Genomic DNA, 56710 nt, shown 5'->3' on the forward strand with positions numbered 1-56710 from the left:
TCTAAAGAGTATTTTTTCCTTTTTCTCATAAAAATAACTCCCTTCATAGAATTCAGTGTTTTTTATTTCACTGTTTTCTATAAAGGGAGCATATCATTTTCCACGGCTGTTTTTTTGTATGACAAATCCCAGTTTTGCTACGATTGCCGTATTCTTTGTTCATACAGGCCTTTCAGGAACCTACTATGAAGTCGTACGACTCATATGCCCGAAAAGGGAAAACCGCCGGCTATGCCGGTGGATATTTATTAAATTTGCTGTTTGCTTCTACGAGGGGAGACTTTTGGCCAGCAAAATGTGGTAAAATAGAAATAGGCAAAATAGGCAAATAGGCAAACGGTCTGGTACTGGTAAATGAAAGGCAGGGGAACCATGAAAACCGAGATTTTACCCCAGGAAAGCAGTCGTGCCGAGGCTTTTTCCCTATGGATGTCATCACCTATGCCGATGGTGACCTTGGTAAAGACACTGAATGTCAGTCACTTGCTGAAAATGAGGAAAAAGAGTGGCATAAAATTCACATCACTGATGTGCTGGTGCATTGGCAGGGCTGCCAGCAATATAGAAGAGTTTTACCTGTTGCCGGAAAATGGAAAGCTCTTTCGCTTTGACAAGCTTGTCATTAATGTCATCGTTGCAAACAGGCAGGGCGGGATTAACTTTTGTGATATTCCCTTTTCGGATGATTTGGAGCAATTCAACAGGGATTATCTGGAGTTTACCCAAAGGGCGGCGACTGAATGTAAAAGCAGTTTTATCGAAGACTGCATGATTATCGGCACGTCGGCTATAATACAGACAGAACTGGATTGCATTGTGAATCAGTATACGGAAAAATACTCCAACCCGCTGGTGATGTGGGGCAAATACCGCAAAGGGCTTTTCAAAACGGTCATGCCTGTATCTTTCCAGTTCCACCACGTGCAAATGGATGGCGGCCATGCGGCGAGATTCTTGGAACAGTTGCAGGCGGAAATTACAAGCTGCGATAAAAAATAGCGAATTTGAGCCGGGTAGGAGGAGATTAGACGAATGCAGATATTATACGTACACGGAAAAGGTGAACCGCTGAGGAAAGCGAGCACTACAAGCCGCTGTTTCCCGCTGATGAGGATATTGGGGCGGTAAATCTGTGACAGGTGGGATTAAAATTGAGAAAACAGGCTGCTTTGATTTGGAAAAGGCTGAATTGGTTAGTAATGATAGCGTTCATGGGAATTGCTTTGGTCAACTGCGCCCAGTCTGTCTGTGCATCCGGGGCGGGAAGCCGCGGCGTCCTGACCAGGCTGGACGATAAAGGTTACCTGTATTACATGGACTACCAAAAAGATTATTACAGTCCGAAAGTCATGAACATCATGCGGAAAATAGGGTACATCGATCCCGGCTGCTCAGTCTTCTTTACCCATAACGTGAAGGGAGAACCTGTTACCTGCCGGAATTATGATTATCCACACCGTATTTCAAAAAAAGACAAGTCCCTGACCGGGCTAAATGTTATCCTTCACTGCAAACCGGAAGGCAAGTATGAATCGATTGCGGTGGCTGACGCAGTCTGGTGCGATGAAAACAATCCGCTGTTACAGAGGGGCGGTCCGGATCAGGAGGGATTCACCCCCGGCTTGCTGGATATTCTGCCTTACCAGTGTATGGACGGGATCAATGAAAAGGGCCTTTACGTCTCCATTCAGCGTGTTGATATCAAAAAAGGGGAACAGCCGTGCCGCTTCCCGGCCGGGTCCAGCATGTTGCTGCGCTATATGTTGGACGACTGTGCGAATATAGATGAGGCGGTCCGGAAAACGAGAACCGGCATCCTGGTTCCGGAGGACTGGCAGAATTGCCATTTTATGGTAACGGATGCAACGGGCCGCAGCATCGTGATCGAGAGCCGGAACAGCGTCGTATGTGTCGTTCCTTCTGATATCTGTACGAATTTCTATCTGGGCAGCGATGATATGGAGGATTATTATCAAAATGGCAAGCTTAGGGAAGAGGCTGTCAAAATGACCGATGAAGCCATGACGCCGAATTACCGTTACGGCTACGGTCATGGTTATCATCGCTTCGTGACGATTCTGGGGCAGCTGGAACGCTACAGGGATACGGCTAAAAAGGAATACTATACAGTAATGCCCGAACCTACCGCATTATTAATTCTCCGAAGCGTGGTGCAAAACCCTTACACGAATGCTTCCGGTATTTCCATGACACAGTACAGCGCAATTTACAACAATAAAAAGAAAACAGTGGAAGTCTGGCCGTTCCAGGACTATTCAAAATCTTTCAAATTCGGCGTAAAAGGAAACCGGATATCATCCGGTCAATACGCTCATTAAGATGACAGACCTGAAAATTCCATTTTTCCTCAACAGCTGTAGAATTAATTTTTCTGCGGCTGTTTTGTGATATAATGTTGGCAGTGATATAAATCAAGATTTAACTCTAAAAAGGATAATAATAAAAAGTTGCATTATGAAAAAAGAAAAACTTGTGTTAAGCAAAAACACCTTTTCGGAAACCATGAACTGGTTGGAACAGGAGTTATGCAAGGCTAAAATTTCCCAAAAGGAAATTCTTACGGCACAGCTTTTGCTGGAAGAAACATTCCTCCGTCTGTCCGAAGGCGCCGGGAATCCGGAAGACTTTTCGGTTACGGTTGCGTTGCGCCGCCGTTTTGGGGATATAAGCCTGCTTCTGGAAGCCAATGGTGAACCGTACAATCCTATGGTGGAAATGACAGAGGTGAACGAAGAGGAAGAAGACGCCTACGGCCTGGCGGTGCTCAAAGCGCATCGGAATCAGGTGGGTTATTCCAGAAAGAATGGAAAGAACCTTGTATCGATAAAGGTTCACGAATCTTCCACCAAAGATGCCCGTAATACGTTCATCGGCATTGTGTTGGGGATGGTCTGCGGTATTCTGTTGAAAGGGAATATAAGTGCCGCTGTGCTGGATCATATCAGTGTAACCATGGCCGGATCTGTGCTGAAAATGTTTATGAATGCACTTTCCATGACTATAGGTCCCATGATCTTCATCTCGGTCATCGCCGGCATCACCAACATGTCCAACGCGGCGGATATAGGACGCATGGGTGGAAAACTGATTGTGTTTTCTCTGGTGAAGCTGTTTTGCTGTACGGTAGTGGCTGTTGTTTTTGGCCTGCTGTTCTTTGCCGAAGGTCTTCCCGGTCTGGCGGAAGCCATCCCGCAACAGGCCCTTGTGACCAAACCCGGTTTGTCTCTGCTGGATATAATTACGGGTATTATTCCTGCTAATCTGATTCAGCCATTTTCTACCGGTAATGTGCTTCAAATGCTGTTTTTGGCCTGCCTTTTCGGCGTTTTTATCAACCGGGCGGGGGAACAGGCTCAAGCAGCAAAAGCGCTCATTGAATTTTTAAACGTCCTCTTTATGGACATTATGAACGTAGTGGTAAAGTTTATCCCTGTTGTTGTGTTTTTTTCCATGATGCAGTTCATGCTGACCACCGGGACGGACGCATTGGTTTCCCTTGGCATTGTGTTTGTTGCCCATGCTCTGGATACGGTGCTGGTTATTTTTGTATCAGGCCTGTTTGTAGCGCTGGCGGGAAGTTTATCCCCGGTTCCGTTCCTGAAGAAGGTCCTGGCCTTTGCGCCGGTGCCGTTTTCCCTGAACAGTTCGAACGCCTGTATCCCGCTGACCCTGAAGCTCTGTTCTGAAAAGTTAGGTGTTGACTCCCGGCTGGCCATGTTCTCCATACCCGTAGGACTGCAGTTTAATATGAATGGCAGTAACTTTTATATCACGATGCTGGCGGTTCTGATGGCGCGTTCACTGGGATTGGAATTGAACCTGAATGTGCTCGTGACGCTGACCGTATCCGCGTTCCTGATATCTGTGACTATGGCAGGCTGCCCCGGTAGTGGGATTATCGCCCTGTGCACAGTGTTTGAAACGGTGGGGATCCCAACGGCGGCTGTCGCGATTTTTCTTCCCATAGAAAGCATTGTGGGAATGTTTTCTACCGTGAGTAATGTAACATCTGATGTTGCTTCTACCATGATGCTGGCAAGCAGCGAAAAGCAGTTGGACAAAGACGTATATATGGCGAAGTAAGCCATCTTTTGACAAATCCCGGTTTTTCACAGTAAGTGATTCAACGGCCGTGAAAGTGCAACGAACTTTCGCGGCTGTTTTTTTAATACGTCAAATCCCAATTCTTAATACATTCCTTTGCAATAAAAAGTATTACAACCTTGCTGTGCGCCATGCTCAGCAGGGTATTTCTTATTTCACAGAAAAACGTAAAACTTCTGAAACCCTCATAAAGACTGGCGCGCGGCGCTTCTCAAAGTACGTACAAACGGACTGGCAAAGTTGTAAAATTAAAGTAGGTCAAAGGGGGCAGGGGAAATGTCGCCTGTGAAGCGACCACTTTGATTCATTTTGCTTATATAATTAACGTACAGACAGCGAAGAACGTACAGTGAAAACATTATTATTAAAAAGGAGAGAACAGTCATGAAGTTTAAGCGTTTGATCAACAAATCGAAAGAGACCCGCAGAAAGTATGAATACTATCTCAGTCTGGGCTACTCCGAACATGCAGCCAAAGTACTGAGCGTAGTAACCTATGGGGATGAGAAGCTTGTATTTCTCATTAAACAGCTTGGCAGGAAGAATGTCATGGAGGAACTGTATGCCTGGCTGCACGAGAGAAAAGAAGGAACGCCGGAAGAGGCAATAGAAGCGTTTTACGAAGAGAAGCATCCCCGCCCTAAATACGAAGAGGAGCGGGGGCTCGGATGTTCAGGCGCCGGTATCATGGCATCCGTCCGTGCTTCCAGTCGTGTTTTTTCCAGAAGAGTTGCGGCAAAGAAAGCAGCTCCTTCGCTTGCGGTTCAGAAAAACATGATGATGTGTTGTGACGCGTGTGAGGAGGCCGCTCCCGCTCCCTGGATGGCCGGTGGTTCGGTAGCTAGCGCTGACTCCGAACTCATGGAAGCGTTATCTACGGATTCTTACGAACCCATTGAAGAAAAAGATGCGAAAAATGTCTTTACATCGCCGACATCCACGTTCCGGATGACCACCAGCAACGCGTCCATGGGCATTGTATTTAACCAGATCCGGTCCGGGCGTCGCGTCAACATGGATGAGGTGCGCATTGAGGAAGTACTCAACTATTTCGATTATGAAGCGGAAACGCCGAAAGACGCCAAGTTTGCCATCTGCACCGAACTGATGGAAAAGAAAGGGAACAAAAAGATCCTGTTCATTGACGCAGAGGCAGCCAAAGAGAAAAAGGAACATCAGAACATCATCCTGCTCCTGGATACATCGGGCAGCATGTGTTCTAATGATGAAGTGACCCAGGAAGCCATTGCGACCGTGTTCAGTAAGCTCAAAGCCGGAGACCGCATCAGCCTGGTTACCTACAGTACGAAAGACCATACTTACTTTAAAGGTTTCGAGATTCAGGACGAACAGTCCAAAGAAGACCTGATGGGCATTGTTCTTGGAATTGAGATTGAGGGCTGCACCTATGGATCCGCCGGAATTAACACGGCGTATGATATCGGGGAGAAGTTTTACAAACCGGACTGGAACAATCAGGTGATCCTGATTACCGACGGCGACCTGAATTTCGGTATTACGGACAAGCACGGGCTGAAAGGTCTGATTGAGAAAAAGAAAAAGAGTAATTTGTTCCTGTCTGTGATCGGCACGGGTCTTTACAACTACAAGGACGATAACCTGGAAGTCCTCGCGAAACACGGCAACGGCACGTACTGCGTGGTGAACAATCTGGACGATGTGGATGAGTCTGTGAACCGGCGGTTTATTGCGCTGACGAATATCGTTGCCAAAGATGTGAAAGCACAGGTTGAGTTTAATCCCCGCTTCGTAAAATCGTACCGGATGCTGGGCTACGAGAACCGTCAGCTGAATCACGAAGATTTTAAGAATGACAAAGTCATCTCCGAACCCTACGGCAGCGGCGGACACGGCATTGCTCTTTACGAACTGGAGATGAATGAGGAAGAAAATCCCGCTGCTTCCTCTGATTTGAAATATCAGAAACCCGTGCTCACAAACTCTGATGAACTGGGATCCGTGTCCATCCGTTACAAAGAACCGCTGAGTGATAAAAGTTCCCAGGTTGAGACGGCAGTTTACAATACGAATCACAGCACACAGAATATCCAGCTGGCTTACTTCCTCTACTGCCTTTCTGAAAAACTCCGGGGCTCAGATAAACTGGACGAGTATGACGAGCAGTTCCTGGATGTGATGATCACAAGCGAATTCTACAAGAACTTCTCCGGCGCAAACAAAGAGAAACTGGAAATGCTTCTGGATGCGTTCAAACACAATGAGGAGTAATGTTAGTTGAAGTAAATAATGAAGGAATGACAGGGGCATCGACCATCCCTGGAAACAGGAATGAGGCTTGACGTGGCAATGTCATTAAGTTAAGCTGATCTTGCTAATGTTTGTCAAGAGTTTTGCATGCATATAGAATCTCCTTTTGACGACCTTACCAACATTTGATATAATAAACCGGCAGTGAAAACTGTCCAAATTTTAATACATAATCCGGAAACGGAACCCAATTGACCATAAAGAGTACGCGAGAGACAAGCTCGGTGACCGTACAGCAACCTGGCCGGAACGGCTAAGGTGCTAAAGCTTGTATGATGGGAAGTTGAAATTACAGCCCATCATAACGATGGGCTTATTCTTTTGCCTCTTTATGATCGCAAACAGGAGGCGAAAGAAAATGAAATCAATCAAACTTGTTTTGGCAGCGTTACAAAAATGCAAAAGCTGCCTGCCAGCGTTTGGAAAAACAATGGAACAGCCGCGGATCATCGTCCACATTCCTCACAGCAGCACGAACATTCCAAAAATCTTCCAACAGGAGTTTTTGCCGGAAAAAGAAAAACTGCACAGCGAATTGCTGTGCATGACCGACTGGTACACGGATGAACTGTTTGCCTGCCCGGGCTGCCTGGCTGTCGTTCATCAATTCAGTCGGCTGGTGTGCGACCCGGAACGGTTCCTGGATCCGGAAGATGAAATGATGTGGCAGAAAGGCATGGGCATGTATTACACGCGCATGTCAGACGGCGGCCTGCTAAAACGCAGTCCGCTTACTTCATCGGCAGGGGTGCAGGCTTACGGCAAAGCACTGAAAATCTATCAGCAGCATCACAGCAGGTTCAGGTCAGCGGTACAGAAACAATTAACCGCGTTTGGCGGAGCATTGATCATTGACGGACATTCCTTTTCGGCATCGGTATTGCCATATGAAGCAAAAGGGAATCAGTATCTTAAACGTCCGGAGATATGTCTTGGGACAGATCCTGTTTTTACTCCGGACGACCTGCTGGCTATGGCTAACGAATATTTTACGAAGGCAGGACTGGAAGTGGCGGTTAACACGCCCTTTGCCGGAACCGTGGTCCCTGAACCTTTTTACTCCTTGCAGGACAAACGGGTACAGAGCCTGATGATTGAAGTGAACCGCAGTCTGTACATGGATGAAAGAACCGGAAAGAAGAAAGAAACATTTGAAGAAGTTAAATACTGTCTGCAGCGATTTTTGAAAGTTTTGTTTTTACAAAAAAAATAAGTCCACAGTTGTAGTTTTACAGTAATATAGAAAATCCTCATGATTAATAAAAAGTTTCTAATTTAAACACAAATTTTGTGAGTAATCGTGGTGTTATTATAAAAGAGAACTGTTTCGGATTTTAAATTTGTGTTACGAGGGGGATTCATCATGCCAATCAACAAAAAAGAGCTCACAAAAGAAATGCTGGAAAAAGCCCTGCAGTGCAAATCAGCCGATGAACTGATCGCGCTGGCAAAGACAGGCGGGTATGAGATGTCAAAAGAGGAAGCGGAATCGTACCTGGCGGAACTGTCTGATTTTGAATTAGACGGTACAGCTCTGAAGAATATTGCCGGTGGCAGCTGTTATGTTGATTGCTGGAGTGACGACTGATCTTTCAGGGATTAATTTAAGGAAACACTGATTAATTCGTCTGCACGTTGACCGGTGCACTTTGTTTTTATAGATGTTCCTGGGTATTAATACAGCTTGTTATCTGACAGGCTGTATTTTTCTTTTTGTTCGCTTTTCTTATTATAAATCTTGTGATACAATAATATCGAACAGAAGTTCTATAAAATTGATTATTCCGATGCGCTGAAAGCGCCTGTCCGGCGTGTTGGAAATCACAAAAGTGCATAAAGCTCTCTCTTAGAAACAGTAAGGAACAATCAGGCATATAGTCAGGAGGCGAGACTCATGAAGATCAATTTGAAAGTCCATGCAGAATTCGACATAGACGGCAGCATCAGGCCGACGTCCATCGTATGGGAGGACGGGCGGGTCTTTGCCATAGACCGCGTTCTGGATATTCGCCGGGCGGCCAGTCTGAAAGCCGGCGGAATGGGTATGCGGTACACTTGTCGGATCTGTGGCAAGGTCGTTAATCTGTTTAACGATGAGAACCATTGGTTCATGGAGGCGTGAGCGTTTCAGAAAGTGTACATATAGAAACGGGCCAAAATTATGTTCTTAAAAGTCGGTTTTACCTTTTTGGGGCGTACCGATCTTTTTTGGGACATTTTGGGACAGAAAGGGGATGGCACTGGACCGGGCGATCCGTTGTGGGAATGATAGCAGTGAGAGTGTGTATGATGGCAGGGGGATATTACTCGTATAAAAAAGACCGAAGTTGCGAGCTTCGGTCTTTAACAGATGTTGTGATTATTATCAGGGTACGCAGTTGCTTATTTTCATTGCAGTATAAAAAGGAGAATTGGATCTAATTTCCCATATATCCCTGTCGTAATCATGGAAATTTCCGCTTACGGAAGAATTTTCCCTAGATGTTACGTTAACCAGCATTTGATGGGTTACGTTATCAAATATTCGGACTCTGGAAAGATAAGCCGAAAATAAACCTTTTGTACCTCCACCCATTGACAACAGGATAGTACCAAACTTAGTACCGGACTGATTATATCGCCGTCCGTTGAAGTCCAAGGGAACAATCTTTATTACGCAGGCATAACTCCAACCAGTTTCATGAACGTGACACCCCTGTCCTTCTGATAAAGGTAGTCCGTGCCTATGATTGAAATACACATCATACAGGCCTGTGGATTCTGCGGTACCCGTATATGGCCTCATCCGTGTTTCCCATTCAAAAATTGTGGGATAGTTATTTTGCTGGATATAACGTCCCATATATGTCCACTCGCCATCAGAGGCCCCGATGGCCATGGGCATGGGAACAAGGCCAGTAATTTTTGGGAGTGGCGCAGTGTTTTGGGGAACCGGTTCTTGTTTTGGCTTGACTTCCTTTGTGAACTCTTTATCATTTTTCAGAGAGTCTTTGATCTTCAGCACCGTCTTTGCTTCGATGCTTTTTTTGTTAATGTCTGTCGCAATTTGCATACTGGTTGGATACTCATAGGCATCTACCGTTTCCTGATTTGCATCCTTCAAAGAAAAGGAACGCAATGTTCCGGTGGCGTTGGCAGTATTGAATCCCCACTTTTCGATGTGGTAGTGTTTGGAACCGAGTTGAGCGCAGTTGTCTTTACGGCAGGTGCTGCCATAATAATAATCGTTGATGATCACCTCGAACTGACCGGGGCCGGTAACAGAAACAGAATCGGAATCATAGAACCGCACGAAATGATCTGCTTTAGACCATTCCACGACTTTCCAGTGGTTCCTGTCCAGCTTGCAGTCTTTCAAAACATCGTCAATACTTTCGGCAAAAGCGGAAGAGCAGACGGTCAGCAGAAGCATGACCAACAGCATGAGCTTTTTCATATTGGGCCTCCATAAGAATAGATTTGATAATCATATTGTAATTATATCACGATTTCAGAAAATGAGGTGGTGTATGTTCATATTCTTTGAAAAACTTTTCCATTCCTGCGACAAAACAAAGAACGCACTTATGAGATCCATGCAGTTTCAGGAGGAGTACCGCCAGGCAGACCATGGACGAATGCATAGTTATGCGGGTGAAGGCGGTATAAGTCTCGTTAACAGTGATGATATTAATGCCATACATAGAAGAAACCCCGTGTAGTCAGCCTGAGTTTCTTCTTTTTCAAATAATACATGATCGCTGTGTTGCGTGTAATACTTGACATTACTGTATATACAGTATATTATTATAAAAAAGGGAGGTGACCAACATGGCAACAAAAGCGTTGAATTTCAGGATGGATGAAAAAGAAATGGTTGATTTAAAGAAAGTTGCTGCCGTTTTCAATATAAGCGTTACTGACTTGGTCAAAGATGCAATTAAGGAGCATGTCACAAAATTAAAAAAGGATCCTTTCTACAGGCTGACAGCAAATGTGGAGAACGCTACCGAAGCAGAAACAGAAGAAATATTAAAAGAATTAGAGAACATGTCAGATGACGATCTTTCCATAGTTTCGGTTAAACATGTTTCGGTTTGATATTTGGGTGACGATATGAGTAAAAAAATATCAATCGAGTATGAAATTCAGTACACAAAAAAGGCGGAGAAATTTTTTAAAAAGCATGAAAAGGTCCGTGAACAGTATGAATTATCTATTCAGCGATTGATTACTGATGATCATCCGGAAGAGATAGATGTCAAAAAAATCAGTGGCAAAATGAACGAGTATTTTCGTATCAGGCTGGGTAACTACCGGGTTATATATGCAGTCATTAACAAACGGATTGTTGTAATCAATACGTTGCTGGCGGGAGCACGTGGGGATGTGTATAAGAAGATGACGAATCTGAACTAAAGGATACATTATGCTGTCCGCAAAGTGATCGACTGCTATGAGAACGCACAAAAGCAGTACCCGGAGTAATACCGGATTTATTGAACAAAAAGGATTATAGGTGCAAAATGAAAAGAGAAATTTTAAAAAAAGCGCTGTTGATGCTTCCTCTGCTTGGAATTATGGGAGGCGCCTATTTCCCGGAACCGGCTGAAGCCGCAGAACCCTGGCCGCCGCGGGATAATTTTTACTGGTTGGGGCAGATTAACAAGGCCAGTGATATCATCAATACGGATGAAAAGCTGCTGACGAAAGAAGAAGGTCGGCGTTTTGCCGCTGCCATTCAGAAGGTGCTGGATGACGGCAATAAAAAGGGAGCGGAACGTCCTACGGTTGTCATTACGTTTGAACCATTTCTTATTAAAGCTGGTGGACCGGATATTACCAAGATTCATGCCGGACGTTCCAGTCAGGACATGCTGACTACGGTGAGTATTTTAATGCAGCGGGAGCAGTTGCTGGAACTTTCCGCCGCATTGAACAAGATGACGGCGACGCTGCTGAATCTGGCCCGGGCTCATGAAGGAACGCTGATTCCCAATTATACCAACGGCGTGCAGGCCCAGCCCAACAGCCTGGGGCATTTTCTGCTGGCTTATGTGAATGCGTATGAAAGGGATCACGACCGGATTCAGGAGTATTATAAGCGTCTGAACCGTTCGCCTATGGGTGCAACCGTGCTGAACGGTACGGGCTGGCCCTTGAACCGTGACCGTATGGCGGCGTACCTTGGGTTCGACGGCCTCGCTTATAATACGTATGACGCGGGGCAGGTCTTTCCGCAGGAGGCGCCGATAGAAATGGGAGGCATTGCCAGCAGCATCGCCATCCATACCACAAGTCTGATACAGGAGATTATGCAGCAGTATGCACAGCCACGTCCCTGGATTTTGTTGCAGGAAGGCAATGGCAACACATATGTTTCAAGCGCCATGCCGCAAAAGCGCAACCCGGGGATTTTAAACCGCTGCCGTACGGACAGTTCCACGTTGCTGGGCCTGGCAGTAGGGGAGGCATTCCGCGCTCATAATATACCGGCCGGGATGGCGGACGGACGGATCCGGGGTACAGATACGATTGTGAAGAAAACCACCAGTGTAGTGAACCAGCTGGACCGTATTTTACAGGCTCTTGATATCCGGCCTGAACGGGCGTTAGAGGAATTGAATCTGGACTGGACCTGTTCCCAGGAAATTGCGGACGTGATGATGCGCAAGCATAATATTCCGTTCCGCTCCGGGCATCATTTTGCTTCGGAAATTGTCACCTACGCGAGGGCACGCAACATTACGCCGGTGGATTTTACTTACGCCCATGCTCAGGAAGTTTACCGGAACGTTGCTGCAGCGGACGCATCGCTGCCCCGGGAGCTGCCCCTGACTGCGGAAGAACTGCAGGAAGCAAAAGACCCGGCAGGTATTATCCGGAATCGGGCAGTAAAGGGCGGACCGCAGCATGGAGAGATGCAGATTATGTTTGCGGAGGCGCAGAAGGTTTTGAATGCAAATATTGTCTGGCAGAAGAATGCGGCGGGCAAAGTGGGCAATGCGGAAACAAAACTGAACAATGATTTTGCTAAGCTGCTGCAAGACAATTAAATTCATAAAACATTATGGAGAAAGGCAATGGTGTAATGAGAATTGCAGTTACCTACAAAGATGGAGAAGTATTTCAGCATTTCGGTCATTCGGAACAGTTTAAACTGTATGATACAGAAGGTGAAAAAATAACAGGAGAGCAGATCGTTGATACCAATGGAAGCGGTCACGGCGCATTAGCAGGTTTTTTACAGGCGGCCAGGGTCGATGCGCTGATCTGTGGCGGCATAGGTATGGGCGCCCGGATGGCGCTGGCAGATGTAGGAATCAGGCTTTATGCCGGAGTTCAGGGTTCAGCAGATGAGGCGGCGAGGTCTCTTGTCGAAGGAACGCTAACGTATGATCCGGATGCCTGTTGCGACCATCATGAACACCATCACGGCGATTGTGGTCATGAGCATTGTTCAGACCATGGTTGCCATGGAAATGGAACATAGTAAGGGCATAGGATTCGCTGCATGGTGCGCGGTGGAAAAACTCCATCCGGAAGTTAAGATTTGGGAAACGATGACTCCATATTTTGAAAAAAGGAATATCCATTTCTATGTCAACCGCTGCAGATTTCATATTGTAGAGTTTTTCAACAAATATCATCCTGACCCGGAGGATTCGGACGCGGGCAATGAACTGGACGATCAGTTCCCGGACGGGATGTTCCGTTTTGAAAAAATAGTGAAGTAAATCGCAATTTGTCATGAGTGTAGAATAACAGTGTTACGTTGTTGTTTTTCTTACAGCCGTGGATTTTCCGCGGCTGTTTTGTTAGTATAGGCTTTCTGCAAGAAGCGTCCATAAAAATGCAAAATTAAATAAGATCCTGAATCGGATAAATTATAGAGTGAGCCTTGTAGGATATAAATATAATAGGAAGAAAAATTGAAAAATGGATTTTTCTACAAAAAAATTAAATAAGTACTTGACAACACGGGGCGTTTGATGTACAATTACCTTGTGTTCGAAACCTTTGTTTTTAAATCAACGGAAGACTTCGGATCAAACGATACCGACGGCTTCAAATTACGTTTCTGCGTTCGGCATATGGCCGGATGGATACGCAGTCAATCATTCAAGTTCAATCGTTAATTGTCAGAGATGTTATTTGAAGTTTGCGGGTGCGGTTTGATCCGAAGTCTTTTTTCTTTGCAGAAAGGAGGAACGAACCATGTCTGAAGTTATTCAGCGCACCGCCAACGGGGTCGATGTCATCTCGTTGGACACCTTCAATTGCGAAAGGAGAACCCTCTGCATCCGGGGTGAGATCACCCAGGAGAGTGCCTTCGAGTTCGCCCTGACCGCAGCGTACCTCAACAGCCTCAGCGAAACCGAGTCCATCACCGTGTACATCAACAGCCCGGGAGGCGACATAGACGCGGGTCTCTTGATGTACGACGTCATCCAGACCAGCCCGGCCCCTATACGGCTGGTGGCTCTGGGAACCGCCTACAGCATGGCAGCCCTGCTGTTCGCCAGCGGCCTGCACGGTCGTTATCTCCTGCCCAACAGCAAGCTGATGTTACACGAACCCCTGCTGGGTTACCCCATCGGAGGCAACACCTCGTCCATCAAGACGATCTCCGACGATCTGCTGGCGACCCGGGACAAGCTCAACACGCTCCTGGCAAAGCACACCGGCAAGACCCGGGAGCAAATCGAAGAAATTACAAAACACGACCATTTCTTCACGGCTGACGAAAGCGTAGCCTTCGGTCTGGCCGATGAAGTCATTACGTTCGACAGATTGGTAAAGGAGGGATGCTGATATGTCGAAAGGTAACCGTAGCTTTTCCGATAGGAACAAGATTGCAGGGCTGGTAAGCGTGTTGGAAGAACGCAAGACCAGATTGATGGAGGAGGATTCCTCCAAAGTAAAGAAAGAACCGGCGTGGGAGAAGGAATATGATTCCCTGATCCTTGGTGACGGCCCGAAAGGGACGTACAGCATGGACCCGAAAGTTTCCCAGGTCAACAATAACGTGCTGGTCATCGCCGGCACGGGCGGCGGCAAGACCAAGAGCGTGGTGGAGGCTAACCTGCTCCACGCCTACCACCAGAGCATGGTGGTTCTGCTGACCAAGCGCCGCCTGCTGGACCAGTACGGCCCCCTGCTCAAAAGCAGGGGGTACGATGTCAAGGTGCTGGACCTGGTCCATCCGGCGCAGTCGGACGTGGGGTACGACCCCATGCTGCACCTCAGGGACGACACCGACATCATAGGGCTGGCCAAGGCGCTGGTCTCAGCGTCCGGCTGCACCTCGGCCAAAGATCCCTACTGGGAGAACAGTGCTGCCGATCTCTTCACAGCCTTCATCAAACTCACAAGGCTGCTGTACTGGGACTGGGCCCGTATGGACAGAGTCCTCAAACTCATCCAGAAAATAGATTATCCCCCGGCCCTGGATGAGGATGACTGCGCCAGCATGTCCAAGCTCCGAACTCTGAACCCCGTCGACCAGTTTGTTGCGTTGCGGAAGAAAGACCCGCAGATGTTCATGAGTTGGCTTCAGTACAGTAACAACGCCTCCAACACGAAAGCCTGCATCCAAAGCATGTTGTTCTCCGCAGTGAACGGCGTGCTGACCGAGGGGATCCAGCGAATCATGGCGATGCCAAAACAGCTGGAGTTCACGGATCTGGTCAATCGAAAGACTGTGCTGTTCGTCCTCACCAGCCCGGTCAATCCCGCACTGCATCCCTTCGCCAACCTGATGTTGGGCACCCTGTTCAAAGAACTCTTTGAATATGCGGAAAGCCTGCCGGGTGGGCGCGTTCCGATTCCCCTGACGGCGATCTGCGACGACTTCGCCACTGGCGGACAGATACCGAAATTCCAACAGCATATCAGCATCTTCCGCGAGAAAGGAATCTCGGTGATGATGCTGGTGCAAAGCCTGTCCCAACTGGAGTCCATGTATGGTCCGGCCGCTTCCGTCACCATCCAGGACAACACGGACAATATTGTCTACATGGGTGGCAACAACCTGGATACCGCCGAGCAGATGGCCCGGCGTATCAACAAGCCCATGGATGAGGTGCTGGCCCTTCCCCGGGGACAGATCTACCTCTTCCGCAGCGGGCAGAAAGGACTCCAACTGCAACGGTACCAGATTTTCAACGATCCGCTGTATAAGCAGAAGATCGCCCCGCTGGAAGCTGCAAACACAAGATAACGTATCCCGTATGTACCGTACCCGGGCAGGACCTGGGTGCGGTACATCTGATTGGCGCTAAAACCCAAAGAAATGCCCTCACTCTGATTTGTTCCAGAGTGAGGGCATTAACTATTTTTATTGCAATTTTAGAGAGTTCGAAACTCTCTCATTATTAAATTATCAGAGTACTGATGTCTGCCATGATCACTCATACCGTTGACCGAGAATGTCCATCTTGCCCTGGCGTTTTACCTCATACATCAGGTCATCCGCTTTTTCAAACATGCTCCGCAGATCAACTGCTGTCTCAGCCACACCGTACACATAACCGGCAGAAAACTTAATATCAGGTTTGTTATCGCTGTGGCTTAGTTCGTCCATCCGATTCCTCATTTGATGAAGCTGGTTATCGAATAAACTGGTATCTACGTCTTTCCGAATTAGAAGAAACTCATCGCCGCCGTAACGGTAGGCGTCAGTATTGGTAAAAAATTCTTTTAATCCGTTGCTTATTGTCCGTAACACATCATCTCCGGCATCATGGCCGTAATTGTCGTTGATTTGTTTAAAATTATCTACATCCATATAGGCGACGATAAGGTTAATACCAACATAATTATGATAATTTGCCCGCAGGGCATGACGGTTATACAAACCGGTGAGGGGGTCGGTCTCGCTTTGGGTTTTCAGCTTCTCGTTATGTTCCCGCAGCTGTCCATTGGCTTTTATCAGTTCCCTTTGCGACTTTTTCCAACGGTAACGCAGGGTCGCGACGATCGTGGTGTTGATGATAACGCTGATTGCAATCGTTAATATCTTTTGGAAATTAACGGCAGTGTAGCTGAAAAAGCTGTGGTTCGTAGAAAAGAAAAACATGGAGTACAAAATAATCAGCGCTGCGGAAATAACACCTGCCGTACGACCAAACATGCCGGTGAAAATAATCAGTCCGGTTATCAGCACCATATTCGGATTGGGAATTTTCAAAAACCAGGCGATGGCAATCAACAGGGCCATGCCCAGAAAAGCTATCAATGAAGTGATAATCAAATTGCCGTTTTCTTTTTGGTTAAAAGCCGTTTTATTTTCCATTTAGTGTGAGCCCCGGTTTCTTAAGGAATAGTACGATATGTATCTGCTATTCTTATTTTAAAAAGAAAAACAATTATTGTCAAATTTCAGGGAGTTTTTCAAAATACTGAAAAAGATAAGAGTTTTAATGCGCAGGGTATTTTTTAACTGGGAAGCATAATGTACCGTTTATCTTCATTAATAAAAAATAAATGGTTATAAATACCTTTAAATGATATAATTAAAATGTAATAAAAGTAGTAATTTGGTGGTTTGGTTACCGGTTAACGTATATCAGATTTTGTTTTATTATGAATGGTCGCTAAAAGTGGCGGAACATAATGGGGCGAGTCAGTGATTCTTTTAAATCGTTTGGAGGAAACCATGAAACAGGAAACCATAGACAGGATCCGGAAATTTACGGAGGACCGGGATTGGGACCAGTTCCATACGCCTGCCAATCTGGCGAAGTCTATCTCCATTGAGGCCAATGAGCTGCTGGAATGTTTCCAGTGGAGCGATTCGGAGTATGATGTGGCTCACGTCAGGGAGGAACTGGCGGATGTGCTGGTGTATTGCAGAAATATGCTGGACAAACTGGACCTGGACGAAGATGAAATTATCAATGAAAAGATGAGTAAGAACGAGGCTAAGTACCCGGTGGATAAGGCCAGGGGAAAAGCGGACAAGTATGACAGGCTGTGACAGGAATAACGGTAGGATGGAACCGTTGCGGAGACGTTCCATTCTATGACGATTACGATACCATCGAAGACAGCATGAAAAATATCCGAAATCGCAAACAGTAAAGGAACGATATATTGCATTCATTTTTGGAAAAAAGGCTGCCGGCTCTTTGTTCTGTGAAGGGAGTTGCTTCTTATGGAAACGTTAAATGCTGCCATTAATCAGGTAAATACCATCCTCTGGTCCTATGTTCTGATCGTGCTTTTGATCGGTCTCGGACTGTATTTTACATTCCGCACCGGATTTGTCCAGATCAGGCTTGTAGGGGAAATGGTCCGCTTGCTGGCGGAAGGGATAGGGACGGAACGGATGGGGAACCAGATATCTTCCTTCCAGGCTTTCTGCGTCAGTACGGCCAGCCGCGTGGGCGTGGGCAATATCGCCGGCGTTGCCATTGCTATTGTGCTGGGCGGGGCGGGAGCCATCTTCTGGATGTGGATGGTTGCCATTGTAGGAAGTGCCACCGGTTTTGTGGAAAGCACCCTGGCCCAGATTTATAAACTGCCCAGAGGGAAGTGGACCTTTCACGGCGGTCCCGCATACTACATTCAGAATGTGCTGCACATGCCTAACCTGGCGAAGCTGTTTTCACTGCTGTTGATGACAACGTTTGCGCTGGTTTATAACTCCCTGCAGGCGAACACCATCACGCTGTCTCTGCAAACCGCCTTCGGCTGGGACCGCATGTTGGTCGGCGTAGTCGTTTCAGTCCTGATTGCCCTTGTGATTTGCGGCGGTGCCCACTTTGTGGCACGGGTCGCCGAAATGCTGGTGCCGGTGATGGCAGGTGCGTACCTGCTGCTGGCGTTCATTGTCATCTTACTGAATTTCGAAAAGATTCCCGAGGTTATTTATTTGATCGTCAGCAATGCCTTTGCTCCACAGGCTGCCGTAGCCGGCGGCTTCGGCGCCTGCGTCATGAACGGCGTCAAGCGGGGCCTGTTCTCCAATGAAGCCGGTGAAGGCTCCGTGCCCAACGCGGCGGCCACCGCTTTTGTGACCCATCCGGCCAAACAGGGCCTGATCCAGGCCTTCGGCGTTTACGTGGACACACTGTTGATCTGTTCCGCCTCCGCCGCCCTTGTGCTGTTGTCCGGCGCCTATGAAATCGGGGGCCAGATCACCGGTATCGAACTGATACAGCACAGCCTGTCAATAGAGGTGGGCAAATGGGCCATCTTATTTATCGGTATCATGATCATGATGTTTGCCTTCAGTTCCCTGGTGGGCAATTATTATTACGGCGAAATCAATCTGGCCTTCCTTACGGAAAGCAAAATAGCGTTGTATGTGTTCCGGGCAGCCGTGGTAGCCATGACCATGTTCGGGAGCATTGCATCCCTGCCGCTGGTGTGGAACCTGGCAGATTTGTTCATGGCTTTCCTGGCCGCCACCAACCTGTACGCCATCGCCCGCCTGTTCCCCTTTGCGAAGATTGCGCTGGACGACTACGAAAAACAGCGCGGAAAGGGCTTTGATCCGGATTTTGATCCGCATGTTCTGCCAAGCCTTGACGGCGTATACGCCTGGGGCATGGAAAAAGAAAAGGAATAATACGCCATATTGAAGTTCAGGGCAAAAAAATCCTCTGTTTAGTAAAGAGTAAAGCGAATCGCCGTAGATTTTTCTGCGGCTTTTTTGTTATAATTGCTTATAGATGAGACTGTGAATACAAATCGTTGTGTGATTCGTAATAAGGATGAGCGGTTTGCTTTTGAAAGAGCAGCCGGTTAAGTGGAAAGACGGGAGCGGCAAAGGAAATGAGCAATAAAGGATTAACCACTGCGGAAGCCCTGGAGAGGGCGAAGCAGGGAAAGAACGTACTTACCCAGGGAAAGAAGAAGAGTCTGTTTTCTGTGATCGCGGAGCAGTTTGCGTCGCCGTTGCTGCTTCTGCTGGTGGCTGCCTCGGTCATTTCCATCATGACCGGGGAAATCGTGGACGGCATCATTATTATTGTGGTGGTGCTGGCCAATGTTATCATCGGCACCGTGCAGGAACTTTCGGCGGAAAAATCGGTTGAGGCATTGCGGCGGATCAATGCGTCCACGGCGGTGGTGATCCGGGACGGTGTGGAGACGGAGATTCCGGCGGCGGATCTGGTGGTGGGCGATTACGTGATCCTGGAGGCGGGGCGCGTGGTGCCTGCGGATCTTGCGTTGGAGCAGACCAGTTCCCTGAAGGTAAATGAATCGGCGCTGACGGGGGAAAGCGTTGCGGTGGAGAAGGACTGCAGCGAAACCAGCGATGAGAAGACGCCCCTCGGCGACCGCAAGGATAAGGCTTTCATGTCCACCCTGGTGGAATACGGCCGCGGCGAGGGCGTGGTGGAAAAGATCGGCGACCATACCGAGATCGGCAAAATTTCGGGCATGCTGCATCAGATCGAGAAGCAGGAGACGCCGTTGCAGAAAAATCTGGACAGCATCTCCAAGGTGCTGGGCATCGCGGGCGTAGTCCTGTGTATTGTGATGTTTGCCTGCCAGATTTTTATTTACCGCACCCCTGTCATTGAAACCCTGATGATCTCCATCGCCTTTGCCGTGGCGGTCATTCCGGAAGGGCTGGCCACTGTGGTAACGCTAGTGCTTACAGCGGGTATTCAGGAGATGAGCAAGCGCAATGCCATCGTGAAGCAGATCCACGCGGTGGAAACCCTGGGCGCGGTGAATGTAATCTGTTCTGATAAGACGGGCACCCTGACCCAGAACCGGATGACGGTGGTGAAGTGGTATCTTGCAGGCGAGGCGTTGGAACCGGAAGAGCTGCCGACCGACAGCAAAGTCTTTGCCAGACTGCTGGAAGGTTTTCTCGCCTGTAACGATGCCAAGTATTCCGAAGAGACCGGTGAGGAAATCGGCGATCCTACGGAGACTGCGTTCATCAAGTACGCGAAGGATAAGAAGCTGGGCTATTACGACATCATGCGTGATATCACCCGGTTTGATGAGATTCCCTTTGATTCCGACCGGAAGATGATGACTACCCTGGACCGGGTGGAACGGAATGGTGAAATAAAAAATATTTCCTATACCAAGGGCGCCATTGATTCCGTTATCGTCCGGTGTGACCGCATCCTGGATGAGGACGGCATACGGGAGATCACCAACGAGGACGTGGTCCGTGCTACCCAGTCGGCGGACATCATGAGTTCCGAAGCGCTCCGGGTGCTGGCCCTGGCCTACCGGGAAGGGGATACGGTTCCTCAGGAAAAAGACATGATCTTCGTAGGGCTGGGCGCTATGATCGATCCGCCCAAGGAAGGCGTGAAGGAAACCGTGGACGAGTGTCATCACGCGGGCATCGACGTGGCCATGATCACGGGCGACCACAAGATCACGGCCTTTGCCATCGCCAAGGAGCTGGATATCGCCACGGATATTTCCCAGAGCATTTCCGGCGCGGAGATCGATGAGATGGATCCGGAAGAGTTCAAGAAGAATGTGCTGGATTACCGCGTCTTCGCGCGAGTGTCGCCGGAGAACAAGGTGCAGATTGTGCAGGCCTTCCAGTCTCACGGCAAAATCTGTTCCATGACCGGGGATGGCGTCAATGACGCGCCCTCCCTGAAAGCGGCGGACATCGGCGTGGCCATGGGCATCGGCGGCACGGAAGTGGCCAAGGATGCCGCAGAGATGATTCTGGTGGACGACAATTTCATCACCATTAAGAACGCGGTGATGGAAGGCCGCAACCTGTTTAATAATATTAAGAAATCAGTGGTGTATTTGCTGCGGTCCAATTTCGGCGAAGTGGTACTGATGGCGTCGGCGATCTTTGCGGGCCTGTCTTCGCCTCTTTCCACCATCCAGATTCTGTGGGTGAACCTGCTGACAGATACGGCACCGTCTCTGGCCCTGGGCATGGACGTGGGTTCGGACGCCGTCATGAATGAAAAGCCCAGAGACGTAAAGGCCGGCATCTTGAACCGGAGCGATTACCTGAACATCGTGATCCAGGGCCTGATCAGCGGCGGCGTGACGTTGCTGGCGTTCCTGCTTCCGGTGATCATGCAGTACGGGACGGGAAATATTCTGGCGAATTTAGAAGGAAACGAAGAACTCTTGAAACTGTGCCGGACCTACTGCTTCAGCACACTGGCCATCAACGAGATGCTGATGGCGTACGTCTGCAAGGTTAAAGGCAGTCTTGCTTTTACCACGAAAGAATCCTGGAACAACAAGGCACTGAACATCATCACGGTCGTGGGCGTTTTGCTGCAGATCGGCATCCTGGTGGTTCCGCCCATGCGTTCCCTGTTGAAGCTGGCAACCGTGGGAACGGTTGATATTGCGCTGATCCTGTTCATCGCAGTGGCCGGCGTCCTGATCAACGCGGCGATTACCCTGGCGAAAGAGCGGCTCGACATCAAACGGGAACGGAATCTGTAAGGGGATGGAGCGCAGCCCGGAATATTCGGGAATGGTAAGAACGATGTTGAAAGAAAAAAGATGTGGCAATCTGATGTGAAGGGGATATCATAGCTAACTATTTACAAGAAGGGAACAAAGATGAGCCATAATAAAGCGTTGGATAATCTGACACGGGAACAGCTGGTCGAGCTTTTGAAAATTTATGCCAAAAATTGGCTCGCGGCAGATGGTATCTGGTTTCAGTCCGTTGAAAAACGGTGGGGTATGGAAGAGGCCATGTACCACGATGTAGAAATCTGGAAAAAGTTTACGGTCGTGGAAGCCTTGAAACTGAAAAAGTTCTTACATCTGCCGGAACATGCCGGACTGGAGGGATTGGCGAAGGCGTTGTCACTCCGGTTTTATGCCAACATTAACGACGACGAGATCCGTATTGAAGGGAACACGCTGTTTTATCGCATGATTGATTGTCGCGTACAAACGGCAAGAAAACGAAAGGGTATGGAATTTCATCCCTGCAAAACAGTGGGGATAGTGGAATATGGAGAGTTTGCCCGGGCCATTGACGATCGCATCACTTGTGAGTGCGTCAGCTGTTTTCCGGACATTACGGATGAAACCTGCTGCTGCAGTTGGAAATTTACGCTGGAAGAGCAAGACGTGAAGACGAAATAGGATACGTCCGCCATCGGTCTCGGGGAAATAATATCCTGCGGTATTTTGGGCCTGCTGCTTTATAAAGTGTTGTTTCCGCATCGGAAAAACATCTTCAGAGTTCAATAACATAGCAGGTATAAACATAAATAAAATCAGCGCGGTCTGCATTTAGTTGCAAACCGCGCTTTGTGCGTTTTTAAATAAATTAGATGGCATTATTAAAACCTGTGCAACCTACATGGTACTACAAGCTACGGAGGTGTGTTGATCAATAATCGCCCTTCGTCCGTTTCAGTTCTTCAAAGTCCACACCAGGATCCAGCCATATGTTTTCCGTGGCGGCAAACTGATCCGGATCGTTTGTATTCTGGTACACATGATCCCACCGGATGTCCGCTTCCACTACATCCGGCCTGCCGTAACCGGGGGAAGCGGTATGGTAAGTGTTCACCTCCCGGATCATCTCGGAGTGCATGTTAGCCACCCGCTCATGGGTCGCGGCAGTATTGGCGTTCATCTCGTGCATGACGCCCGTAGTGTAATTGTGAGTATCCTGCAGAATCTGCTGCCGCCGATCCCAGGACGCCATTTCCTGCTGATGGATCGCCATAGCCGTCTGGTTCCGAAGGTTCTGCAGGTATTGAATCAGGGATTGCCGTATCCGGTCCAGGTCCGGGGCTTCCCGGATGCTTTCATTGATTTTTTGTATGATTGGAAGGGTACTTTCGTATTTTCCCTCGTCCGTCACTACGATAAATTCATACTGGGTTTCCCAGTAATGCTCGTCATTGGAAAACATCTGCCCCATAAGCTGGCCAAAAAATCCGCCGCCGGACATAGGCTGCTGTCCTTTGTGCAAATCGTTTACCCGGGTTTCCACTGAGACTGTCTTCCGCCGTTGGGTTTGGTCCAAAACAGAATAGAAAACCCGTTTCCACTCACTGGTAATCTGCTGAAATCCCTGTGACGCGTATTGGTTGTAGATGGTCCGCTGGCGGTTCAGTTCCGCGGCATCCGCTTCTTCGATTCGAATCTTTTGGCCGGAAAGGGGCTGCACGTCCCGCTGCACCAGATAATCGCAATACTGCTCCGCGTCAAACGGCGTGCCGATCCTCAGATAGGAGCCGAGCACGTCGATTTGTTTCATCAGGGGAATCCGGGACAGCTTTCTGTCTGTATAAATGTTCGTGCCTCGGTACACTATAAAAACCGAATGGTCGGGCGACTCGTACTCGGCCTGCACCACGAAAGGATTTCCCATATGATCCCCGTAATAATCATCCGGGGCCTGACGGCAACAGACAGACCAGCCCTGCGGCGCATAGCTCTGGATCGGGCAAAGTCCGCTGCAGTCATTTCCCTGCACAATGGGAATTCCCTGAACAGTTCCGGTTCCTTTGTAGGGATCCGCCTTTTTCCGGAATTTTTCCCGGCGGGGATGAATCAGGTACTCCGCGCCGCAATATCCGCACTGCACTACATTGCCTTGCCCATCCCAATGCAGTGCTGCTCCGCACTGCTGACATTTCAGATTGATCATGGGTTCCTCCCGTAATGATGATTATGCAATGAACCAAAATTACATGCTTTACACACAATGTTTTTTATATGCAAGTAATAACTGGCACATTCGGGAAACAAAATGATTCATCCCTCCCGATTGATAAAATCTTCATACTCTTTGCTGTCAAAATCCTGTTTAAATGCTATAATCTTATTCTCCGTTTTTCCCGAAATCTTCTGCTCAATCAGGGAAACGATTTCCTCCGGTGTTTCGGTGACAGTAATGCTGTCTTTAGAATCAAACCAGATTTCGGTTTGTGCATTACCGCGTGCAACCGCTTTTCTTTGCATAAATCTGATTTTGTCTGCACTGATATACACTTCCCGCTTCTTTGCGCTTTTACTTTTTTTGTCTTCCGGACACGTTAGTTTGATAAAGAGCATTTGGTTTCCTTCTTTCAGATCAGTGACTATCCTGTTATTTCATTCACTGCGTCTTCCACTGTACAGCAGGGCGTATTTTTTCCACGGCTATATTATACCACATCAGCGTCTCCTTTATAAGCTTTCAGAAGCATTTCCGGTTTTTCCCGGTTCGCACCGGAGAAGTTCTTACAGAACTCACTGGGTGACATACAGCATTGCATCATCATATTGAGTTGAATTTTCAATACTTAAGCTTTTAATTATAGATATATTTTACAAAGTGTGGTAAAATGTGTTGAGAAATAATCAGTAATCAACTGATACAGTATTCAGGCTGTGCAATACACTGCACATCAGGTTTTTAGCAGGAGAACAGAAAGATCATGAACATCATTGATTCACAAAATGCCCAGCGGTTCAATCTCAACGAACAGACACTGGAGACCATCCGTCAGTTCGGGGAGCATTTTCCCGGAGGATTTTTTATCTATAGGGAAGAAGGAAACAAAGAACTGTTATATGTCAACTCGGCACTGCTGAAGATTTTCGGCTGCCGTAACCTGGACGAATTTAAACAGCACACGGGTTTCGTTTATTCAGGAATGCTGCATCCCGATGTCCGGGAGAAGATCAATTCCGCAATCAAAACAAAATTTTCTGCCAGCAAATCGATTATCGGGCACATCATCTACCGCGTCCTTCGCAGGGACGGCGCCACCCGCTGGGTCGATACCTACGGGCATTACGCCGTGTCGGAAGAATACGGCGGTGTGTATTTTGTCTTTGCTACTGATATCACGGAACAAAAGCTGGCGTCGGAATCTTCCAAAGAGTTGAACCGTTCCGTCTTTGAAGCCCTGACCAGCAGCTATGACTCTGTCCTGCTGATCAAAGACCTGGATACGGAACGGATATCCCTTTTCCGTCACCCCAATACGGAAGATGATGTCACCCATATCCGGACCGCTCTCCGGCAGGCAAATTATACGGAAGCCACCAACCACTATATTGATACCATGGTCCTTCCGGAAGACCGGGAATGGTTCCGCAGGGAAACCGCCTTACCGAACGTAAAGAAAGCGCTGACGGAAAGTAAACATTTCGCCGTTACTTACCGGCGCATCTTAAACGGAGAGACCCGGTATTACCGGGTAGAATATATCCGGCTGAAATTAAAAGACGGCAAATCCGGCATCATCTACGCATTCAAAGATGTGGACGACGAAGTCCGCAACGAAAAGAAACTGAAGACGGATTTACAGGCAGCCATTCTGGCGCAGAAACAACAGGAAAAAGAATTTTATATTGTGCAGGACATGGCCCTGAAAGATTCGCTGACCGGCATTAAAAACAAACGTGCTTTTAAGCAGCGGGAAAACCAGCTGAATCAGGCAATTAAGAAGAAGGAACCGCTGCAGTTTGCAATTGTCGTCTGCGATGTCAACGACCTGAAAGTGATCAACGACACCCAGGGCCATCTGGCCGGGGATCAGTATATCAAAAACACCTGCTCATTCATCTGCCACGTGTTCCAGCACAGTCCGGTTTTCCGTTTTGGCGGAGATGAATTTGTGGTCATCCTTACCGGGAGCGATTTTGAAAACCGGGAACAGCTGATGCAGGAGCTGGATCAAAACAACCGGAAGAACCTGCTCACGGGAGAACTGGTCGTCGCCAACGGGTTAGCGGAATTTGATCCGTCGCAGGATACCTGCACTAATGATGTGCTGCAGCGGGCCGACAATTCCATGTACGAAAACAAGATGCAGCTGAAAGGCATGCGCTGACCGAACCCACTTGATTAACTACATATAGTGAGAAAAATTGTCCAGTTGTTTGCAAACTGCAAGCAACTGGACAACCAATTCCTGCGGAGGTAACAACCTATGAACTCAGGCAAAACGATGCTGAAAATAACACGGTGTTTGTATTGCATGCTTTTGTGTTTCCTCTTCTTTTTTACGATGCCGCTGGCAGAAGCCGCCAAAGCATCGACAGAGACCCGCGCTGCCTTTCCGGCGGTTTTGATGTATCACGATATCAAGACCCGGCCGCTGAACAACTTTGATGTTACCAGAGAAGATTTTTGCGCCCAGCTGGACTGGCTCAAACAAAAGGGATACAGGACGCTGTCCATGGAAGAGTTCATAGACGGCATGTCGAAACAGTCGTTTCCCAAAAAGAGCGTTCTGATCACTTTCGATGACGGGTATGAGGGCATTTATCTTCTGGCGGCGCCGGAACTCAGAAAACGGAATATGCACGCTACGTTCTTTATTTTCCCGAAAGCGATCGACACCGCTCTCAAAGGGTATCCCTACGTGACTTTGAAAGAACTGAAGGAACTGGCGGCCGATCCGCTTTTTTCCATTGGGTCGCATACGATGTCGCATCCATACCTGACGCAGATCAGCCCACAGGAAAAGAAGAAAGAAATATCGGATTCAAAAGCGTATCTGGAAAAACTGACAGGCAAACCGGTTACGGCGCTGGCCTATCCCTATGGAGACTATGACGCTTCGGTGATTGCTGAACTGAAAGAAGCGGGCTATAAGGCCGGTTTTGCCGTGAATGACCGCGGGACGGCAAACGAACCGGCACGGTACAGTATTCCCCGGATTTATATGGGAATGGTGCTGGGCGAGAACCGGCAGAAACTGTTCAAACAATATGTGCGGGAATACAAAAAGATGCCGGAAGAGGCATTTGCAGAACGGTTTGGTGACTTTTTTTAAAAAAATATCAGATTTTTTCGGGTTTTTCGCATTTTACCCCTTGCAAACTATGATAAATACTGATATTATATTTGTGAACCCAGTGTTTATGTACTCTCACAAAAAAATTTTTACAAAAGGAGCGTTCATCATGAACAAAAAAGAACTCGTAGCAGCCGTTGCCGCAAAAACCGAAATGACCCAGGTAAGCGTAGAAAAAGCCCTGAAAGCCATCATTGAAGCAACCGTTGCCGAAGTTGCCAAGAAAGGTAAAGTACAGTTGATCGGCTTTGGTACCTTCGAAGCCCGTGAACGTGCTGCCCGCACCGGCAAAAACCCGCAGAATGGCAAACCGATCAAGATTGCCGCTGCTACCGTTCCTGCATTCAAAGCAGGCAAAGCCTTTAAAGAAGCTGTCAATGCAAAACCGGCCAAAAAGAAAGCCGCAAAAAAAGGTAAAAAATAATTCATGATAACCGGCCCGCCGCAGAGATGTGGCGGGCTTTTTTGCTGACAGGGAAAACGGCCGGCAGTTTTCAAACTCGGATAATTTTGGTATAATTATAATAAGTTAACTGCACCGACGAATTCAAGAAGAAGCGTTGTCAGAAAAGAGGGATAACATGAAATACGTAGAAATTAAAGCTGTCGAAGTAAACAACATCAGCCCTGACCGGTTGGAGGACTCGGTCCTCCTTGCGGTAGACGAAACCAAAACAAAAGTGGAAGAGGTTCCTTCCGTATTGCGTAAAATCATCAAAAAGAAATATAACGTCAGGGAATTCGGCGAGGAATTCAAAAAAGATCAGATCCTGTTCGGCAAGGAAATGGATGAGATCGATGAAAATCTCCTGAACGAATACGGTTTATACACCGTTACCATCCAGGAAATCAAAGTCAATTGGGACGACGGTATGACGCTCTGATACGGGAGGAAACAGTCACATGGATTTTTGGCGGGCAAGCAGCCTGGAAGATCAGATTGACGTAGCGGCAGGCCGGCAGGAGGCCGACCTTGTGTTAAAAGGGGGGCACGTGTTCAACGTGTTCCTGAAAACCTGGGAAGATGCGGATATTGCTATCAGCGGCAGTAAGATTGTCGGCATCGGTAACTACACGGGCAAACATATTCTTGATGTGACCGGCCTGTATCTTACGCCGGGGCTGATGGACGCCCATGTGCATTTTGAAAGTTCCATGCTTTCCCCCCGGGAAATGGTGAAGGTGCTGCTGCTGAACGGTGTAACCGGCGCGATTGCGGATCCCCACGAAATTACCAATGTGCTGGGGGAAAAGGGCTTCCGGTTTATGCTGGAAGAGACGGAAGGCATTCCGTTTTCCGCGTACCTGATGGTTCCTTCCTGTGTTCCGGCGACGGACATGGACACTTCCGGCGCCCGGATCACCCCGGAAAATATGGAACGGCTGCGCAATCTGAGTCCCCGTGTGCTGGGACTGGCGGAAATGATGAACTTCCCCGGCATTTTGTCCAAGCTGCCGGGGGAAATGGATAAGCTGAAGCTGTTCTACAAGCAGAAGATGGACGGACATGCGCCGGGCATTTCCGGCAAAGATCTGAATGCCTATGTTGCTTCCGGGATTACGACGGAACATGAATGTGTAACGCCTGCGGAAGCGCTGGAGAAGATTAAACGGGGCATGTATGTGTTTCTGCGGGAAGGCAGCGCGGCCCATAATCTGGTGGATTTGCTTCCGGTGCTGGACAAAGCGGATAACCGGCGGCTTTGCCTGTGTACCGATGACCGGCACGCGGACGATTTGATTGAGCAGGGCAGCATCAACTATCTGATAGATATCGGTATGTCTCTCGGTTATGAAGCGGAAGACCTGATTCCCATGGCGACGCTGAACGTTGCCGAGTGCTACGGACTGCAACAGGTCGGCGCGCTGGCGCCGGGTTATCAGGCGGATATCGTGGCCTTTAAGGGACTTCGGCCCTTCCAACCGATCCACGTGGTAAAGGGCGGCGCGCTGGTAGTAAAGAACCGCAGACTGTTGTGGAAGAGCAAGCCGGTGCTGAAGATGCCGGGCCAGTCCATGAACATGCCTGCGGTGACGAAAGAAGATTTGAGAATTCCCGCGAAGCCCGGTAAACGGATACGCGTAATCGGCATCAGCCAGACCCAGCTGCTGACTACCAAGCTGCACATGGAGCCTGCGATTCGGAACGGGGAGACTGTCAGCGATACAGAACGGGATATTCTGAAGATGGCAGTGTTCGAACGCCATCACAACACAGGGAATGTGGGCCTGGGCTTTGTCTACGGATTTGGGTTGAAACGGGGCGCTATTGCTACAACGGTAGGGCACGATTCCCACAATTTATCTGTAGTAGGCACCAACGATGAGGATATGGTGGTGGCTGTAAACCGGCTGCGGGAAATCGGCGGCGGTCTGATCATCGTCAGCGAAGGGGAAGTGCGGGCGACTGTGCCGCTGGCCATTGCCGGACTGATGAGCGACCGGGATGCGGTGGTTGTAAATTCCCAGATCAGCCAGCTGGAGTTCTGGGTAAAGGAACTGGGCATACCGGAAGAATTCAGTACCTTTATGATCCTGGCGTTCCTTTCCCTGCCTGTCATTCCGGAGCTGCGGCTGACAGACCGGGGCCTGGTGGACGTGGTTCGCTTTGAACATGTGGATCTGTGGTGTGAGTAATAAAAAATGCGCGCCGGAATTGCTGCCTGCTTCCGGCGCGTAATTATTTTCTCACAAAAAATGAGAAAACCGCCGATTGACGGTCGGCGGTTTTCAAACCTATTGATTTAGGGGAAGCCGACGTCCCACATCGGCTATCTCTACTTGTATTATAGCACAAATTTTAAAATTTACAATGCAATCAGTGTAAAATTCATTTTTCCGTAGCATTATCCTTAACAGCTTCCGGTATCGGCGTTTCAAAGTAGATGCTGCGGCTGGGGAAGGCGCAGCTTACTCCGTTCTCTTCCAGAATTCTCATGACCTTCAGATTAAACCGTTCCCGAATTTTATGATACATGGAATTCTTAAGAGCATAGTTTTGCGTGTTCTCAGGTACTTTGGCGTAACAGACGATGCGAATGTTCAGGGAGCTGTCGCCGAACTCGAAGAAATTAACATCAAATCCTTCACTGTAAATGTCATCCATCTGCTCACACAGCTGCCGGATCTGCTGACAGACATTCTGCAGTTGCTCCCGGGTGGTACTGTAGGTGACGCCCAGCAGGAACTGGATGCGATACTTCTGCCGCTGGGTATAGTTGATGATGGGCGTGTTGCTCAGGAGATTGTTGGGCACATACACCAGTTCCTGATAAAACGTCCGGATGCAGGTGCTGCGGAACGAAACTTTTTCCACGATGCCTTCCACATTGTTGGCGGAAATCCAGTCGCCGACCACAAAGGGACGCTCCGTGATGATGATAATGCTGCCGAAAACGTTAGCCAGGGAATCCTTGGCGGCAAAGGCGATGGCCATGGCGCCAATACCCAGAGAGGCAATGAATGCGGTGATGTCGTAGTCCCATTCCTTGGCTACCATGACAACGCCCAGCATGATGCACAGCATATGTGCCAGAGCGGAAATCAGCTCGCCGATGGTTTCGTCAATGTGCTGGTTGGAACGCTTCAGCAGCTGCATGATGAGTCCGTGCCCTGCGTCGCACAGATTGTACACGCCTCCGATGAGGCAGATGATCAGGCTGCTGCGCAGGATCTTATCAAACGCAGGATGCTGGGAAAACGGACTCAGGGGGCTGAGGACGATGAAGGAATAAAAAGCCAGAATCCACAAAAAAGCCTGGATGGGATGGTTAAAGGCCTTCGCGAAGCTGTCGATATAATCATAATGGTACCGCTCTTTTAAATGCGTTGTCAGCTTCAAGATGAATGAACGGTAACAGATGCGGAACACCAAAATCGAAGCGCAGGTCAGGATGGACATTTTCCACAGAGGCCATTGAACGGCCCAGAACTCCGGCGTCAGCAAGGCCGAAGCAGCAGAAGAAACGGACGTAAAAACGGAATTAAAAAATGCAGACATGGGAACCCCTCTTTAATGATAATAAGAGAATCGAATTACGGAAACAAGGAGTATCCGTAAGTGAATAATTCATAAAAAAAGTTAGAAGAAGCAGGAAAACGGAGACGAATCTACTCGGTATCCGGTTTTTTAGTTTTGTTTGTTACTACTTCTACTTCGTTACAATTTTAATAAACAGCAGCGCCAGCACCACAATGATCAGCGGCTTGACGATTTTGTTTGCCTTGGTCAGTACCATGCCGGCCCCGATGTACGCACCGATGAAATTGCAAACGGCGCCTGCCAGGCCTAACTGGTAATCAACATTGCTGCTGAGGATGAAAGTGATCAGCGCGGCGATGTTGGAGGTCAGGTTGGCGGCTTTGGTCAGTCCGGCGGCATTGCGAACATCCAGCATGGCCCAGCCCGTTAAGGCCAGCAGTAAAAACGTGCCTGCCCCGGGGCCGTAAAAGCCGTCGTACCCGCCGATGAAAAATGCAATGACAGCAATCCGCAGCGGCGTTTTGCCGTCCGTCTTGTCTACGTAAGAGTTGGGATCCTGGCTCAGTCCCTTGTTGCGCATAACGTAAAACGCCGCGATGGGAAGCACGATGATCAGCAACTTGTTGAAAATCTCATCGCTGATGAGCAGCGTCAGCCTTGACCCGATGGATGAACCGATAAAGGCGCCGGCGATACAGATCAGGGCCGGCCGCAGTTTGATAAATCCGTTGATGGCCAGGCGCGCGGTGGAAACGCTGGTGCCGATGGCCGAACTGAATTTGTTGGTGCCCAGCGCCAGGTGGGGAGGCAGGCCTGCCAGCAGATAAGCGGGCAGGGTGATGAGGCCGCCGCCTCCGGCAATGGAATCCACGAAGCCGCCCAGAAACAACAGCGGGCAGATGATTAAATATTGTGTGTAAGCGTCCATGATCCTTCCTAAAGGAGACACTGATTCCTCAGCGTTTCCTTAACACATTGCAAAAGCACTGCGTGAGTGCCGATTCTTTCAAACCGTGTTTCACAGCGCTTTCTTCTACAAAAAACTTGCAAATCTGCAAAAATTTTGCAAAACTACAGGCGCTCAGCCTTTGCGGGGCAGACTGCTGATGACTTCGCCGCCAGCCCAAGCTACTGCTTTTTCCGCCAGTACTTCCGTTGCGTCTACGAAGCAGCCCTGCAGCTTGTACATCTGTACTGCCACCGGCACTTCGGTACAGCCTAAGATGAAAGCTTCCACGCCGCGCTGTTCCATGGCGCGCAGCACATTCTGGGCAGGTGTGGCGTCGTAATTATAATTGGTAGCTTTTACGCCTTCGTAGATCATTTCGTGGATGATTTCCTGTTCCGCATCTTCCGGGTGGAGCAGGGTCATGCCCAGCTTGTCAAATTCTTTTTTGTAAATGCCGGAGGCGCAGGTTCCTGCGGAGGCCAAAAGCCCCAGTGTGTGATACCCTTCCTCCTCGCAGAATTTTGCCGTCTCTTCAATCATATTAATGAAAGGCGTCTTTACCTGTTTCTGCACTTCCGGCAGAAAATAATGAGCCGTGTTGCAGCCGATGATGATCACATCAGCCCCCATGGCGGTAAGGAGTTTGGCCGATTTTACCATTTCCGGAACCGGGCTGGGACCTTTGCCGAAGATGCACTCGGACCGGTCCGGCACATTGGTGTTGTTATCGATGACCGTGTGGATATGTTCCTGGTCTTTGATGGCTTTGGTGGCCACAATGACTTTCTGCATTAAATCTACGGTTGCCATGGGGCCCATGCCCCCCATAATGCCGATGTTTTTCATGTCTGTCTCCATTCTGCCCCGCAAGGGACGACGCAACTGATATTCGTTTTACGGAAAGAATTATAACACAAAACGTGATAAAAAGTAAAAAAACAAAAGCGGTTGTTGTGATATAATTGAAAAGAGCAAAATGCTCAATAATAATCCGGTTTCCATGAAACTGACACAATTTTTAGGAATACTACAGACAGCAGCGATACAATGGAACAGCGATACAGGAGGTAATGAACATGGCAAAAACAATTATAGCGACAACCAAAGCGCCGGGGGCAATCGGACCCTATTCCCAGGGGATCAAAGCCAACGGGTTTGTGTTTGCGTCCGGGCAGTTAGGGCTGGTTCCGGAAACGGGACAATTCGCGGAAGGCAGCGTGACGGGGCAGACCCGCCAGTCCCTGACCAATGTAAAGCACGTGCTGGAAGCGGCCGGTTCCGGGTTGGAAAAAGTGGTGAAGGTTACCGTCTTTTTAAAAGATATGAAGGATTTTGCTGCCATGAACGCGGTGTATTCCGAATTTTTCAAAGAGGATTGCCCGGCCCGCTCCGCCGTTCAGGTGGCGGCTCTTCCCAAAGACGGGCTGGTTGAAATTGAAGTGATTGCGGAAGCGTGAGGAAAAAAGCGTTGCGCGTTACGCTGTAAAACGGAAAAGAACTGTTGACAGATTTAATAGATTTTTAGTCAGTGTTTCCTTAAGATGGGACAGCAGAAACGGAGGTTTTTATGAAACGGAAATGTATTGCGTTATTACTCGTGATGATGACAGTGTTTGCATTTTTCTGCAGCGGCGCGTTGGCGGCGGAACGGGACAGCATTTCTGTGAACGGGCATGCCAGCGCGGAAGTTGCGCCGGATATGGCGACGCTGTACGGAAATCTGGAAAAGCGCGCGGCTGTGGCAGAAACAGCCAGAGAGAATCTGGCGAAAGATATGGCAGCGTTTAAACACGTTCTGCTGGGACAGGCGATTCCCGGAGAGGATATCCAGACGGTCCGTTACTCGCTGCAGCCGGAGTTCAGTTATGAAAAAAATAAACGCAGACTTACCGGTTACGTTGCCCGGGCAGACTACAAAGTGAAAATCAAAAATCTGGAAAAACTGAGCGCGGTCATCGATAAGTCCGTTGGCTGCAACGTTACCGTTGACAGAGTGGAATTTGGCCTGAACAACCGCTCTCTGTTTGAAAACCGTCTGCTGGAAGAAGCAGTGGCCAACGCAAGAAGCAAAGCGGCCGTAGTGGCGAGAGCAGGGGGACGTTCCCTGGGACATCTGATTCATGCCAGCTTCAGCACCACCGGCAACGCGACCCGCGCCGTGAACCGGAACATGATGATGGCGAAAGCGGCCAGCATGGATACGGCGGAATCCGCACCTACCGAACTGGATCCGGGCGTCATTGCCGTGAACGTGAACGTTGACCTTGAATTTGCGCTGGAATAATGAAAAGCTACTGCGTCTTCTTAAAAATATAAGCTGTTTAGTGCAACGACAGTTTAAAATTCAATCAAAACATGATATAATACAATAAAGTTTTTCGAGTTTACTTTAATTTGAAGGTAATCAAAAAACTGGGATCAGGCATCATGCTTATTGCCAGTGCTCACGCAGGCGCAAACAAAAAAGGAGGCATTTAGAATGGCGGAAAGTGCGAAAAAAATTGCAAAAGATATCATGAAAACTGAAGTTGTAAAAGTCGCAGCAGAGACTCCGGTCAAGGAAGTTGCCAGGCTGATGCTGGCGTGCGATATTTCGGGATTTCCTGTTGTGGATGATCAGGAAAAAGTACTTGGCGTAGTGACCGAACTTGATCTTATGAGGAACCAGATTGCGCCGAACGAGCCGAGTATCTGGTCGACGATTTGGGGTATGGACGCTGAAAGGATGAAAAAATATCAGGATGCTCGTCGGAAATACATGGCCAAAACGGCCGGAGAAGTTATGACTTCGCCGGCGCTGACGGTGGACGTGTCGGAAAGTCTGGAACGGGTTGCCAATATCATGTTCAACAAGCAAATCAAGCGCTTATTTGTCACTGACGGCGACAAACTTGCCGGCGTCATCAGCCGTTCTGCGTTTACGAAGCTGATGCTTGAAATGGAAAAGTAATCGTCGGAGGAATGTATCTCTCACCGGGCATTTGCATTTGGCCTGGTCTGACAGCCCTGCCGGATACAAGCCATGCTTTTAACATCAGAATAATTATCATAAAAAAACACGGAGATGCCTGTTTAACAAGCATCTCCGTATTATTTTTCACCACACCTGACATTGTAAATGTGGAATTGTACAATTTGGTGGAGGTGGAGGGAGTCGAACCCTCGTCCGAACATATTGTCATACAACTTTCTCCGAGCGCAGACAGCATACTGTGTTTCGCTCTGACACCGCCTGCCGACCGGCTGCGCCATCGCTAGTTCGTAAGATTTAACCCGGAGCTACGAACCTTGCTCACGGACGATCCCGCTAAGTGACGTTCTTACCGCTCCTGCGGGAGCCGGATTGGCAGAACGGGAGCCTAAATCAGGCTGCCAGTGCTAATTCGTGATCTGCGTTTAAGTTTAAACGTCCACCGTTTAACGTGCTGATGGAACCACGGCTCGCTTATCGTACACCACCTATACCCGTCGAAGCCTTTACACCCCCGGTAAAGTAGAATTGTTTCCGCAGATTTTGTGTATATGAATTGTAGCACAAGTTGTCCGTAAAAGCAATCAAACGAAATGTGAATTTTTACTTTCTTTTATCTCTGATTTCAAAACGCTTCAGCGCTGCTTTCCGTAAGGCAATACGCTGCTCTGGCGGCAGCTTGCGGTATTTTTTCGCCAGGTTGCTTTCCCAGTCGCCGTACATGGGGTTGGGCAGCAGGATGAATTTAGTGCCGAAGGAATGTTTATGTTCGTCAACGATTCGGTTGCGTTTTGCATTTTTATCATGCTTCAGCATAGACTCAATATCCAGCGGCATTTCGGTTTTGGGCTTACCGTTTTGTATTTCTGTTTTCGTTTTAGCAACAGCAAGGTGTTTTGTTCCGTTGTTATGTATCGTTGTTGCGCTGCCGAAATTTTTGTCGTTTTTTTCCTCTTTATAAATTACAGGATTGTCTTCCCGCACCGCGCCGATGGGAAAATCGCCGGCGTTGTCGCCCAGATAGCAGATGATATCATAGCGCTGCGCCAGTCGGGCGAAGTGGTTCATCTTGCTGCCGCTGCGGTCGTTCATCAGCAGATGGGTTGCGTCGGGAAAGGGGAGACCGGCTTTCTGTAAAAAACGACTGGTAGCCTCTTTGTCCTGAGGACCGCGGCCGGTTACGTAGAAAACCTGAATGCCGTGTTTATCGGCGTATTTGAGAAAGTCCCCGGCGCCGGGCAGCAAATCGTTTTGTTGCACGATCCACTGCTCCCAGGCATTGTAATTGGCTCTTGCTTCAGGATGTTCAAGATAATACACCCCAATCGGCGCATTGCTGACGACTGTTTCGTCAATGTCGAGAACGACGGCCAGCGGGCGGAGACTGCCTTTTTGCCCCGACTGTTTTCCCGTTTCGTTTTCTGGCGGAATGCGTCCGTCATCGCGAGACTTTGTGCCGTTCCGTTGTCTTTCCCTGTTTCTGTTTGCGGTTGCTTTCCGCAAGGTCTTTTCTTCTTCCCTGCGTTGTGCGAGGGCTTTATCCACTTCCATGGTTGCCAGATTGTAGGCCTGGTAGCTCAGGCCGCGGTATTCGGCGGAACGCTGTACCCACAAAACCGCCATCAGGCGTTCGTCTTCGGTCTGTTGCAAAGGGGTGAGGAATTGCATTTCCTCCTGCAACGGGGCGGCAGGGGTTACGGCGGCGTCGGCCGGAGCGGTTACAAAGCAAATGCCGGCGGTGAGCATCAGCAAAGTGCCGGATGTGAGAATTAAATGGCGGATACGATTCATGGTGCAGACCTCCCCGAAAATTCAAAATAAAACTTCTGAATTTTTGTGATACTCCTATTATAACATGACAACATGGTTTATAATAGATAGCAGGAGGATAACTGACAATGAAGGAAAAGGTACAGGCCGTCATCTTCGATATGGACGGCGTGATTTTTGATTCGGAGCGGCTGGTGATCGAATGCTGGCAGGTCATTGCCGAAAAGCACAACATTCCGGATATTGTGGAAATATGCATGCGGGTCCAGGGCAATAACCGGCAGGAAACGGGGAAACGGTTCCGGGAAAAATACGGGGAAGATTTTCCGTATGAAACGTATAAAAAGGAAGTCACGGCTTTGTTCCGTGAACGGTATGGAGAGGGCAGGCTTCCTTTAAAACCCGGAGTTGCGGAAATTTTACAAGAACTGAAACAACGGGGCGTGCCCTTGGCGCTGGCTTCTTCCACCCGTTCGGATATTGTGAAGCTGGAGCTGGATGAAGCGCACCTGCTGTCCTGTTTTGACGCGGTCCTGGGCGGGGACATGGCGCCCCGCAGCAAGCCGGAACCGGATATTTTTCTGGCAGCGGCGGCAGCGCTGGGAGCCGTTCCTGCAAACTGTTATGTGCTGGAGGATTCTTTTAACGGAATCCGAGCGGCACACCGGGCCGGGATGCATCCCATCATGGTGCCGGACATGCAGCAGCCCGATGACGAAATGCGCAGACTGGCTGAAGTGATTGTGGAGAACCTTCCGGAAGCGATGGATTATCTTCGGGCCAGGATGTAAAGGCTTTTATACGTAATCAGCGTATCCTTAATAGCATGCCGGGTCATTGCGGCTTGCAAAAGCAGGCTGCGGTTATTTCGTCATGCCCTTTTGTGAATTCCGGTATTAATTATCTATTCTCTGCAATTTCGGGTTGACTTTAGCAATTTAATTTTGTATCATTAATTCATGTAAATATATTAACGAAAGAAGGTAAGTGTATGTTTTTTAAAAGCAAAAGGTTTTTAGCGGCCGGTATGCTTCTTTCCATGATGGCGTTTGCGGCGGCAGGCTGCGGCGGCGGTGACAAGAAGGCGGATGCTCCGAAGAAGGACGCGGCCAAAGTATACAATGTCGGCATCGTACAGCTGGTAGAACACCAGGCATTGGATGATTCCCGCAAGGGCTTCATTGAAGGCATGAAGAAGAAAGGGTTTGAAGAAGGCAAAAATGTAAAATACGATGTGCAGAATGCCCAGGCAGACCAGTCCAACCTGCAGACGATCGCCCAGCGTTTTGTAAATAATAATGTTGATTTAATTTGTGCCATTGCGACGCCGTCTGCCCAGACCATGGCCAACGCCACGAAAACGATCCCTATCGTGGGCAGCGCGATTACCAGCTATGAAAGTGCAAAACTGGTGAAGTCGGATAAAAAACCGGAAACCAATGTAACCGGTACAAGCGATATGGCTCCGGTCGCGGCACAGCTGGACCTGGGTCTGAAACTTAAACCGGGCGCCAAGAAAGTAGGCCTGATGTTTACCTCCAGCGAAATGAATTCTCTGATTCAAATCAAAATGGCGGAAGAACATCTGAAAAAAGCGGGCGTTGCCTATGAAGAAGGCAGCGTGAACACCGTTAACGATATTCAGGAAATTGCCCGCAGCCTGGTAAGTAAGGGCGTTGAGTTCATCTATGTTCCTACCGATAACGTGATTGCTTCCGCCACGCCTGCGCTGGTAGCGATTACGAATGAAGCAAAGGTTCCTGTGATTGCGGCAGATGCCATCCTGTTAAAGAGCGGCGCTACCGCCAGTGTGAACATTGAATTCTTCCAGCTGGGTGTGATCAGCGGTGAAATGGCCGGAGATATTCTCAGCGGCAAAGCAAAACCTCAGGATATGCCCATTTCGTTCCAGAAAGAATTCACTCCCAGCATTAACAAAGCCCAGGCTGAAAAGCTGGGTCTGAAGGTTCCGGAAGAACTGGCGAAGTTTGCAAAATAATCTTGTGGCGTTTTCCTAAAATTTGCGGAAGCTCCGTTTCGGAATCGCAGCGCGATACTAAAAAGTAAAAGAATGACAGCGTGAAAACAAAAAGAGAACAGAGTCGCAATGCGAAACAAAAAGGTAAGAGCAAAAGATAAAAACGGTGCTTGGTTGTGAAACGAAATCCCGGTTCAGCAGTGAATCGGGATTTTTCTTTTTTATAGGAGACGCTGATTAAATGAGGCTGCGCGATGCCCTCGGTCAGTGTGCAGACGAATGAATCAGCGTTTCCTGAAGATTTGTCATGTTATTTTTTCGGTTAATATAGTATAATAAAAATGGATTATTATGAAATTTACAGAATGCCGGCAGGATTAGGGAGGGATCGGGATGAATCTTTATATCTGGCGCCATAATAAAACCTATCACAGCCACAGCATGATCAACGAGCCCTGCGTGGTGAACGAGTTCTATCTGGACGCGCTGGCCATTGTGGAAGCGGAGACGCTGGACGATGCGCTGAAACTGCTGGAGGAGCGGAAAGAAGGATGGCGGGTAGAAGACCTGCGGGAACTGGAACCCATCGTGGTACCTTTGACGGGAGCAAAAGTAATCTACACCCACATCCGGGGCTCCATCGATCATTTGTGAGATGCGTTGCAGTTTTGCAATGCGACCCGGTTCCGTGAACCGATGAAGCGAAACTTGGAAAGTAAGTGAACGGATGCAATCAACGTTTTTTCTGTATGGTTCGTTAGGACTGGGCGTGCTGTTCCTGTCCACATCAGCAATTTTTGTCAAACTGGCGGAAGCGCCCTCCGGTATCATTGCCTTTTATCGCCTGCTGTTTACGTTGTGTGTTCTGATTCCGGCTTTGTTGTGCCGGAAGAAAGAACGGAAGCAGTTATGGCAGCTCAGCGCCCGCCAATGGAGGCTGGCTGTTGTTTCCGGCGCCCTGCTGGCTATTCACTGGGTGATGTGGTTTGAATCGCTGCGATACACTTCGGTAGCCAGTTCTACGGTGCTGGTGTCCCTGCAGCCACTGTTTTCCATTTTGTGGGGCGGAATGCTGCTGCATGAAACCGTAACGAAGCAGGGGATGGCGGGTGTGTTTCTGGCGATTGCCGGCTCCGTGATTATAGGCTGGGGCGATTTTCAGGTCAGCGGCGCGGCTTTCTGGGGCGATGTCCTGTCCTTTGCTTCGGCGGGGGTCATCAGCCTGCATTTTCTTGTGGGGCAGATTCTCCGAAAAGAACTGGACGTGCTGCCATACACGGCTGTTTGTTATTCGGCAAGTACAGTTTGCCTTGCTGTATATGCGCTGGTTACAGGTCAGCCCTTTACCGGATATTCCCTGCAGACATGGGGATGCTTTGCAGGTCTTGCCCTGTTTGCCACGGTAGGGGGGCAGTGTGTGTTCAATCTGTTGCTGAAATATCTTCCGGCAACGGCTGTCACCATGGGTATTTTAGGTGAACCGGTGGGAACGATCCTCCTTGCGTTCCTGATTTTTGGGGAACACATTGTGCTGCAGCAGACACTGGGGATGTTCTGTATTTTAGGCGGGTTATGGATTTATTTCGGAAAGAAGCGGTAAGAAGCCAAACAGATTCATAATTTTATGAAAGAAAAGACTGAAAACATACGGAGCCGATTATCGGTAAACCGCTAAACGATTGTAATGATTGGCAATAAACTGTAAATAAAGTGTAATAAGAAATATAAATAGGGAAGGCAACGTTTGCGTGATGACAGAATTAGAGAAAACCGGATTAGACAAAAACGAAACAGAAGAGGATGCTGTCAGGCAGGAACAGGATGAAATACTGCCTGATACCATTGGAGATAAAATTGAGACGAAGCTGAATGAGATTCGCGACGAGATCGGCAGCCGGATCAATCCCGTCTTTGTGGCGGCCAACAAGTTTTCCAGTAATGTGCGACAGGCGCTGGACCTGGAGACGGATCCGGGCTTGCTGGAGGATCCGGAGTATGGGGACGTAATCTGCGTGCACCGCATCGGTTATGAGCATTATGGTATTTATGCAGGCGCCAACAAGGTGATTCATTACGATATTGACCCATCGGATCATTATAAGATATGCATCCATCAGGCAGATATGGAGGAGTTCCTGAACGGGAGCCTTGTTTACAGCATCTGTGAATTCCCGAAAGTGTACGGGCGTCCTACGGAGGAAATACCCTTTGCGGAATTCCGGAAAAAGTTTGCCCATCCGGAAAAGGCGCAGACCCTGTGGGACGTGCTGAAAATCAGTAACTATCACCTGTACACGCCGGAGGAAACGGTGATCCGCGCCCGGGAACGCATCGGTGAAACGCAGTACAGTCTGTGGACGAACAACTGCGAACATTTTGCCATCTGGTGCAAAACAGGGATTTCCGAATCCCATCAGATTGAGGATTTGCTGAGTGCGGTGGCGGAAACCGGCCGCCAGATCCGAAAAGGGTTGCAGGTCGGACTGGAGCTTGCCGCGGATTTTGCGGAAGAAGTGGGAAAACGTATCGAGGAGCGGGAAAAGGAACAGACGAAGCAGGGAACGAATTCAGTATAAATTTTTCCGGATTGCTCCGGATGAAAGGAAAATCCGATCCGGTTACGGGTTGGACGTGGTGAGAATCATGAAGTTTGCGGAAGTACAAGTGGGGGTGCCTTACCCCGAAAAGAAATTCAAAGTGACGGAGGAAGCGGTGAAGGCCTATCTGGCAGCGGTGGAGGACCATGAACCGCTGTATGGGGCGGAACGTCTGGTTCCCCCGGCCTATGCTGCCGTCTATACCCGGTGGGAAGCACTGACCGGTGAACAGCTGGAAAACGGAACTGTTCATATGAAGCAGGTATTCCGTTACCATTATCCCATTCACTGGGATGAAACGCTGACACTGCGGGGTCAGGTGAAAGAGAAAATGGAAAAACGCGGCCTGAAATTTGTGGTGCAAAAAGTAGAAGCGTTTAATGAAGCCGGGGAGCTGGCTGCGGAAAGCGAAATCACCATTATTTTGCCGGCGTAATCGGAAGAATCCGGGAGAATACGGAAGAAGCATTGCGAATCGTCATCCTGTGCTACAGAGTAGTTTCGTAATGTGTAGGATTGTTTTGATGTGAGGCTTCACGACTGGAAGCGGGAAGAGGAAAAAATGAAAGAAATCAGTAAAGGTGATGTGTTTACATTGCCGGCTAAGAATGTGACCCAGGAAATGATTAACCACTATGCAGACGCGGCGGAAGACCACAATCCGCTGCACATTGATCCGGAATTTGCCAAAACCACGCGTTACGGTGGGACGATTGCTCATGGCATGTTAAGCGTGGCTTTTATTCAGGAACTGATGATCCATACCTTTGGCAGGGACTGGCTGACCAGCGGCGTAATCGAAACGAGCTTTATGGCCCCGGTGTATCCGGGCGATACTATTACAACGGAAGCCAAAGTCATGAAGGCTGAACCGGTGGAAGGTGAGGAGAATAAACTGCAGGTCCGGATGCAGGTGCTGTGCCTGAACGGGAAGCAGGAAAAATTAATCAAGGGCACCACGGAAGTTACGGTTTCATGAGCATACAGTTTATCATAACGAAGCTTCTGGTACGTCTGTCCGGGAGTAAACGGATCACCGGTCTGCCCAGGGATAAAATGCTGAAGCAGATACGCAGCCGTAACAAGCTGAATCGTTTCTTCATTCCGGGTGACGGAAAGTTTGCCTACCGGGACGTACTGGTACGGGTGGAGGATTTGGACGGTATTACGGAGGAGAACCGTTCCGGAGATTTCCACTGCCTGGCGATTTGTCACAGGGAAAAACCGAAACGGGCTGTCCTGTGTGTGTATGGCGGCGGTTTGCTGCTGGCGCCTCCCCGGATGTTCGTGGGCTTTGCCAAAAAGATGGCGGCTAATACGGGGGCGGATGTGTGGTTTCCCTATTACCCGCTGTGCGATGAATACACGATTCGGGACAGCGTCCGCATGTTGTATGAAGTGTATGCCAAAATGTGCCGGGAATACGAAGACGTGCGTTGGTACGGCTATTCTTCCGGCGGAGCGCTGCTGCTGTTGCTGGGGGCCTACCTGAATGATAACTGTAACCCGTTGCCCATGCCGGAAAAACTGGTGCTGATCTCACCCGGCGGCGTACCCGCAACGGACGAAGAGTGGGAGAAGATGCAGTCCCTGAACGGAAAAGACATCATGCTTTCGGCACAGTATATGAAAACGATACAACCGCTGCTGTCCCATGGGAATAAAACGGTTCCCCGGTGGATGCAGAGCTGTGACGGGGCGGATTTTTCGGATTTTCCGGAAACGTGGATCTATTACGGTACATCAGAGGTTCTTTCCGCCAAAGCGGAGGCTTATGATGAAATGCTGACCAAAGCCGGTGTAAAGCATCATCTGAAAATGGCAAAAGACATGCCGCACTGTTATTGCGCCACGGTATTTTTCCCGGAAGCCCGGGCGGATTACGAGGAGACGATGCGGATACTGCGGGAATAAAGGGCTTATAAGAAATAAATCCGTGTTTCCTTACGCATACAGTGCGATACGGAAAAAGAAAAAGCAGAGTTTTTGTTTCAAAAAAGGTTTAGAAAAATAAAAATCCGGAAGCCAGCTGTTACCTGACTTCCGGTTATTTTTTAATTTGGTCGGGGCGGCGAGATTCGAACTCACGGCCTCTTGTACCCGAAACAAGCGCGCTACCAAACTGCGCCACGCCCCGACAACGAATTCATTATAGATGATTCATCCCAATTTGTCAACTGGAAAATAAAAATAGTTTTTATCCCTGGGTGACTACGCGGATATTGCTTACGTTAAACGCTCTGGAAATGGCAGGCAGGGCATCCCGTAAAATAAAGGTGCGATGCAGTTCACTTTCCGCTACGATCAGGCAGCGTTCTCCGGACACGTTGATATTGTGGATGCGGGTGATCAGGCGGTCAAATTCCGCGTCGCCCAGTTCTTCCCGGAGTTTTTGCAGCCCGGGCATCAGCTGGGGTTTTTCTTTGGCAAACCGTTTTTCAATCGGGGAAAAGGGTACGGTAACAACACGCGCGTCGCGGGCAACGACAAAATTCTCTTCATTTTCGCCCGGAACAACTAAATCTGGTCTCATTTCAATATCCTCCTATATCTTCATCTTGCGTTTTAACAGTGCTGTATGCAATTCACTTTTTGCATATGACTATTATATGTAATTACGGCGGCTACGTCAAGAAAACATTCCTTGCAGTTATAAGAAAAATGAGTTACAATAATACATACTTATAAAAGCGGATACAATTGGAATATGTATCTGCACATGGACACTTCCCCCGCTGTGGGCTGTGTTCAAATTTCTGGTTAAAGTTTCAGGAGGATGTAAGATCGATGTCTGTTTTTGATGTATTACAGGAACGGGGCTTTATTGCACAGGTTTCCCACGAAGAGGAAATCCGCGAATTACTGGAAAAGGAAAAGGTCACGTTTTATATTGGCTTTGACCCGACGGCGGACAGTCTGCATGTCGGTCACTTTATTGCTCTGATGGCTATGGCCCATATGCAGCGGGCGGGGCACCGTCCCATCGCACTGCTGGGCGGCGGCACCGGTATGATCGGCGACCCCAGCGGCAAGGACGATATGCGCAAGATGCTGACGCCGGAATTTATCAACCACAACATTGAGTGCTTCAAAAAGCAGATGAGCAAGTTCATTGACTTTTCCGACGGCAAGGCGCTGATGGTGAACAATGGAGACTGGCTGCTGAGTTTGAATTACGTGAACCTGCTGCGGGAAGTGGGCACGCATTTTTCCGTGAACCACATGCTGGCGGCCGAGTGCTATAAGAAACGTTGGGACAAGGGCCTGACTTTCTTTGAGTTTAACTATATGATCATGCAGGCGTATGATTTTTATACGCTGCATAAGAACTATAACTGTGTGCTGGAAATGGGCGGCGACGACCAGTGGTCCAACATGCTGGCCGGCGTGGAACTGATTCGCCGCAAAGACCAGAAACCGGCTTTCTGCATTACCTGTAAGCTGCTTACCACCAGTGACGGCCGCAAAATGGGCAAAACGGAAAAGGGCGCCCTGTGGCTGGATGCGGAAAAATGTTCGCCTTATGATTTCTATCAGTATTGGCGCAATGTGGACGACTCTGACGTGGAAAAATGCCTGGCGCTGCTGACCTTCCTGCCTATGGAGGAAGTCCGCCGTCTGGGAGCGTACAAAGACGAAAAAATCAACGAAGCGAAAAAGGTGCTGGCCTATGAAGTGACCAAGCTGATTCACGGCCAGGCGGAAGCGGACAAAGCGGTGAATGCTACGGAAGCCCTGTTTGGCGGCGGCGCGGATATGGAGAATGTGCCCACGCTGGAGATTTCCGAAGCAGAGAAGACTGCCAAACTGGTTGACGTCCTGACTGCGCAGAAAGTATTCAGCAGCAAGCGGGAAGCACGGCAGATGATTGCCCAGCGGGGTCTGTACCTGAACAATGCGGCGGTGGAAGATGCGGAATTCACGCTGACACCGGAGCTGTTCGCGGAAGATGGCGGCGTGCTGATTCGTAAAGGCAAGAAGAAGTATTATCGTATTGTTGTTAAATAAAGCAGTTTGAGTTTGCATTATCAATTATGAAAACGCACGACAAGTGCGTTTTCGTTTTCATAGCAGGTGATTTTATGAACAATTCCCTTTCCCTCAGTAAACTGATTCCAGTAAGTTTAGTTTTGTTTTCTTCGTTTTTTGGCGCCGGCAATCTGCTGTTTCCGCCGCTGTTCGGGTATTTGGCCGGCAGCAATCTGAACATTGCTACGTTAGGCTTTTGCATTACCGGTGTGAGTCTTCCCATTCTGGGGGTGCTGGCCATCGCTATGACCGGCGGTACCGACCTGACGGAGGTAGCGGCGCCTGTTAATATTGCGTACGCAAAGATTATCATGTTTTTGTCCAGCATGGCCATCGGGCCGTTGTTCGCGATTCCCCGCACGGCTGCGTTCAGTTATGAAATCGGTATCAAACCGCTGCTGGGAACTACGGAAGCGTGGCAGCTGGCTCTGTATTCCGCCCTGTATTTTGCTTTCAGCTTTTATGTGGCGAATAATCCGTCCAAAGTGCTGAACTGGCTGGGAAAAATTCTGACACCCGCATTGCTGGTATGCCTTGCGGTACTGTTCGTGAAAGTGCTGCTGGCGCCGTCTTTTGTGCCGGGCGCACCTCAGGATGCCTATCTGAACACCCCTTTCCTGAAAGGATTCCAGGAAGGGTACAATACCATGGACTTACTGGCATCTTTTCTATTTGGCGCGGCAACACTGACTTCCATTAAGACACTGGGGATTGAAGGCAAAAAAAATCTGATCCGGACCTGTCTGTGCGCGGGTCTCATTGCCGCGGCCCTGCTGGCCGTCATCTATTACTTCCTGGGGTACGCGGGAGCGGAAGCGCACCGTTATCTGTCCGGTGAGTTTTCCAACGGCGCCGGCATCCTTGTGGCAACGGCCCATGAATATCTGGGCGCAGGCGGTACCGCTATCCTTTCCGCCATCATCATTCTGGCCTGTCTTACTACCAGCATCGGTCTCATTGCTGCTATTGGCGATTATTTCCATATCCTGTTCAACCAAAAGCTGTCCAAAAAAACAATGGGATTTCTGGTGGCGCTTCTCAGCTTCCTGCTCTCAAACTTCGGGCTGGATATGATCATCAAGATGGCGATTCCTGTTCTGTGTTTCTTATATCCGGTTATGATTGCCCTGGCCTTGTTGAATGTGTTTGGCTTCGGTGGCAACAAGCGTGTGTTCCGCTGTACGATGTGGATCGTTACGTTGTTTGCTGTTGTGGAAGGGCTGAAGGCAGCATCTATTCCGGTTCCTATGGAAAGCATCCTGGCATCGGTGCCGCTGTATACGGAAGGATTCGGCTGGTTCACTGTGGCGGTGATAGGTGCTGCAGTGGGCGTGATTTGGGATAAAATGAAAAGCTGATGAAGCTTCCTTTGAGAGAAAACATAATTGCCTTAGCCGCTGCTCATTGGCATGGCTTTATAACTATTTGTGCGTAAATAAAACAAAAACCCGGAAACGCAACCGATGCGTTTCCGGGATTCTTTTTTCTGGTACTCGGACAGGGGCTCGAACCCTGGACCTCTGCCATGTGAGGGCAGCACTCTAACCAACTGAGCTATCCGAGCAAATTCAATTTACGTATGCTATTATACACCTGTTTCCAAAGAATTACCAGCTTTTTTTAAAAAATCTGTGTTTCTTTGTAAAAGAAGTGAACGGCTGATTGCTGGCGCGACTTTCCCACATTGTTTGATTGTATACGAACTAAACACGCAAGGCTATCACTTGTTCCTGAAAATTGATTCGATATGCTCGTTCCAGTTGAACACGCCATAACGCTGCAGTGTGTACCTGGTCTGTTTTGTATCAGGTATAACCGAAGCGATAAATGCCATGTCGTAATACTTTTCAGCTATGGACTGCACGGTGCTGTTTACCATCCCGCCTGGATAGGCTAGCGCACAGACCGGTTTCCCCAGTATCTTTTCCAACTGTTCCCTGGACACCCGCAGTTCATAATCAATCTGTTCTGCGCTCTTTTTTGTCAGCACTTCGTGATTAACGGTATGGGAACCGATCCTCATGCCGTTTGCCTGCATCTCTTTCAACTGATCTGCAGTCATCCGGTTGTCTTTTCCGACCATACTGCTGACCACAAAAAAGGTACCGGTTACTTTTTCCTCCCGCAATACCGGATAGGCATACTTATAATTATCCGCATAGCCGTCGTCAAATGAAAGGAGAACCGCCTTTTCCGGCGGCTGTGCCGTACCGGCTTCATACTGTCGCAGGTCGTCCACATTAATAAATGTAAAACCGGCTTCCCTGAATTCCCGGATATGCCGACGCAATATTTTCGGATTCACATTCAGGAAGTCATCTGCCCGGTCAGGTCTTACTTCGTGATAGCAAAGGGCGGTAATCGGAAAAATTTCCGGAGAAAGCTCTTTTGCATGTTTCAGGCGGGCTATTTCCCGTCGTACGTTCGGACCGTAAATGACTCTGGAAATCCATTCGAGCCGTCCGGATTCCAGAACCGGGGAACCGATGTGGTGGGCATAAGCAAACAGGCCTGCGCAGATTGCAAAGAAACAAACAAAACCAATTAAAACTGTTCTTACTCTGGGATTTTTTAAAAACATCAGAAAGACCTTCTTTAGTAATCCATGTTCACGAACTCCATTATTGTACAACATTTAATTTGGTAATTCAAATGGATTTTTTAGTGCAGACGAATCAATCCGTGTTTTCTTAAGGATATTATTTCGGCAAACAGAGGTAAAGAGGCAAAAAATATGATATAATAATCATAAAGATATTACAATCAATCGTATGTCCGAGAAATAAAGATTAAATTTTGGTGTTACAGGAGGTAGTTCCATGAGTGTTTTGGTAAGTATTCTGATGGTTATTGTACTGGCGGTGGGTTCTGTATTCGGCTTTTATAACGGCATGGTATCCTCACGCGAAAATGTGGACAGCAAGTGGTCCCAGGTGGATAACCAGCTGCAGCGTCGCAGCGATTTGATTCCCAATCTGGTGAATACAGTGAAGGGATACGCAAGTCACGAAAAGGAAGTGTTCCAGTCAGTGTCCGATGCTAGGGCGAAGATGGCGGGCGCGAAATCCGTGGGTGATAAGTTATCGGCCAATACGGAGCTGAGCGGAGCATTATCCCGCCTGCTGGCGGTAGCGGAAAATTATCCCCAGCTGAAAGCGGATCAGAACTTCCGTCAGATGCAGGATGAACTGTCCGGAACGGAAAACCGTATCGCAGTTGCCCGCAAGGACTACAATGACGCAGTGCAGAATTACAATACAAAGATTAAATCGCTGCCCTACTCATTATTTGCCGGGGCGCTGGGATTTACGGAGCGGGATTACTTTAAAGTGGAAGAGACTGCCAAGGCAGTTCCGAAAGTGCAGTTCTGACTATGTTCACATTCCTGAAAGAATTGGTATTCTTTCTTATTCTCAGTTTCTTAATATGGCTATTTGCTCCCGTGGAAACGGTGGACAATACTTCGTTGCAGATTCCGCCGAAACCAACGGCTTCCTCCGGTATTTACGTACAGGATAATGCCGGAGTGTTTTCTGCGTCCGTTTCCGGTTATCTGCAAAGTCTGGGGCGTCAGCTTGACCAGAAGACTACGGCCCAGCTGGTGGTGGTTACGGTACCAAGTCTGAAAGGGGCTCCTCTGGAAGATTATTCTCTGCAGATTCTTCGGCAATGGGGCATTGGAAACAAGGAAAAAAATAACGGCGTGCTGATGCTGATTTCTACCGGCGACCGCAAGTCCCGGATTGAAGTGGGTTATGGATTGGAAGGCGCCCTGACAGACGGTGTTACCGGACAGATCCAGGATCAGTATATGATTCCGTATTTCCGCAAGGGAAACTATGAAGAGGGCATTGCCCGCGGTTATGAAGCGCTGGCCCGGAGGATTGCCAAAGAGTATAATGTGCAGCTGGCGGTTTCCGGTTACGCAAACCATTCGCCGGATGCTGTGAGACCCGGCGCGGACGGTCAGACAACGGAAGAGTTGTTTGAAAAGGCACTGGCGGAGCAGAACGGAACTACTGCCCAGTCCCGGCCGGATGACACGCAAAAAGAAACGGGTTCCGGCGATACTGCTGCCCGGGGTTCCACGGATACTACACAGAGCAGCATGGCAGCAGATGGTTCCCGGGACCGTACCGATAAGGGCGTCAATGCAGGTGCAGTGCAGAGTGAGAGTACCGGGTCTTCCGAAAAGAAAGAACCGGAAGGTGTGATTGAGAATATCCTGTATATCGCCGGGGAACTGGTGGACATCTTTGGATGGACGGTAATCCTGCTGGCATTTGTTATTATTGATGGGGTTTTCCTGGGGGGATTTTTTGCAACCCTGTTTTTTGAAATTCTGCTTTCTGCTATCTTCAGCGGCGGCGGATCCAGCGGTGGCGGCGGGGGAAGTTCCGGCGGCGGATTCGGCGGCGGATCCGGCGGTGGCGGCGGTTCCTCCCGAAGCTGGTAAACGGCTTTTCTGCTTTTGATTTTGGTTTTAGAACCGGGGGAAGCTGTATAAAAATAAAGCGCTTAAGACAAAAACATACTATATTTTGTGTTTTTCACAGATTTGTTACAATATTTAGCAATCGGAAAGTGACAAAACGACAGTTTTGTTGTATGATAGATAAGAAAATTAATGTCCCGTATCAAATCCCGGATAGTCGGGAGAACAGGTGCGGTAAATTTGTATTGTCTGAAGTAACAGACAGAAAGGCGCGGCCTGGAACGCGATGCGAATTATTACCGGTAAGGCGCGGGGGTTGCATCTGAACGTGCCGAAGAACTATGATGTGCGTCCTACGGCGGACCGGGTGAAAGAATCCCTGTTCAATATTATTGGCGCCAAAATCGTGGGATCCGCTGTGCTTGACCTGTTCGCCGGCAGCGGCAATTTGGGACTGGAGTCCTGGAGCCGCGGCGCCAGGTTTGTGCAGTTTGTGGATAACAGCCGGACATCCCTGAAGCTTACGGACAGCAATATAGTAAAATGCCGGGCAGAGGCGGACTGCAAGGTGATGAAGTGTGATGCGGAATCGGCCATGGAACTGTTATATAAGCAGGGGCAGCGTTTTGAACTGGTTTTTGTAGATCCTCCATATAATAAAGGGTGGATTCAGAAAATCCTGGCAAAACTGGTTAAATGCCCGCTTTTGGCAGGCAACGGCTGGCTGATCGCGGAACATTCTATGCATGATGATATTGTCGGCGCGGTGCCGGAGGGATATGAAATCTTCCGGAGCCAGCAGTACGGGGAAACCGTGCTGAGTTTTTTACGAAAGAGTGCTTGAATTGCAGTCGTTGGAGCTATGGAGATGATTGGCAGTTCAGCATAAGCATGAAAGGGTTTTATAAAACAGCGTCGAAACATAGATAATTGGACATGTTTCAAATTTACCGCATAAGGGGGAGCCATGATGCGCAAAGCTGTGTGTTCAGGCAGTTTTGACCCAGTGACTAAAGGGCACATTGATATTATTGAGCGTGCCAGCCGGATGTTTGACGAAATCATCGTCTGTGTGTTCTATAATCCGGGCAAAGTAACATCCCTGTTTTCTCCGAAAGAAAGAGTGGAGATGCTGAAAGCGGCTACATTTCACCTGCCAAATGTTCGGGTGACCAGCTGCAGCGGTTTGTTAAATGAGTTCTGCGAAAAGGAACAAGCTTCCTTTATTGTCAGAGGACTGCGGGCTTTCACTGATTTTGAATATGAATTCCAGCGGGCATTGTTGTTGAAAAAAATCAATGAATCCCTGGAAACGGTTTTTATCATGACGAATGCCAATTATTCCTACATCAGTTCGTCCGGTGTGCGGGAACTGCTGGCATTTGACGGCGATATTAATCAGCTTGTACCGGCAGGTGTGGCAGAGCTGATTAATAAATATCAGAAGCGCAAAACCAAATAATTGCGGTTATGTCCGGATAGCACAGGTTTGCGGATTCAGGTGGAACATATCCTGAAAACGTTGACGGTCCGGATGCTAAATTGAAGAAAGAAAGAGGATATGAATATGTTGGAGAGACTAAGCACAAATGTAACGTTAGATCAGATTTTTGATGATTTATATAACCTGATTTCCGAAGCGAACCGGATTCCGCTGACGGATAAGATTATCGTGGAAGAAAGCGATTTGTCTGCAATCCTGGATGATTTGAAGGAAGCGATTCCCAAGGAAGTAAAGAATGCAGGCAAGGTGCTGGAGGACTCCAAGAATATTCTGAACTCTGCCCGGGAAGAGGCTGCTGCTACGGTGGAAAAGGCCAATGCGGAGGCAGAGCATATTATTACGGCTGCCAAAGAGGAAGCAGAACGTCTGGTACGTCAGGAGGAAATCGTGCGCCAGGCGGAGATGCTGGCCAAGGATATCAAGACTTCTGCCCAGCGCTATGAAGACGAAATAAAGCAGGGTGCAGACCAGTATGCGGACCAGGTTAAGACCGATTCCCTGCAGTATGCGGACGATATGCTGGGTTATCTGGGCAACAGCCTGCAGTCGGCCTTACGCGCTATTGAAGAAAACCGCTCCAGCGTAAATGATGAGCGCAAGAGCCTGGCAGATGTGATCGCTTCACGGGTGAAGCATGTGGTTCCTCAGGAAGAAGAACCGGCAGAACCGGTTGCTGCCGAAGAAAAACCGGCGGATGAATAATCATGGGTTGCAGTGTGACATGATTGACATATAAATGCTTGGCGGATTATGGTGTTGTGATTTTGTCTGGCATCCGCTTTTTTGAGGCGTAAAAATAACTCCTTATGCACGGAATGTGACAGTGCATAAGGAGTTTTTATGTCAGCGCAGAGAGAGTATTCCGGTGTGTCGCGTAAAACATTACGTTTGCTTTACATACACGGGCGATGTGGTAAAGCAGCTTCCGTACGTTCCTGTGTTACCGATGAGGAGCTGGAACAGGTCGGCGACGGCAGAGTCCAGCTGCAGCAGCGGGTACAGGGATGTATCCTTATATTGTTCTTCTCTGCCCGGTTTGATAATGACGGGTAACGAAGCGGTTTTTTTCATTTGCTTCAGCAGACCGCGTCCCCGCTCGTTGAAAGCCAGTACCCGAATATAAGCGGGGTCCGGTGTGATAGTCCAAAAGGCGCGGGAGCGTTGCAGCAATAATTGCAGGGCAAGGCGCCGCACTGAGGGAAGAGGGTCCCGCTTATTGGCAACTGTCTGGCAGAATGCCGTGAAGCCTCGTTGTAATCGCTGTCTTGCGTTGTAGAAACGGCAGCATAAATCTTGACTGGCACTGCTGTGTTCATACAGGTAGTTGCCGTCCTGTCGGGCGAGCCGATCAGACAACAGCTGAGACAGAATATCTTCCTGTCGGGCGAAGCGGGCGGGGTAGTTGATTTCCCGGCACTGTAACAAAGCGAGGGAAGTATCCGGCAGGAAAGGGGCCAGTTCTGCGGCGGAAACACCGTTGCGTAAGGCGGTCCGTATGGCCGAAGCAGAGGCGTAGGGTGGCCTGAGTTCTGTATCGTTGTAACCGCTGCCCTGTCGTGGCAGTGTAATTAACTCTATGGCCAGATGGTTGTGCAGCAGCGCTTTTTGATAGGCCAGAGCCAGCAGGTTGTTGGCTCCCTTAAACCAGCCGGCGTCTTTCTGGCTTTGGGAAGCTGCGGTTTCCCAGGCTGCACCGTAGGATAACCCCTGTTGCAGTAATGTTTTTATCTGCTGTTCCGTTTCTGTCAGCAGCGACCAGGAGGCTGTGGAAGAAAGGGAACTGCTGGTTGTACCGGAGTGCTCGGCGCCGCACACCAGCGTATCCACGATGCCGGTGGCCGCCAGTGTTTTTACCGCTCCGGCGGCAAAGTAGTCTGCGCTGCGGAGGGTGTACCAGGCGGGCAGCAGTATTACCAGATCCACACCGGCATGGACTGCCATGGAAGCCCGTATCCAGGGGTCGGCTGCTGCCATCTCGCCGCGCTGGACAACCCAGCCGCTCATACAGGCAATGACCGGCACGTTACCTGACTTTTCGCGCAGTGTTTGCAGCTGCCAGCGGTGCCCGTTATGGAACGGATTGTATTCTGCTGTGATTCCGATTGCGTGTAAAGACATATAAAGCTTCCTCTTGCAATAATGAGTTTCCTGTTATACAATTATTTTATCACAAAATTTATAGAGATGCGGGGATTTTCCCTGCTGATTTTTTCTTGACAAAGGTTATATGTATGGCTATAATTGTAACGATTGGTGAAATATGATTAAAGTAAATGTCGCTGAGATAAGAAAGCACTTAACCGGAACAAAGCTCCTGCGTTTTGAAGCGGAACCTGCGGAATTGGATATTACCGAAACGGAGCTGCCCATCATCGGCAAAGTTCGTATTGAGGGGGATATTACCAACGTGGGGGACGTGCTTCTGCTGAAAGCGCTGGTCAGTGCAAGAGTGAACCGTTTGTGTTCCCGTTGCCTGAAAGAGTTTTCGGCGGATTCCGTTGCGGAAGTGCTGGAGAAATACTATCCGTCGGGAAGTCCGGGCGTTGAAACAGATGCTTATGTCTACGAATCGGATGTAGTTGATATTACGGAGCCGCTGCGTGAAGGTCTTTTGTTAGCAGAACCTTTGAGGGTCTTGTGCAAAGAGGATTGCCTGGGAATCTGCCCAGTTTGTGGCGCAGACCGGAATGTCCATCCCTGCAGTTGCGATACCGTCACGGTCGATCCGAGACTTGCGGCATTAAAGCAGTTCATCAAATAAAATTTTAAATACCATTTTTGTTTAGGAGGTGTATGGGAAATGGCAGTACCGAAGAGAAAAATGACCAAAGCACGCCGCGATTCCCGTCGTGCGAACTGGAAGCTGACTGCTCCGAGCCTGGTTGAGTGCCCGCAGTGCCACGAAATGAAGATGCCGCACCGTGTGTGCCCGGAATGTGGTTACTATAACGGGAAAGAAGTTATCAAAACCGAGGAATAATTTCGCAATGAGAATTAACCCTGAGGATAAAGGTCTTCAGGGTTTTTTCCGTTTTACGCTGCTTACACTTCAGTCCTAATTCTGTTTGGATTATGTGATTTGTGTAATGTACATGGGAAAAGCTACCAAATATTGTGCTTTTTTATATTTTTTTGTTACAAAGGACTTGCACAGATAAAGAAGAAAGAGTATAATACGTACAAGCAGGTATTATAACCAGGTGTTAAAAGTGAGGTGATAAAATGAATTCTTCGAAAAAACTGATTCGTCATGGAAAATTGCAGAAACTGATTCAGAAGGATCCATTTTTAACCGACGAACAACTGGCAAAAACGCTGAAGGTCAGCGTACCTACAGTACGCCTGGACCGTTTGGCATTAAATATACCGGAGCTGCGGGAACGAATCCGGATGATGGCAAGTACGGCCAGCACGCGCCTGAAAGCGATTGACCAGAAAGATATTGTAGGCGAACTGATCGATCTGGAACTGAACCGGTCCGCTATTTCTACGCTGACCATAACCCACGATATGGTGTTGGGTAAGACTGGCGTGGGACGGGGCTATTTTATGTTTGCCATGGCTGATACACTGGCTCTTGCGCTAGTAGATACAGAATTTGCCCTGACGGCAGTCAGCAATGTAAAATACAAGGTGCCGGTGTATCCCGGTGACAGGCTGGTGGCCAAAGCGGATGTGACGAACATCAAAGATGACAGGTATTATATCCGGGTCATCATTAAAAAGGAAACTACAGAAGTGTTCCGGGCGAAGTTTATTATTGCTGCGGTTCGGAATGTTGCAGATTTTAATTAAAATTACTGAATTGGCTGAATGTCTGGCCGCCAGTAACTGTGCAGACGAATTGACCGGTGGTTTTCCCGGATTGGTCTGCTGTCAGGAAAGGATGCTGAAAACCGCATGAAAATTGCGCTGGATGTTATGGGTACCGATTACGGCCCGAAGGAACTGGTTCTGGGGGCTGTTATGGCGGTAAAAGAATATAAGTGTGATGTTGTGCTGGTAGGGGATGAACCTACCATTAAGGAACTGTTAAAATCGTATGGAGCGGAGAACGAACCGCGTCTTACTGTCCGGCATGCCTCGGAAGTAATTGGCATGCATGAGCACCCCGGCATTGCGGTGAAGACGAAGAAGGATGCTTCTATTGTGGTGGCCACAGACCTGTTGCGTAACAAGGAATGTGACGCCCTGGTGTCTTCCGGAAGTACGGGCGCGGCAGTAGCAGCAGCGCTGTTCCATCTGGGGCGCATCCGCGGTGTGGGCCGTCCCTCGATCGCTACGCCGATTCCCAGCCTGACCGGTACTACCGTTTTGCTGGACAGTGGCGCCAAGGTAGACGCCAAGCCGGAACATATGCTGCAGAATGCTATCATGGGTTCCATTTATGCGGAACTGATGCTGAATATCAAAAATCCCCGGGTGGGTCTTTTGAATATTGGGGAAGAGGAAATCAAGGGTAATGAACAAACGTTGGCCACGTACCCGTTGCTTAAGGAAGAGAAACTGATCCATTTTATCGGCAATGTGGAAGGCCGTGACATCAATAAAGGCAATGTAGATGTTGTGGTTTGTGACGGCTTTGTGGGCAATGTGGTGCTGAAAGCGGCTGAAGGGCTGGCTACAGCTATCCTGACCATGGTGAAAGAAGCTATCCTGAACGGAGGCTTTTTGGCCAAGATTGGGGGACTCCTGATTAAACCGGCCCTGCGTGGGCTGAAGAAACGGTTGGACCCGGAAGCATACGGCGGCGCATTGCTGCTGGGCGTGAGGGCGCCGTTCTTCATCTGTCACGGCTCTTCTAAGGCGAAAGCAATTAAAAATGCCATCGGCGCCGCAGTGGATGGAGTAGAACGTAACATCTGCAGCCGGATTGCTGAAGATATTGCCAGACAGACCAAAGCAGATAAAGTAGTGGGCACACTGCGCTAAAAGAACAGAACGAAACGTGGTGCGGCAGGAGAAAAACTGTGACATATGCTGCTGGAATTATCGGGACAGGCTGTTACCTGCCCGAAAAAATATTGACAAACCAGGATCTGGAGAAGATGGTTGATACCTCTGATGCCTGGATTACAGAACGGACCGGAATCCGGGCCCGGCACATAGCTGCGCCTGAACAGGCTACCAGCGATCTGGCCTATGAGGCGTCACTCCGTGCATTAGCGGATGCGCAGACGCAACCGGAAGAACTGGACCTGATTATTGTGGCTACCGAAACACCGGATTATAAATATCCATCCACAGCCTGTCTGCTGCAGGCAAGGCTGGGGGCAAAAAAGGCAGCCTGTTTTGACCTGTCTGCCGGGTGCAGCGGGTTTGTGTACGGCTTGGGTATCGGCAGTCAGAGTATTGTTACCGGAC

Annotated in this window: 56 protein-coding genes, 2 tRNA genes, 1 other RNA gene, 1 pseudogene and 1 riboswitch (1 of these 61 cut by a window edge); of the genes and pseudogenes, 46 read left to right on the top strand and 14 right to left on the bottom strand. The window is 48.9% G+C overall.

The features are described from left to right. Positions 1–372 precede the first annotated feature (372 nt). The 7 genes from QZV31_RS03660 (at position 373) to QZV31_RS03690 (ending at position 8536) form a co-directional block, all read left to right on the top strand. The gene (locus tag QZV31_RS03660; RefSeq protein WP_093730289.1) at positions 373–999 is read left to right on the top strand and encodes a CatA-like O-acetyltransferase, family 2; all 627 of its coding nucleotides are present in this window, start codon (positions 373–375) and stop codon (positions 997–999) included. Positions 1000–1151: 152 nt separating this feature from the next. Then, positions 1152–2339: a carcinine hydrolase/isopenicillin-N N-acyltransferase family protein gene (locus tag QZV31_RS03665; RefSeq protein WP_295358243.1), complete on the top strand. Its 1188-nt coding sequence runs from the start codon at positions 1152–1154 to the stop codon at positions 2337–2339. Between the two features lie 136 nt (positions 2340–2475). Then, entirely contained in the window at positions 2476–4104 is a 1629-nt protein-coding gene (locus QZV31_RS03670; protein ID WP_295358246.1) for a dicarboxylate/amino acid:cation symporter, read from the top strand. Positions 4105–4509: 405 nt separating this feature from the next. Then, positions 4510–6375, top strand: a complete 1866-nt coding sequence (locus QZV31_RS03675) for a von Willebrand factor type A domain-containing protein (RefSeq protein WP_295358249.1) — start codon at positions 4510–4512, stop codon at positions 6373–6375. 231 nt (positions 6376–6606) lie between these two features. Beyond that, positions 6607–6696: riboswitch (SAM riboswitch) on the top strand. 76 nt (positions 6697–6772) lie between these two features. Next, positions 6773–7627: an N-formylglutamate amidohydrolase gene (locus QZV31_RS03680; protein WP_295358252.1), complete on the top strand. Its 855-nt coding sequence runs from the start codon at positions 6773–6775 to the stop codon at positions 7625–7627. Positions 7628–7777: 150 nt separating this feature from the next. Further along, positions 7778–8002: a hypothetical protein gene (locus QZV31_RS03685; protein WP_295358255.1), complete on the top strand. Its 225-nt coding sequence runs from the start codon at positions 7778–7780 to the stop codon at positions 8000–8002. Between the two features lie 306 nt (positions 8003–8308). Next, positions 8309–8536 (top strand): hypothetical protein, encoded by a 228-nt coding sequence (locus QZV31_RS03690; protein WP_093730298.1) that lies wholly within the window; start codon positions 8309–8311, stop codon positions 8534–8536. A 243-nt stretch (positions 8537–8779) separates the two neighbouring features. Here the strand turns inward: QZV31_RS03690 and QZV31_RS03695 are convergent, their stop codons facing one another. Continuing rightward, the gene (locus tag QZV31_RS03695) at positions 8780–9850 is read right to left on the bottom strand and encodes a hypothetical protein (protein WP_295358259.1); all 1071 of its coding nucleotides are present in this window, start codon (positions 9848–9850) and stop codon (positions 8780–8782) included. 374 nt (positions 9851–10224) lie between these two features. On the opposite strand from QZV31_RS03695, the gene QZV31_RS03700 reads away from it, so the two are divergent. The 7 genes and pseudogenes from QZV31_RS03700 (at position 10225) to QZV31_RS03730 (ending at position 15616) form a co-directional block, all read left to right on the top strand. Further along, entirely contained in the window at positions 10225–10494 is a 270-nt protein-coding gene (locus QZV31_RS03700) for a hypothetical protein (RefSeq protein WP_295358262.1), read from the top strand. Between the two features lie 15 nt (positions 10495–10509). Beyond that, positions 10510–10812: a type II toxin-antitoxin system mRNA interferase toxin, RelE/StbE family gene (locus QZV31_RS03705; RefSeq protein WP_295358265.1), complete on the top strand. Its 303-nt coding sequence runs from the start codon at positions 10510–10512 to the stop codon at positions 10810–10812. Between the two features lie 107 nt (positions 10813–10919). After that, positions 10920–12449, top strand: a complete 1530-nt coding sequence (locus tag QZV31_RS03710) for a lyase family protein (RefSeq protein ID WP_295358268.1) — start codon at positions 10920–10922, stop codon at positions 12447–12449. 35 nt (positions 12450–12484) lie between these two features. Continuing rightward, positions 12485–12886 carry a NifB/NifX family molybdenum-iron cluster-binding protein gene (locus tag QZV31_RS03715; RefSeq protein WP_295358271.1) on the top strand — a complete coding sequence of 134 codons (402 nt, stop codon included), beginning with the start codon at positions 12485–12487 and terminating at the stop codon, positions 12884–12886. Next, positions 12882–13130 (top strand): annotated as a pseudogene (locus tag QZV31_RS03720) (N-acetyltransferase); the annotation flags it as partial. The gene QZV31_RS03715 and the pseudogene QZV31_RS03720, both read left to right, overlap by 5 nt. 481 nt (positions 13131–13611) lie before the next feature. Further along, the gene (locus QZV31_RS03725) at positions 13612–14208 is read left to right on the top strand and encodes a ClpP family protease (protein ID WP_295358276.1); all 597 of its coding nucleotides are present in this window, start codon (positions 13612–13614) and stop codon (positions 14206–14208) included. A gap of 1 nt (position 14209) precedes the next feature. Continuing rightward, on the top strand, positions 14210–15616 hold the full coding sequence (locus QZV31_RS03730) for a type IV secretory system conjugative DNA transfer family protein (RefSeq protein WP_295358279.1): 1407 nt from the start codon (positions 14210–14212) through the stop codon (positions 15614–15616). Between the two features lie 186 nt (positions 15617–15802). On the opposite strand, the gene QZV31_RS03735 is transcribed toward QZV31_RS03730, so the two are convergent. Further along, positions 15803–16690, bottom strand: coding sequence for a diguanylate cyclase (locus QZV31_RS03735; RefSeq protein WP_295358282.1), 888 nt, complete (start codon positions 16688–16690; stop codon positions 15803–15805). A gap of 363 nt (positions 16691–17053) precedes the next feature. Between QZV31_RS03735 and QZV31_RS03740 the strand changes: the two genes are divergently transcribed. The 4 genes from QZV31_RS03740 (at position 17054) to QZV31_RS03755 (ending at position 22464) form a co-directional block, all read left to right on the top strand. Then, complete coding sequence (locus QZV31_RS03740; RefSeq protein WP_295358285.1) at positions 17054–17374, top strand: nucleotide pyrophosphohydrolase; 321 nt, start codon at positions 17054–17056, stop codon at positions 17372–17374. A gap of 177 nt (positions 17375–17551) precedes the next feature. Further along, positions 17552–18970, top strand: coding sequence for an alanine/glycine:cation symporter family protein (locus QZV31_RS03745; RefSeq protein WP_295358288.1), 1419 nt, complete (start codon positions 17552–17554; stop codon positions 18968–18970). A gap of 206 nt (positions 18971–19176) precedes the next feature. Continuing rightward, on the top strand, positions 19177–21807 hold the full coding sequence (locus tag QZV31_RS03750; protein WP_295358290.1) for a cation-translocating P-type ATPase: 2631 nt from the start codon (positions 19177–19179) through the stop codon (positions 21805–21807). Between the two features lie 120 nt (positions 21808–21927). After that, positions 21928–22464, top strand: coding sequence for a DUF6125 family protein (locus QZV31_RS03755; protein WP_295358293.1), 537 nt, complete (start codon positions 21928–21930; stop codon positions 22462–22464). 250 nt (positions 22465–22714) lie between these two features. On the opposite strand, the gene QZV31_RS03760 is transcribed toward QZV31_RS03755, so the two are convergent. Then, a complete protein-coding gene (locus tag QZV31_RS03760) occupies positions 22715–23986 on the bottom strand; it encodes a hypothetical protein (protein ID WP_295358296.1) in 1272 nt (423 codons plus the stop codon). A gap of 107 nt (positions 23987–24093) precedes the next feature. After that, the gene (locus QZV31_RS03765; protein ID WP_295358299.1) at positions 24094–24393 is read right to left on the bottom strand and encodes a hypothetical protein; all 300 of its coding nucleotides are present in this window, start codon (positions 24391–24393) and stop codon (positions 24094–24096) included. Between the two features lie 365 nt (positions 24394–24758). Between QZV31_RS03765 and QZV31_RS03770 the strand changes: the two genes are divergently transcribed. The 5 genes from QZV31_RS03770 to ade all read left to right on the top strand — a co-directional run bounded on the left by QZV31_RS03770 (position 24759) and on the right by ade (position 29768). Further along, complete coding sequence (locus tag QZV31_RS03770; RefSeq protein WP_295358301.1) at positions 24759–26162, top strand: sensor domain-containing diguanylate cyclase; 1404 nt, start codon at positions 24759–24761, stop codon at positions 26160–26162. 99 nt (positions 26163–26261) lie between these two features. Next, complete coding sequence (locus QZV31_RS03775; protein ID WP_295358304.1) at positions 26262–27110, top strand: polysaccharide deacetylase family protein; 849 nt, start codon at positions 26262–26264, stop codon at positions 27108–27110. A gap of 130 nt (positions 27111–27240) precedes the next feature. Further along, the gene (locus QZV31_RS03780) at positions 27241–27555 is read left to right on the top strand and encodes an HU family DNA-binding protein (protein WP_093730316.1); all 315 of its coding nucleotides are present in this window, start codon (positions 27241–27243) and stop codon (positions 27553–27555) included. A 157-nt stretch (positions 27556–27712) separates the two neighbouring features. Beyond that, complete coding sequence (locus QZV31_RS03785) at positions 27713–28015, top strand: hypothetical protein (protein ID WP_295358308.1); 303 nt, start codon at positions 27713–27715, stop codon at positions 28013–28015. A 19-nt stretch (positions 28016–28034) separates the two neighbouring features. Further along, positions 28035–29768 carry an adenine deaminase gene (gene ade / locus QZV31_RS03790; protein ID WP_295358311.1) on the top strand — a complete coding sequence of 578 codons (1734 nt, stop codon included), beginning with the start codon at positions 28035–28037 and terminating at the stop codon, positions 29766–29768. 193 nt (positions 29769–29961) lie between these two features. Here ade and QZV31_RS03795 read toward each other — a convergent pair whose 3' ends face one another. The 3 genes from QZV31_RS03795 to QZV31_RS03805 form a co-directional block, all read right to left on the bottom strand. After that, positions 29962–31131 carry a mechanosensitive ion channel family protein gene (locus QZV31_RS03795; protein ID WP_295358314.1) on the bottom strand — a complete coding sequence of 390 codons (1170 nt, stop codon included), beginning with the start codon at positions 31129–31131 and terminating at the stop codon, positions 29962–29964. Positions 31132–31282: 151 nt separating this feature from the next. Beyond that, positions 31283–32041, bottom strand: coding sequence for a TSUP family transporter (locus QZV31_RS03800; RefSeq protein WP_295358316.1), 759 nt, complete (start codon positions 32039–32041; stop codon positions 31283–31285). Between the two features lie 153 nt (positions 32042–32194). Then, positions 32195–32908, bottom strand: a complete 714-nt coding sequence (locus QZV31_RS03805) for an amino acid racemase (protein ID WP_295358319.1) — start codon at positions 32906–32908, stop codon at positions 32195–32197. A gap of 230 nt (positions 32909–33138) precedes the next feature. Here QZV31_RS03805 and QZV31_RS03810 point away from each other — a divergent pair, with 230 nt between their 5' ends. The 3 genes from QZV31_RS03810 to QZV31_RS03820 all read left to right on the top strand — a co-directional run bounded on the left by QZV31_RS03810 (position 33139) and on the right by QZV31_RS03820 (position 35012). Then, the gene (locus tag QZV31_RS03810) at positions 33139–33519 is read left to right on the top strand and encodes a RidA family protein (RefSeq protein ID WP_295358321.1); all 381 of its coding nucleotides are present in this window, start codon (positions 33139–33141) and stop codon (positions 33517–33519) included. Between the two features lie 110 nt (positions 33520–33629). Next, on the top strand, positions 33630–34346 hold the full coding sequence (locus QZV31_RS03815) for an SIMPL domain-containing protein (RefSeq protein WP_295358324.1): 717 nt from the start codon (positions 33630–33632) through the stop codon (positions 34344–34346). Between the two features lie 195 nt (positions 34347–34541). Then, positions 34542–35012 carry a CBS domain-containing protein gene (locus QZV31_RS03820; protein ID WP_295358327.1) on the top strand — a complete coding sequence of 157 codons (471 nt, stop codon included), beginning with the start codon at positions 34542–34544 and terminating at the stop codon, positions 35010–35012. Between the two features lie 186 nt (positions 35013–35198). Here the strand turns inward: QZV31_RS03820 and ssrA are convergent. Then, positions 35199–35549: a transfer-messenger RNA gene (gene ssrA, locus QZV31_RS03825) on the bottom strand. Positions 35550–35636: 87 nt separating this feature from the next. After that, a complete protein-coding gene (locus QZV31_RS03830; RefSeq protein WP_295358330.1) occupies positions 35637–36824 on the bottom strand; it encodes an HAD family acid phosphatase in 1188 nt (395 codons plus the stop codon). Positions 36825–36931: 107 nt separating this feature from the next. Here QZV31_RS03830 and QZV31_RS03835 point away from each other — a divergent pair, with 107 nt between their 5' ends. From QZV31_RS03835 to QZV31_RS03870, 8 genes are all read left to right on the top strand, one after another. Next, positions 36932–37594 carry an HAD family phosphatase gene (locus tag QZV31_RS03835; protein ID WP_295358332.1) on the top strand — a complete coding sequence of 221 codons (663 nt, stop codon included), beginning with the start codon at positions 36932–36934 and terminating at the stop codon, positions 37592–37594. A gap of 200 nt (positions 37595–37794) precedes the next feature. After that, positions 37795–38802: an ABC transporter substrate-binding protein gene (locus tag QZV31_RS03840; RefSeq protein WP_295358335.1), complete on the top strand. Its 1008-nt coding sequence runs from the start codon at positions 37795–37797 to the stop codon at positions 38800–38802. A 372-nt stretch (positions 38803–39174) separates the two neighbouring features. After that, a complete protein-coding gene (locus QZV31_RS03845) occupies positions 39175–39435 on the top strand; it encodes a hypothetical protein (RefSeq protein WP_093730702.1) in 261 nt (86 codons plus the stop codon). Positions 39436–39508: 73 nt separating this feature from the next. Further along, a complete protein-coding gene (locus QZV31_RS03850; protein WP_295358341.1) occupies positions 39509–40381 on the top strand; it encodes a DMT family transporter in 873 nt (290 codons plus the stop codon). A 151-nt stretch (positions 40382–40532) separates the two neighbouring features. Beyond that, on the top strand, positions 40533–41357 hold the full coding sequence (locus QZV31_RS03855; protein WP_295358494.1) for a lecithin retinol acyltransferase family protein: 825 nt from the start codon (positions 40533–40535) through the stop codon (positions 41355–41357). Between the two features lie 67 nt (positions 41358–41424). After that, positions 41425–41814, top strand: a complete 390-nt coding sequence (locus tag QZV31_RS03860) for a MaoC family dehydratase (protein ID WP_295358344.1) — start codon at positions 41425–41427, stop codon at positions 41812–41814. A gap of 126 nt (positions 41815–41940) precedes the next feature. Further along, a complete protein-coding gene (locus tag QZV31_RS03865; protein ID WP_295358347.1) occupies positions 41941–42357 on the top strand; it encodes a MaoC family dehydratase in 417 nt (138 codons plus the stop codon). Then, a complete protein-coding gene (locus QZV31_RS03870) occupies positions 42354–43292 on the top strand; it encodes an alpha/beta hydrolase (RefSeq protein ID WP_295358350.1) in 939 nt (312 codons plus the stop codon). The genes QZV31_RS03865 and QZV31_RS03870 overlap by 4 nt, the downstream gene beginning before the upstream one ends. A gap of 146 nt (positions 43293–43438) precedes the next feature. Here the strand turns inward: QZV31_RS03870 and QZV31_RS03875 are convergent. Beyond that, positions 43439–43515 (bottom strand) — tRNA-Pro (locus tag QZV31_RS03875). Positions 43516–43575: 60 nt separating this feature from the next. Continuing rightward, entirely contained in the window at positions 43576–43911 is a 336-nt protein-coding gene (locus QZV31_RS03880; RefSeq protein WP_093730697.1) for a hypothetical protein, read from the bottom strand. A gap of 254 nt (positions 43912–44165) precedes the next feature. On the opposite strand from QZV31_RS03880, the gene tyrS reads away from it, so the two are divergent. Both tyrS and brnQ read left to right on the top strand, forming a co-directional pair. Next, entirely contained in the window at positions 44166–45386 is a 1221-nt protein-coding gene (gene tyrS, locus QZV31_RS03885; protein WP_295358354.1) for a tyrosine--tRNA ligase, read from the top strand. A 74-nt stretch (positions 45387–45460) separates the two neighbouring features. Beyond that, a complete protein-coding gene (gene brnQ / locus QZV31_RS03890; RefSeq protein ID WP_295358356.1) occupies positions 45461–46765 on the top strand; it encodes a branched-chain amino acid transport system II carrier protein in 1305 nt (434 codons plus the stop codon). Between the two features lie 129 nt (positions 46766–46894). On the opposite strand, the gene QZV31_RS03895 is transcribed toward brnQ, so the two are convergent. Next, a tRNA-Val gene (locus tag QZV31_RS03895) sits at positions 46895–46971 on the bottom strand. Between the two features lie 156 nt (positions 46972–47127). Further along, a complete protein-coding gene (locus tag QZV31_RS03900; RefSeq protein ID WP_295358359.1) occupies positions 47128–47988 on the bottom strand; it encodes a polysaccharide deacetylase family protein in 861 nt (286 codons plus the stop codon). Positions 47989–48226: 238 nt separating this feature from the next. Between QZV31_RS03900 and QZV31_RS03905 the strand changes: the two genes are divergently transcribed. The 5 genes from QZV31_RS03905 (at position 48227) to QZV31_RS03925 (ending at position 52048) form a co-directional block, all read left to right on the top strand. Continuing rightward, on the top strand, positions 48227–48778 hold the full coding sequence (locus QZV31_RS03905) for a LemA family protein (protein ID WP_295358362.1): 552 nt from the start codon (positions 48227–48229) through the stop codon (positions 48776–48778). A gap of 71 nt (positions 48779–48849) precedes the next feature. Beyond that, positions 48850–49863, top strand: a complete 1014-nt coding sequence (locus QZV31_RS03910; protein ID WP_295358364.1) for a YgcG family protein — start codon at positions 48850–48852, stop codon at positions 49861–49863. 265 nt (positions 49864–50128) lie between these two features. Further along, on the top strand, positions 50129–50686 hold the full coding sequence (gene rsmD, locus QZV31_RS03915; RefSeq protein ID WP_295358366.1) for a 16S rRNA (guanine(966)-N(2))-methyltransferase RsmD: 558 nt from the start codon (positions 50129–50131) through the stop codon (positions 50684–50686). A gap of 126 nt (positions 50687–50812) precedes the next feature. After that, entirely contained in the window at positions 50813–51304 is a 492-nt protein-coding gene (gene coaD / locus QZV31_RS03920; protein ID WP_295358495.1) for a pantetheine-phosphate adenylyltransferase, read from the top strand. A 105-nt stretch (positions 51305–51409) separates the two neighbouring features. After that, a complete protein-coding gene (locus QZV31_RS03925) occupies positions 51410–52048 on the top strand; it encodes a hypothetical protein (RefSeq protein WP_295358368.1) in 639 nt (212 codons plus the stop codon). 180 nt (positions 52049–52228) lie between these two features. Here QZV31_RS03925 and QZV31_RS03930 read toward each other — a convergent pair whose 3' ends face one another. Beyond that, a complete protein-coding gene (locus tag QZV31_RS03930; protein ID WP_295358369.1) occupies positions 52229–53464 on the bottom strand; it encodes a nucleotidyltransferase family protein in 1236 nt (411 codons plus the stop codon). A 142-nt stretch (positions 53465–53606) separates the two neighbouring features. Between QZV31_RS03930 and QZV31_RS03935 the strand changes: the two genes are divergently transcribed. From QZV31_RS03935 to QZV31_RS03955, 5 genes are all read left to right on the top strand, one after another. Beyond that, on the top strand, positions 53607–54107 hold the full coding sequence (locus tag QZV31_RS03935; RefSeq protein ID WP_295358370.1) for a DUF177 domain-containing protein: 501 nt from the start codon (positions 53607–53609) through the stop codon (positions 54105–54107). 39 nt (positions 54108–54146) lie between these two features. Continuing rightward, on the top strand, positions 54147–54326 hold the full coding sequence (rpmF, locus tag QZV31_RS03940) for a 50S ribosomal protein L32 (RefSeq protein ID WP_093730687.1): 180 nt from the start codon (positions 54147–54149) through the stop codon (positions 54324–54326). A gap of 242 nt (positions 54327–54568) precedes the next feature. Continuing rightward, entirely contained in the window at positions 54569–55141 is a 573-nt protein-coding gene (gene fapR / locus QZV31_RS03945; RefSeq protein ID WP_093730686.1) for a transcription factor FapR, read from the top strand. A gap of 105 nt (positions 55142–55246) precedes the next feature. Continuing rightward, complete coding sequence (plsX, locus tag QZV31_RS03950; RefSeq protein WP_295358374.1) at positions 55247–56278, top strand: phosphate acyltransferase PlsX; 1032 nt, start codon at positions 55247–55249, stop codon at positions 56276–56278. 38 nt (positions 56279–56316) lie between these two features. Beyond that, positions 56317–56710: the 5' portion of a beta-ketoacyl-ACP synthase III gene (locus QZV31_RS03955; RefSeq protein ID WP_093730684.1), read on the top strand. It continues 596 nt past the right edge of the window; 394 of the gene's 990 nt are visible here — the first part of the coding sequence; the start codon lies at positions 56317–56319; the stop codon falls past the right edge of the window.

The organism is uncultured Succiniclasticum sp. (assembly GCF_902793885.1).
Classification (GTDB): domain Bacteria; phylum Bacillota; class Negativicutes; order Acidaminococcales; family Acidaminococcaceae; genus Succiniclasticum.

Coding starts and splice junctions, on each gene's coding strand:
- QZV31_RS03660 (WP_093730289.1), top strand. CDS start 373: ATGAAAACCGAGATTTTACCCCAGGAAAGCAGTCGTGCCGAGGCTTTT.
- QZV31_RS03670 (WP_295358246.1), top strand. CDS start 2,476: ATGAAAAAAGAAAAACTTGTGTTAAGCAAAAACACCTTTTCGGAAACC.
- QZV31_RS03675 (WP_295358249.1), top strand. CDS start 4,510: ATGAAGTTTAAGCGTTTGATCAACAAATCGAAAGAGACCCGCAGAAAG.
- QZV31_RS03680 (WP_295358252.1), top strand. CDS start 6,773: ATGAAATCAATCAAACTTGTTTTGGCAGCGTTACAAAAATGCAAAAGC.
- QZV31_RS03685 (WP_295358255.1), top strand. CDS start 7,778: ATGCCAATCAACAAAAAAGAGCTCACAAAAGAAATGCTGGAAAAAGCC.
- QZV31_RS03690 (WP_093730298.1), top strand. CDS start 8,309: ATGAAGATCAATTTGAAAGTCCATGCAGAATTCGACATAGACGGCAGC.
- QZV31_RS03695 (WP_295358259.1), bottom strand. CDS start 9,850: ATGAAAAAGCTCATGCTGTTGGTCATGCTTCTGCTGACCGTCTGCTCT.
- QZV31_RS03700 (WP_295358262.1), top strand. CDS start 10,225: ATGGCAACAAAAGCGTTGAATTTCAGGATGGATGAAAAAGAAATGGTT.
- QZV31_RS03705 (WP_295358265.1), top strand. CDS start 10,510: ATGAGTAAAAAAATATCAATCGAGTATGAAATTCAGTACACAAAAAAG.
- QZV31_RS03710 (WP_295358268.1), top strand. CDS start 10,920: ATGAAAAGAGAAATTTTAAAAAAAGCGCTGTTGATGCTTCCTCTGCTT.
- QZV31_RS03715 (WP_295358271.1), top strand. CDS start 12,485: ATGAGAATTGCAGTTACCTACAAAGATGGAGAAGTATTTCAGCATTTC.
- QZV31_RS03725 (WP_295358276.1), top strand. CDS start 13,612: ATGTCTGAAGTTATTCAGCGCACCGCCAACGGGGTCGATGTCATCTCG.
- QZV31_RS03730 (WP_295358279.1), top strand. CDS start 14,210: ATGTCGAAAGGTAACCGTAGCTTTTCCGATAGGAACAAGATTGCAGGG.
- QZV31_RS03735 (WP_295358282.1), bottom strand. CDS start 16,690: ATGGAAAATAAAACGGCTTTTAACCAAAAAGAAAACGGCAATTTGATT.
- QZV31_RS03740 (WP_295358285.1), top strand. CDS start 17,054: ATGAAACAGGAAACCATAGACAGGATCCGGAAATTTACGGAGGACCGG.
- QZV31_RS03745 (WP_295358288.1), top strand. CDS start 17,552: ATGGAAACGTTAAATGCTGCCATTAATCAGGTAAATACCATCCTCTGG.
- QZV31_RS03750 (WP_295358290.1), top strand. CDS start 19,177: ATGAGCAATAAAGGATTAACCACTGCGGAAGCCCTGGAGAGGGCGAAG.
- QZV31_RS03755 (WP_295358293.1), top strand. CDS start 21,928: ATGAGCCATAATAAAGCGTTGGATAATCTGACACGGGAACAGCTGGTC.
- QZV31_RS03760 (WP_295358296.1), bottom strand. CDS start 23,986: ATGATCAATCTGAAATGTCAGCAGTGCGGAGCAGCACTGCATTGGGAT.
- QZV31_RS03765 (WP_295358299.1), bottom strand. CDS start 24,393: ATGCTCTTTATCAAACTAACGTGTCCGGAAGACAAAAAAAGTAAAAGC.
- QZV31_RS03770 (WP_295358301.1), top strand. CDS start 24,759: ATGAACATCATTGATTCACAAAATGCCCAGCGGTTCAATCTCAACGAA.
- QZV31_RS03775 (WP_295358304.1), top strand. CDS start 26,262: ATGAACTCAGGCAAAACGATGCTGAAAATAACACGGTGTTTGTATTGC.
- QZV31_RS03780 (WP_093730316.1), top strand. CDS start 27,241: ATGAACAAAAAAGAACTCGTAGCAGCCGTTGCCGCAAAAACCGAAATG.
- QZV31_RS03785 (WP_295358308.1), top strand. CDS start 27,713: ATGAAATACGTAGAAATTAAAGCTGTCGAAGTAAACAACATCAGCCCT.
- ade (WP_295358311.1), top strand. CDS start 28,035: ATGGATTTTTGGCGGGCAAGCAGCCTGGAAGATCAGATTGACGTAGCG.
- QZV31_RS03795 (WP_295358314.1), bottom strand. CDS start 31,131: ATGTCTGCATTTTTTAATTCCGTTTTTACGTCCGTTTCTTCTGCTGCT.
- QZV31_RS03800 (WP_295358316.1), bottom strand. CDS start 32,041: ATGGACGCTTACACACAATATTTAATCATCTGCCCGCTGTTGTTTCTG.
- QZV31_RS03805 (WP_295358319.1), bottom strand. CDS start 32,908: ATGAAAAACATCGGCATTATGGGGGGCATGGGCCCCATGGCAACCGTA.
- QZV31_RS03810 (WP_295358321.1), top strand. CDS start 33,139: ATGGCAAAAACAATTATAGCGACAACCAAAGCGCCGGGGGCAATCGGA.
- QZV31_RS03815 (WP_295358324.1), top strand. CDS start 33,630: ATGAAACGGAAATGTATTGCGTTATTACTCGTGATGATGACAGTGTTT.
- QZV31_RS03820 (WP_295358327.1), top strand. CDS start 34,542: ATGGCGGAAAGTGCGAAAAAAATTGCAAAAGATATCATGAAAACTGAA.
- QZV31_RS03830 (WP_295358330.1), bottom strand. CDS start 36,824: ATGAATCGTATCCGCCATTTAATTCTCACATCCGGCACTTTGCTGATG.
- QZV31_RS03835 (WP_295358332.1), top strand. CDS start 36,932: ATGAAGGAAAAGGTACAGGCCGTCATCTTCGATATGGACGGCGTGATT.
- QZV31_RS03840 (WP_295358335.1), top strand. CDS start 37,795: ATGTTTTTTAAAAGCAAAAGGTTTTTAGCGGCCGGTATGCTTCTTTCC.
- QZV31_RS03845 (WP_093730702.1), top strand. CDS start 39,175: ATGAATCTTTATATCTGGCGCCATAATAAAACCTATCACAGCCACAGC.
- QZV31_RS03850 (WP_295358341.1), top strand. CDS start 39,509: ATGCAATCAACGTTTTTTCTGTATGGTTCGTTAGGACTGGGCGTGCTG.
- QZV31_RS03855 (WP_295358494.1), top strand. CDS start 40,533: ATGACAGAATTAGAGAAAACCGGATTAGACAAAAACGAAACAGAAGAG.
- QZV31_RS03860 (WP_295358344.1), top strand. CDS start 41,425: ATGAAGTTTGCGGAAGTACAAGTGGGGGTGCCTTACCCCGAAAAGAAA.
- QZV31_RS03865 (WP_295358347.1), top strand. CDS start 41,941: ATGAAAGAAATCAGTAAAGGTGATGTGTTTACATTGCCGGCTAAGAAT.
- QZV31_RS03870 (WP_295358350.1), top strand. CDS start 42,354: ATGAGCATACAGTTTATCATAACGAAGCTTCTGGTACGTCTGTCCGGG.
- QZV31_RS03880 (WP_093730697.1), bottom strand. CDS start 43,911: ATGAGACCAGATTTAGTTGTTCCGGGCGAAAATGAAGAGAATTTTGTC.
- tyrS (WP_295358354.1), top strand. CDS start 44,166: ATGTCTGTTTTTGATGTATTACAGGAACGGGGCTTTATTGCACAGGTT.
- brnQ (WP_295358356.1), top strand. CDS start 45,461: ATGAACAATTCCCTTTCCCTCAGTAAACTGATTCCAGTAAGTTTAGTT.
- QZV31_RS03900 (WP_295358359.1), bottom strand. CDS start 47,988: ATGTTTTTAAAAAATCCCAGAGTAAGAACAGTTTTAATTGGTTTTGTT.
- QZV31_RS03905 (WP_295358362.1), top strand. CDS start 48,227: ATGAGTGTTTTGGTAAGTATTCTGATGGTTATTGTACTGGCGGTGGGT.
- rsmD (WP_295358366.1), top strand. CDS start 50,129: ATGCGAATTATTACCGGTAAGGCGCGGGGGTTGCATCTGAACGTGCCG.
- coaD (WP_295358495.1), top strand. CDS start 50,813: ATGCGCAAAGCTGTGTGTTCAGGCAGTTTTGACCCAGTGACTAAAGGG.
- QZV31_RS03925 (WP_295358368.1), top strand. CDS start 51,410: ATGTTGGAGAGACTAAGCACAAATGTAACGTTAGATCAGATTTTTGAT.
- QZV31_RS03930 (WP_295358369.1), bottom strand. CDS start 53,464: ATGTCTTTACACGCAATCGGAATCACAGCAGAATACAATCCGTTCCAT.
- QZV31_RS03935 (WP_295358370.1), top strand. CDS start 53,607: ATGATTAAAGTAAATGTCGCTGAGATAAGAAAGCACTTAACCGGAACA.
- rpmF (WP_093730687.1), top strand. CDS start 54,147: ATGGCAGTACCGAAGAGAAAAATGACCAAAGCACGCCGCGATTCCCGT.
- fapR (WP_093730686.1), top strand. CDS start 54,569: ATGAATTCTTCGAAAAAACTGATTCGTCATGGAAAATTGCAGAAACTG.
- plsX (WP_295358374.1), top strand. CDS start 55,247: ATGAAAATTGCGCTGGATGTTATGGGTACCGATTACGGCCCGAAGGAA.